Below are 57,671 nucleotides of genomic sequence, written 5' to 3'. Positions count from 1 at the left end.
GTAGTCGACCAGGAACAGCGCCACCCGATCATTGACCGACAGGTTGCCGGCGGAGATGTACTGCCGGTTGCCGCGAAAATCGGCGTAGGCCAGCCGCTTCGCATCGAGCACCTTGAGAAAGCCGGGCGGTCCGCCGCGATGCTGCACGTACGGCCAGCCGGTTTCGCTGACGGTGGCCTGGTAGAAGCTGTCGCGGCTGGCGATGAACGCCGCTTCGCTGCTGCCCAGCCGATCGAAGCCGGCGTTGTCGGCCTCATAACGGGCCATGTCGTGACGCGCGCCGTAATGTTCCTGGCGGGCCTGCACGGCAGCGGTGAACATCAGCTCGGCGTAACGGTGGGGCATGGCGGCGTCATCCAGCAGTCAAGTGCCGACCTTACGATTCGCGATTGAACAATTCCACGATCCACGCCCATGCACTTCGATCCGCACCGTCAACGCTGGCAGCGCCGGCCCAGCCCTGAGCATCGGCAGGTGATTCCGGACGGCCTCGATCGACGCAGCCTGCTGCGCGGCGGCCTGCTCGGCCTGGGGCTGGTTGCGGTCGGCGGCGCGCTGGCCAGCTGCACCGGCAACGCCAGTCACGAGTCGCCGGGGCCAGCGCCCGGCGTCAACCCGGCCGGTGCCGGCCGCATCGGCGACATCGGCCCGCTGTCGACCCACCCGGACGCCAACGGCCTGCTGCTGCCCGCCGGCTTCACCGCCACCGTGATCGGCCGCGCCGGCGAGTTCGTGCCCGGCACCGATTTCCTCTGGCATACCGATCCCGACGGCGGCGCGGTGTTTCCGCGCAGCGGCGGCGGCTGGGTCTACGTGTCGAACCGCGAGTTCCTGACTGGCGGCGTCGATGCCATCGAATTCGCGGCCGACGGCCGCATCGTGCGCGCCTACAACATCCTGCCGGGGCTGCTGACGCGGCTGAACTGCGGCGGCGGCGTGTCGCCGTGGAACACCTGGTTCAGCGCCGAGGAATTCGATACCGGCGTGGTCTGGGAATGCGATCCGTACGGCGTCGAGCCACCGCGCCGGCTGGCGGCGCTCGGCACCTTCAAGCACGAGGCGGTGACGGTGGATCCGGCCAGCCACACGGTCTATCTGACCGAGGACGAACCGGACGGCCGCTTCTACCGCTTTCTGCCGAGCACACCGAACCTTGGCGGCCGCGCCGACCTCAGCGCCGGCCGCCTGCAGGTGATGCGGGTGCAGGCCGATGCGGCGGTCGTCAACGCGCCGGGGCAGGGCGGCCGCTTCGCGGTCGACTGGCTGGACGTGCCGACGCCGAACCCGCTGCTCGGCGGTCTCGTGCTGGCCACGCCGACCCGCCGGCAGGTGCCGGACAGCTTCGCGTTCAACGGCGGCGAAGGCATCTGGCAGCAGCGCGGCATCGTCTACTTCAGCACCAAGGGCGATCGCCGCGTCTGGGCGCTGGACATCGCAGCGCAGGCGGTCGAAGTGATCTACGACGATTTCGCGTTCGCCACGCCACCGCTGACCAGCGTCGACAACATCGTCATGACGCCGGGCGGCGACGTGATCGTCGTCGAGGATCAGGCCGCCGAGCAGTCGGCGGTGGCGATCACGCCCGACGGCCGCTACCAGGAACTGGTGCGGCTCGGGCCGGACCACGCGGGTTCCGAAGTGACCGGTCCGGCGTTCTCGCCGGACGGCCGTTTCTTCTACTTCAGCTCGCAGCGCGGCAGCAGCGGCCGGGCCGGTGTCGACGGCGTGACCTACGCCGTCGAGGGGCCGTGGTTGCGCAGCTAGACCGTCCGCAGCGCCCGTACCGCGCGCGCCGGCACCAGCAGCAGCGTCGCCAGCCCGCCGGTGATCGAGATGCCGGCCATCAGCAGCAGGCCGGCGTCGAGGCTGCCGGTGGCGGTCTTCATCCAGCCGATGATCGACGGGCTGACGAAGCCGCCGAGGATGCCGATCGAGCTGATCACGGCGATGCCGGCCGCAGCGGCTTCGCGGCTCAGGTAGGTCGGCGGGATCGCCCAGAAGACGATGCACGAGAACGAGAAGAACGCCGCCACGCACAGCAGCAGCATGGTCGGCCAGAAGGCGCCACCAACCAGGGTCGTTGCATAGAGCGCGCTGGTGCCGAGGAACAAGGTGGTGGCGACGTGCCAACGGCGCTCCAGGAAATGGTCCGAGGACCAGGACACCAGCAGGATGCCGAGGCCGCCAGCGGCGAACGGCAACGCGCTCCACAGGCCGACCGCGCCCAGCGAGCCGACATCCAGCGCCTTGATCAGGCTCGGCAGCCAGAAGGTGAACGTGTACACCGAGCAGGCGCAGCAGAAGTAGATGCCGCCCATCACGTAGGTGCGTGGATCGCGCAGTGCGGCGATCGCGCTGGCGCGACCGTGGTCCTGACCGTGGGCCGGGGCGCTGGCGGATTCCGAACCGGTCAGCGCGCGGTCGCGGTCGAGCACGGTCTGCACCAGCACCTTTTCGGAGGCGGACAGCCACGGCGCGTCCGCCGGCCGGTCCGACAGCAGCCGGTAGATGACCAGCCCGAACAGCGCCGTCGGCAGGCCTTCGAGCACGAACAGCCACTGCCAGCCGGCGTAGCCGTACACGCCGTCCATGCCCGACAGGATCGCCCCGGACAGCGGCCCGCCGAGCACGCCGGTGACCGGGATGCCGAACAGGAACAGGCCGGTGACCCGGCCGCGCCGGTGGCTCGGGTACCACCAGGTCAGGTACAGGATCACGCCGGGAAAGAAGCCGGCCTCGAACACGCCGAGCAGCAGCCGCACCGTGTAGAACTGCCAGGGCTCGACGACCAGCATCGTCGCCGCCGAGGTCAGCCCCCAGAGGACCATGATGCGCAGGAAGGTCAGCCGCGCGCCGACCTTCTGCATCCACAGGTTGCTCGGCAGTTCGCAGAGCAGGTAGCTGATGAAGAAGATGCCGGCGCCGACGCCGTAGACCGCATCGGAGAAGCCCAGCGACTGCTTCATCTGCAGCTGCGCGTAGCCGACGTTGATGCGATCGAGGAAGGCCAACACGTAGGCGATCATGATCACCGGCACGATGCGTAGGTCGATCCTGCGGTAGACAGCTTTTTCGGCAGCGGCGTCGATCACGGTGCGATTGTCGTTGTTGTTGTGGAAACGTCCCCGCCGCGATGTTACGCAAAGGATTTGCTGCCGGCAGCGCAACGGCCCGCTTACACTCTCGGCCCACGCCATCTGCCCACGAGGACCGTCATGACTGCTCCGACCCTGTTCAACGAACGCCGCCCGTCCGACACCATCTGGACCGCCGGTGCGGTCGCCCCGGAGCAGTTCGGCGAGCTTAAGGCCGCCGGCGTCAAGCGCGTCATCAACCTGCGGCCGCGCGCCGAGCAGGGCGAGTTCGACGAATCGGCCACGGTGTCGGCCTGCGGCATGCAGTACGCCAACCTGCCGATCGCCGGCCCGCAGGATCTGACCCTGGCCAACGTCAAGGCCTTCGATGCGCTGATGGCGGAGGCCGGCGACGACAGCACGGTCGTCCACTGCGCCAGCAACAACCGGGTCGGCGCGCTGTTTGCGCTGCGGGCCGCGTGGATCAAGGGCGTGCCGGCCGACGAAGCGCTGGCCATCGGCCGCGCCCACGGCCTGCTGGCGATGGAACCGGCGGTCGCCGCACTGCTGGCGCAGGGCCCGGCCTGAGTCCGAGATTCGTTCATGGCGGGTGATGCAATGAGCACGATGGCAACGCCGCGCGTGCTGTCGCTGATCCCGCCGATGACGCAGCTGAATACGCCGTATCCGTCGACGGCCTACCTGACCGGCTTCCTGCGCAGCCGCGGCATCGATGCGGTGCAGGACGATCTGGCGCTGAAACTGGTGCTGGCACTGTTCAGCCGCGACGGGCTGGTGGCAATCAAGGCGGTGGTCGATGCGCTGCCGCCGTCGCGGCACAGCGAACCGGTCGCCTCGTTCGTCGCGCAGCACGACCGTTATGCGGCGACCCTCGCGCCGGTGATCGCCTTCCTGCAGGGCCAGGATTCGACCTTGGCCAGCCGCATCGTCACCCGCCGCTTCCTGCCGGAAGGCCCGCGCTTCGCCTCGCTCGATGTCTATGTCGACGACGACGGCGGCGACCCGCTGGCCTGGGCTTTCGGTGCGCTCGGCATCCACGACCGGGCCCGCCATCTGGCGACGCTGTATCTGAACGATCTCGCCGACGTGCTGCGCGATGCCGTCGATTCGCGCTTCGAGTTCGTGCGCTACGCCGAAAAGCTGGCCGCCAGCCAGCCGAGCTTCGATGGCCTGGCGGCGGCACTGGCCGCGCCGCGCAACCTGGTCGACGACACGCTGCATCAGCTCACCCTGGTGACGCTCGAACAGCATCGCCCGCAGGTGGTGCTGCTGTCGGTGCCGTTTCCCGGCGCGGTCTATGCCGCGCTGCGCATCGCGCAGACGATCAAGGCGCAGGACGCCGGCATCGTCGTCGTGCTCGGCGGCGGTTACGTCAACACCGAACTGCGGCAGCTCGCCGAGCCCCGGCTGTTCGACTTCGTCGACTACGTGACCCTCGATGCCGGCGAGCGGCCGCTGCTGGCGCTGCTCGATCATCTGGCCGGCGGCCGGGGCGTCGACAGGTTGTGCCGGACGTTCCGGCGCGACGAAGCCGGCACCGTGCGCTACGAAAACGGCAGCGGCGAGCCGGACATCGCCTTCAACGAGGTCGGCACGCCGACCTGGGACGGGCTGCCGATCCGCCGCTACCTGTCGCTGCTCGACATGCTGAACCCGATGCACCGGCTGTGGAGCGACGGCCGCTGGAACAAGCTGACCGTCGCCCACGGCTGCTACTGGAAGCAGTGCAGCTTCTGCGACATCTCGCTCGACTACATCTCGCGCTACGACGCCGCCAGCGCCACCGTGCTGGTCGATCGCATCGAGGCGATCATCGCCGAGACCGGCCAGACCGGCTTCCACTTCGTCGATGAAGCCGCGCCGCCGAAGGTGCTGAAGGCGCTGGCCCAGGAGCTGATCCGGCGCGGCGTGTCGATTTCCTGGTGGGGCAACATCCGCTTCGAGAAATCCTTCAATCCAGCGCTCTGCCAGCTGCTCGCCGACAGCGGTTGCATCGCCATTTCCGGCGGGCTGGAAGTGGCGTCCGACCGGCTGCTGGCGCTGATGAAGAAGGGCGTGTCGGTGGCCCAGGTGGCGCGGGTCACGCAGGCGTTCAGCGAGGCCGGCATCCTGGTCCACGCTTACCTGATGTACGGCTTCCCGACGCAGACCGTGCAGGACACCGTCGATGCGCTGGAATACGTGCGCCAGCTGTTCGAGGAAGGCTGCCTGCAGTCCGGCTACTTCCACCGTTTCACCTGCACCGTGCATTCGCCGGTGGGCCTGGATCCTGCATCGTACGGCGTGACCCTGGACCCGCTGCCGCACGGAGGCTTCGCCCGCAACGACATCAACTTCACCGACCCGACCGGCGTCGATCACGACGCCCTCGGCGTCAGCCTCAACAAGGCGCTCTACAACTACATGCACGGCATCGGCCTGGATACCGACGTGCGCCGCTGGTTTCTCGACACGGTGCCGAAAACCCGGGTTCCGAAGCGGTTTGTCGCGCAGGCACTGAGCAGCTGATCACGGCCTGCGCCGCGCACGCAGCCGAAGCCGGCGCGCGCCGTGGCAGAGTCGCTGCGACAACTTCCTGACACCACCGAGGCGGCCGTCTGGCCGCCCGACACCCATGCATCCGGGGACAACATGAGCAAGCTCACGGCGGCCGTGGCCGCGCTGCTGGTGGCCGCGACTGCCGCGCTGGGCAGCCTGCCGGCAGCGGCCTATTCGGTCAGTGGCCGGCAGATCTACGACGACGCCGGCCGGGTGATCCAGCTGAAGGGCATCAACTGGTTCGGCTTCGAAACCACCAACCACACGGTGCACGGCCTGTGGGCACGCAACTGGAGGCAGATGATCCAGCAGATGAAGGATCTCGGCTTCAACGCCGTGCGCCTGCCGCTGTGCCCGACCACCGTGCGCGGCATCACGCCAACCAGCATCGACTACAGCCTCAATCCGGACCTGGCCGGCAAGAACTCGCTGGCGGTGCTCGATGCCGTGATCGCCGAACTCGATCGCCAGGGCCTGTACGTGCTGCTCGATCACCATCGTCCGGACTGCCAGGCGATTTCCGAGCTGTGGTACACGCCGTCGTACCCCGAGGCGCAGTGGCTGGCCGATCTCCGCTTCATCGCCAACCGCTACCGGAACCGGCCCCGGGTGATCGGCATCGACCTGAAGAACGAGCCGCACGGCGCGGCGACCTGGGGCAGTCGCAATGCCGCCACCGACTGGAACCAGGCCACCGGCCGCGCCGCCACCCAGGTGCTGGGCGCGGCTCCGCACTGGCTGATCTTCGTCGAGGGCATCGCCGGCCAGACGTCCTGCAATTCCGGCGAGCCGGTGTTCTGGGGCGAGAACCTGGCGCCGATCGCCTGCACGCCGTCGCCGGTGCCAGCCAACCGCCTGGTGCTGTCGCCGCACACCTACGGGCCGGACGTGCACGTGCAGCGCTACCACGAGGCCGCCAACTTCCCGGCCAACATGGCGGCCATCTGGGAGCGGCACTGGGGTTTCGCGATTCCGTACGCGCCGGTGGTGCTCGGCGAGTTCGGCGGCAAGTACGGCGAAGGCCATCCGCGCGACCGGGCCTGGCAGAACGCGCTGGTCGACTACCTGATCGGCAAGCGCGTCAACAGCGGCTTCTACTGGAGCTGGAACCCGAACAGCGGCGACACCGGCGGCGTGCTGCGGGACGACTGGCGCACCGTGCGCAACGACAAGATGGACCTGCTGCGCCGCTTCTGGGCCGGCCGCAGCAGCACCGGCGGCGGGAGCACCGGCACCACCACCGGCGGCACGTCCGGCAGCGGCGGTGGCGGCAGTTCCGGTGGCCATGCCGGCGGTGGCGCGGCGCCGACCCTGGGCGTCACCGTGCAGCAGACCTCGGACTGGGGCGCCGGTTACTGCGCGTCGGTGGTGGTGCGGAACTTCGGCACCACGGCGGTCGACTGGCAGGTCGAACTGGGCATCGAAGGCCGGCTGAACCAGGTCTGGAACGCGGTGGTCACGCAGTCCGGCCAGCGGCTGCAGGCGCAGGGGGTCGACTGGAACCGTTCGGTGGCCCCGCAGGCCGCGCGCGACTGGGGCTACTGCGCCGATCGCTGAACCTGCGGACGGCGTGTCGCCGCCGCGCAGGCGCAACCGATGGCCGATGCCTCAGGGTTCGACCGGCACCACCTGCACCGGCTCGCGCGGTGCGCTGACCGCCGGATGGCTGTCGGCCAGCGCCGAGCCGAAGCTGTAGCGCAGGCTCAGGCCCACCGTATGGCTGCGATAGCGGAACGTGGCATCGATGGCGTCGCCGTCGACCGTGTACTGGTAGCGGCTGCGATCGAAAGCGCCGACATAGCGGTAGTCGACGCCGACCATCAGCTGCCGTCCGACCGGCAGGCCGAAGCCGCTGCCCAGCGAGTAGACCGCCGTCCCGTCGTCATCGCGCCGCACATCGCCGCCGATGTCCAGGCGCACGTTGGCGTAGCCGCCACCGCCGCCGACGTAGAAGAAATAGCCGTTGCGCGACACGTTGTAGTACAGGCTGCCGATCGCCTGCGACGCGGCCCGGTGGCCGTCGGCGCCATCGAAGCGGGTACGCCGGTAGCCCAGTTCCAGCTCCGGGCGCAGCCCGCCAGCGAAGGTGTAGCCGGCCACCACCGCGCCGGCCGCGCCCACTTCGAACGGCACCCGCTCGGCCTGTGTCGTGCCGCTGGCATCGGTGAAGCGGATCTTGAGATCCGGGTCCAGCGTGACGCCGCCGATGGCGCCGAGATAGAAGCCCTGGTCGGCACCGGCCGCCGGTGACAGCAGGGCAGCCACGGCCAGCAGGCCGGCCGTGCTCAGGCGCAGGGCGGTGGACGGGATGCGCGGGATCGAGGTCATGCCTGGGAAGCTCCTGGGTTCGATGGGGAAGGTGTGGCAGCGCTGCCGCCGCCCGGACCGCCGCAGTATCGTGAAATCGTCGGCAGGCCGGAAGGAACGGCCCCGGGCCGACTTGCGCGACGTGCCGGCATCGGGTTTCCTGCACGCCCCCACGACGGCAGCCGCCATGAAAATCAACCGCATCTTCTGTATCGGCAAGAACTACGCCGAACACATCGACGAACTCGCCCACCTCGGCTACAAGCCGGACGGCGAATGCGTGGTGTTCATGAAGCCGGCCTCCGCTGCCGTGGCGCTTGGCGACCCGATTCCGCTGCCGCGCGGTCGCGGTGGTGTGCACCACGAGGCCGAGCTGGTGGTGATGTTGACCGGCGGCGGGGCCGACATTCCGGTCGACGAGGCGCTCGGCGCGGTCGCCGGCCTCACGCTCGGCCTCGACCTGACCCTGCGCGACCTGCAGACGCAGCTCAAGAACAAGGGCAAGCCCTGGGAGCTGTCGAAGTCCTTCGACGGCTCCGCCCCGATCGGCGATTTCAAGCCCTACCTCGAACAGGACCTGCAGGCGCTGGAGTTCACGCTGCACGTCAACGGCGAACTGCGCCAGCACGGCCGCACGGCGGAAATGCTGTTCCCCGTGGCGCAGCAGATCGCCATCCTCAGCCAGACCTGGGCGCTGGAGCCGGGTGACGTGATCTTCACCGGCACGCCGAAAGGGGTTGCCGAATTGAAGCCCGGCGATCACTGCGTGCTCGAATCGGCGGCGATCGGCCGCTTCGAATGGACCTGCGCGTGACCGCTGCGGCTGCGCTGGTCGAGGCGATCCATGGCGCCCTGTGCCGCCGTGACCCGACCGCGAAGGTGGCCGCCGTGGCGGCGCTCGACGCCACCGGTTGCACCGGCATCGGCGCGCTGCCGCCGCCGCTCTGGCCTGACACAGCCGTGCCCGGTCGCCCGGAGCGGCCGGAACTGATCCGCCCGCGTGACGTGCCGACCCGCGGCCTGGGCACGGTGGCCGGCCGCGCGGCGCTGATCCACGCGGTCGCGCACATCGAGTTCAACGCCATCAACCTCGCGCTCGACGCTGCCTGGCGCTTTCGCGGCCTGCCGGACGACTACTACGCCGACTGGCTGTCGGTGGCCCGCGACGAAGCGCGCCATTTCGCGATGCTGCGCGCGCGGCTGCAGTCGCTCGGCTACGACTACGGCGATCTGCCGGCCCACAACGGCCTCTGGGAGGCCGCCGAGAAGACCGCCCACGACGTGCTCGACCGGATGTGCTGCGTGCCGAGAGTGCTGGAAGCGCGCGGGCTGGACGTGACGCCCGGCATCATCCGCCGGCTGACCGAGATCGGCGATCCCGACACGGTGGCGATCCTCGACGTGATCCTGGCCGAGGAAGTCGGCCACGTCCGCATCGGCAGCCACTGGTATGCCTGGCTGTGCGCGCAGCGCGGCGTCGATCCGCTGGCCACGTCCCGCCGGCTGCTGGCCGAGCAGGGCATGAACATCCGCCCGCCGATCAACCGCGCGGCGCGCGAGGCGGCCGGATTCTGCGATGAGGAACTGCAGTACCTGCTGCAGTCCGCCGGGCAGCAGCCGCCCCGGGGCTGTCCGGGCCGGGCGCGATCGGCGTCCGTATCTGATCCAAGCGATCCCCCGGCACCCTCAACCCCACGCCGCCCGGCATGGGGTTGAGGGAGGTCCGGCTCAGGTGCCGTTGCCGCTCAGCGTGATCACCGTCGGCGAGCCCGGCGCGCTGGTGCTGATGGTGATGGTGCCGGGTCGTGCGCCCTTCGCCTTGGGCTTGAAGCGGCCGGTCAGCGTGCAGCTCTTGCCGGCATCGAGCAGGCGCGGGCAGTTGTGGCTGCCGCTGTAATCGCCGCTGACGCTGATCGAGCGGATCTCCAGCGGCCCGGTGCCGGAGCTGGTGATGACGAGGGCACGATCCGCGCTGCTGGCGCCCACCTTGACGTTGCCGAAGTTGTAGCTGCTGGCATTGGTCTTGATCGCCGGCACCAGGCCCTTGCCGACGCCGTTGAGGCTGATCAGATCGGGGCTGGACACGGCATTGCTGACGATGCGGGTTTCGCCGGTGCGGGTGCCGACCTGGGTCGGCTTGAACACGATCGAGATCGTGCAACTGCCCGCGGCCGGCACCGCGCTGCCGCAGGTGCTGGTGTGCCGGAAATCGCCGGTGGTGGTGATGCTGCTGATCACAAGCGGCGCGTTGCCGGGGTTGGTCAGCGTCACCACCTGCGTTTCACTGGTGTTGAGCGTGATTTCCCGGAAGCGGATCAGATAGCCGCGCCCGAAATCCACGTCGTTCATGTCCAGCGAAACGGCCGGAGCGCTCGCCTCGGCCGAGGTGGTGCTGGTGAAGGTACCGGCCACGCCGCCGATGGTGACGGTCGACGTGACCGTACCGGCGAAGCTGGCCGAAGCGGTGTGCCGCACCTGCACCGTCTGGCCGGGTTCGATCGTGCCGCCGCTGCCGAAGGCCCCGCCGTTGATCGACACCTGACCGATATCGACGCTGACCGTGGCCGGCGCTTCCAGGCCGGTGATCGCAACGGCTTCGCTGGTCTGCACGCTGCCGCGCTCGACATTCGTGCGGCTGCCGAACGAGAACGCATTCGGGACGACGACCGCCGCGCGCGTGGTGCTGCTGAAAGTACCGGCCACGTCGCCGATGGTGACGGTCGACGTGACCGTGCTGGCGAAGCTGCTCGACGCCGTATGCCGCACCTGCACCGTCTGGCCCGGCTCGATCGTGCCGCCGCTGCCGAACGCGCCGCCGTTGATCGACACTTCGCCAATGTCGACGCTGACCGTCACGGCCGCTTCGATGCCGGTGATCGTGATCGACGTGCTGGTCCGCTGGCTGTCGCGCTCGACGCCGGTGATGCTGCCGAATGAGAAGGCATCCGGCACGACGACCGCGTCGCGTGTCGTGCTGCCGAAGCTCGCCGTGCTGCCGCTCAGCACGCCGTCGGCGCCCAGGGTCAGGGTCGTGGTCGTGACATCGCCGAACGCACCGGCGACATGGCAGACGGCGATCGTGTCGCCATTGCGCACGGTGCCGCTGGTTTCACCGAATAGCGGATCGCAGGGCAGGCCACTGGTGCTGGCCCGGCCGCCGGTCACCGTGAACGGCGTGTCGTCATTGACGCCGCCGATCACGACCGGACTGCTGCGCTGCGTGCTGCCCGGCTCCACCGTGCCCGGCACGTCGTTGAAGGTCACGGCATCCGGCGTGATGTCGCGCGCCTCGGTGGTGCTGGTGAAGGTCGCCGCGACGCCGCCGATGGTCAGCGTCGTCACCGTATCGGTGGCGAAGGCGCTGGCAGCCGTATGACGCATGCAGACGGTCTGGCCGTTGCTGATCGTTCCGTCGCTGCTGGTGAACGCGCCATCGGCGCAGCCGATCGCGTATTCGCTGCCGTCACTGACCGAGATCGCGGCCGCTGCACCCAGGCCGCTGATCGTCGCGCTGGCCGAGGTCTGCGTGCTGTCGCGCGGCACGCTGCCGATGCTTGCGAAGCTGAAGGCGTCCGGCGTCGTGTCCGGCTCGGCGATGGTCACCGTTGCGGCGCTGCTGTTGTCGCGCAGGTCGGTATCAGCGCTGCTGCCGCCGGTCACGGTGGCGGTGTTGATGACTTCGCCTGCGGTCAGGGCCGTGGTGTCGATGGTGACCGTGGCCGTGTCATTGGCGGCCAGCGTCGGCAGCATGCAGCTCACGGTGTTGCCGGACGTGGTGCACTGGGCGCTGCCCGGTGTCACGGCGGTGATCGCGAAGGCGCTGGGCACGGCATCGCGGAGCTGCACGCTGCTGACCGGCTGGCTGTGGCGATTGCGCACCGTCAGCGTGAAGCGGACCGCATCGCCGACCGTGGCCGTGCTGCTGGACGCCGTTTTCGATACCGATACGTTGGTCAGCGTCGCTTCCACGGCACCGACGTCGCAGCGCGTGCCCTGCGGGCGGGCCACGCCGCGCTGGTCGACCCCGTTGACCGGGTCGGCTGCGCAGTCGGCGTCGGAGCCGGCATCGATGGCCACGCTGCCGCTCTGCAGAGTCAGTGTCGGTGTCGGCCCGCCGTTGCTGGCCAGCATGCCGAGACTGAGCGCCGCCACCGTCACCGGTGCGCCGCCAACGAGCAGATCGCCGTTGCCGCAGCTGGCATCGGTGGCCAGGTTGTTGCGGCCGGTGGCGGACGACGGGAAGCCCGAGCAGAGGCCGGCATCGCCGCTGACGATCGAGTTGACCAACGCCGGTGCCGCACCGGTGGCGCGGATCGCGGTGGCGGTGCCGGGGGTCGCTGGTGCGCGGCCGGTGCCCAGCGCGTTGCCGTGGACCGTGGTGTTGATCAGCGTCAGCGCGCCGCTGGTCGAAATGGCACCGCCGCTGCCAGCGGTGTCGTTCTGGCTGGCGCCGACTGTGTTGGCGGTCAGGGTGCTGTTGACGATCACGGTGGTACCGGTCGCGTGGATGGCGCCGCCATTGCCGCCACGATTGTTCCAGCCGTCGCCGGCGCGGTTGCCCGACAGCGTGCTGCCGGTGATCGTCAGCGCGCCGGTTGCGAAGATCGCACCGCCGTCGCCACCCGGGCCTAGGTTCGGCTTCGACGCCGCATTGCCGGACAGCAGGCTGTCGACGATCAGGGTCGTGCCACGCGCGGCGATGGCCCCGCCGTGGCCGCCAATGCCGTTGATGACGAGACCGCCGGCGTTTCCGGTCAGCGTGCTGCGGGTGATCGTCAGCGGTCCGTCCGCATCGATGGCGCCGCCCGATCCGGCGGTCTTACCGGTAAAGGCCTCACCGGCCACGTTGCCGGTCAAGGTGCAGAAGTTCAGCGTCAGCGCGCCACCGGCCCGAATGGCACCGCCGTTGTTTCCATTTCCCGAACTGGCCTCACCCGCGTTGCCGTTGCGCAAGCTCAGGTGGTTCAGTGTCAGGTTCGAGCCTGCTGCGCTGCTCATCAGGCGCACGGCACTGCGGCCGTCAAGGACGATGGCCTGGGCGGGGTCCGTGGGGCCGTCGATCTGCAGCGGGCCACCGGCCGCCGTGATCTCCGGCAGCGCGCTGTTCAGCGAGATGACGCCGCCGCCGGGGATGCTGAAGCGGATGCTGTCCGGGATGCCGATGGTGGCATTGGCGGCATTGATCGCTTCGCGCAGCTTGCAGTCGTTCGGGGATGGCTCACAGAAGCCGTCGTCGCCGTCGGACAGCGTGTTGACCACGTAGCTGCCAGACAACTCCACCGCACCGATGTCGCAGGCCGAGGTCTCGGGGCGCAGTTGGCCACGCTGGTCAACGGCATTGGCCGGGCAGCCGGCTGCCACGGCGTTCAGCGCCGGGCTGCCGGGCTGCAGCATGTGGGTTGGCGTGGGACCGCCGTTGTCGGCCAGCGGCGCGAGGATGCTGCCGATGTCCTGGCTCGAAACCCGGTCCGTGGCGCCCAGCGTGACGTCCGAATTGGCCTGGCCGTTGTCGCCGATCAGGTTGTAGCCGTTGAGCGTGAAGGCGTCAGCGGAAGTGCCAAAAGCCCTTAGCTCTGCACTGCCCGGCAGTAGCGGTGCTCGATTTCCGGAGATGATGCTGCGGGTCACGGTAAAGCGGCCACTGTTGGTGCTACGCAGCCCGCCGCCACCGCCCGTGCTGTTCGACACATTGCCGGTCACCGTGCTGTCGGTGATGTTGACGGTCCCGCCATTGGCGCTGACACCCGCCCCCAACCCTCCATTGGTTAAGGTTATTGTGTTGCCGGACACGGTGCTGGCGGTCAAGAAGGTCACGGCTCCGGCGTTATTCAATAGCCCGTTGGCGATGCCCGCCCCGGACCCCGTGACAACCGCGTTGTTGATGACTGCCGAGCGCAGCAGTTGCAGCGTGCCAAGGTTCAGCAGGCCGCCGCCCGAAGAGAACGCAAGGCAGCCGCTGACCGTGGAGTCGGTCATCGACAGCCGGCCGCCGGCATTGATTCGGATGCAGCCGCCGTTCTGGCCGTTGCTGTCAATCTGTCCGCCCGTCATCAGGAGTCGCTCTACCGTCAGGTTGCCGGTGCCTTCGATCGTGAACAGACGAAACGGCGCGGTGGCATTGGCGGCGCGCTGCACCGTTGATCCGTTGCCCTTCAGGGTGATCGTGCTGGTGATCGGCGGCAGGCCGAACACGGTGTTGGCTGCGGCCGGACTGGTCAGCGTGATCGTGCTGGCGGCGGGCAGGGTGATGGTGTCGGCGCCGCTGCCGGCGGCGCAGCCATTGCCGCCGCCATCGCTGTCGCTGTTGGCGTTGCCGATCGCTTCGATCAGCGTGCAGCCGTCGTTGTCGACTGCGATCGTCGCGGCCTGGCTCGGCATGGCGATGGCGGCCAGCAGCAGCCCGACAGCGGCGATTCCGGTGAGGCCTCGCCGTCGCCCGTCGCTGCCATCAAGCGCCGTGGCGGGTGAACGATCGGCTTGGGTCAACGCACCCGCCCAGCTTTGAGTGACGGCCATCTGCAGCTCCCTTCAGTCGTTTTTGTCGTGCGCGGACACTGCCAAAAGCCGGGGCGACACACCTTGCGCCAACATTACAAATGTTCTTCTTCATACAAAATACTGATTATTCAATGATTTTCTTTCATTGCCGGTCCGGCTCCGGGGCGGAAAGCACGGATGCCGACGGGCGACTGGTGGGCGCACGCGCAGGCCGAAGCGGTGGCTGACCCCCGGTTGCCGTGACGGACCGGCGGCAAGTTGCAACGCTCGCCGATGCGTTTCATGGCCTGCGGATACCGGATGCCTGTCCCGCTTTCCGCGAAAACTGACCGGGCGTAGAGTTCGGCGCCTCTGCTGCCACCGAGCGGTCCTGCCCTTGTCAGACACCGGTCCCCGGGATTCCGAACCTCGCATCGACGTGCCGACTGCCGCCGGTGCGCTCGCCGGCCTGTGGCGTTTCGGCGACGTGCGCTTCGATGAGCGCCAGTGGCTGCTGACGGTGCGCGGCGAACCGGCGGAGCCGGGACAGAAAGCCTTGCGCGTGCTCGCAGAGTTGCTGCGGCATGCCGGCGAACTGGTCACCAAGGACGAACTCGCCGAAAGCTGCTGGCCGCGCCGCATCCTGTCGGAAGCAGCGCTGCTGACGACCATCAGCCGCCTGCGCAGCAGCCTGGGTGCCGACGGCGCGGCCGTCCAGACCGTCAAGGGCTATGGCTATCGGCTGGTCGGGCCGGTGAGTTTCGAAGGACCGATCCCGGAGCGGCCGTCGCGTCTGCACCTCCGCGTCGGCGACCACCCGCCGGAGCGCCCGGACTGGCGGCTGGTCGAGCCGCTCGGCGCCGGTGGCCAGGCGGATGTCTGGCTTGCCAAGGACAGTGCCGGTGCCGTCCGGGTCTTCAAGTTCGCCTCGGACCTGCACGCGGTGACGGCGCTGAAGCGGGAAGTGGCGATCTTCCGCCTGCTGCAGGATGTCAGTGACGCTACCGCCGCCGGCGGCTTCGTGCCGCTCCTCGACCACCAGTTCCGCACGCTGCCCGCTTTTGTCGCCAGTCCGTTGATCGATGGCGGCAGCCTGCCGGACTGGGCGCAGCGGCAGGGTGGGCTCGCGGCGCTGACGATCGAACGGCGGCTCGATCTGGTAGCGCAGTGCGCCGAGGCGCTGGCGATCGCCCACGGGGCCGGCGTGCTGCACAAGGATCTGAAGCCGGCCAACGTGCTGGTCGACACCACCGACGCGCAGGGCCCGCGGATCCGCCTGGCTGATTTCGGCAGCGCGACGATCCTCGATCAGGAACGGCTGCGCCGGTATGCGATGACCTGGGCCGGCGCGCCGGCTGCGACGACGGACAGCGCGGCGGACAGCTCCACTGGCACGCCGCTGTACATGGCCCCGGAGGTGCTCGCCGGCCAGCCGGCCAGCGAGCGCGCCGACATCTACGCGCTGGGCATCCTGCTGTACCAGTGCGTGGTCGGCGATTTTCGCCGGCCGCTGTCGGCCGGTTGGGAGCAGGGTATCGACGACGAACTGCTGCGCGAGGACATCGCGCTGTGCGCGGCCGGCGATCCGCAGCGCCGGCTCGGCGATGCCGCAGCACTGGCCAGCCGGCTCCGCACGCTCGACAGCCGGCGCCAGCGGCGGCGTGACGAGCTGGCCGATGGTCAGCGGGCGGCGGCACTGCAGCGCGAACTGGAACGGCATCGCCTGCGCAGGCCGCTGCTGCTCGGGATCGGCGCCTCGCTGGTGGCCGGCCTGATCGGCCTCGGGCTGCTTGGCTGGAAACTCAGCCGCGCGCTGGACGAGGCGCGCCGCCATCAGGCGCTGGCGGTGGCCGTCAACGAATTCCTGCAGCGCGACATCCTGGCCGCCGCCGCGCCGCAGGTGGCCGGCAAGCCCGATCCGACGATGCTCGATGTGCTGAAACGCGCGCAGGGTCGGGTGTCCGAGCGCTTCGCCGACCAGCCGCTGCAGGAGGGCGCGGTGCGCACCGCGCTCGGCAATGCCTGGCACCTGATCGGCAACGACGCCGATGCCGAAGACCAGCTGCGCCGCGCCATCGCGGTGCTCGAGGCGCAGGGCGATGCGGCACTGCTGGAGACGGCGCTGGCGCACGTGATCCTCGGCAAGAACCTGTCGATCCGTGATGTGCCCGAGTTCAGCCTGCATTTCGATCGCGCCGAAGCGCTGGCCGCGCGCAGTGAAGATCCGGAGCGCTGGAACGTGCTGGCCCGCTCGCGGCTGGCGCGGGCTCGCGTGCACGGCTTTTCCTCGCGACCCCGTCAGGCACTGGCGATTCTCGAGCCGCTGCATCGCGAACTGGCCGCCCGTCTGCCGGCCGACGATCCGCTGCTGCTGGACGTCAGCGCCGAATACCTGGCGCAGCTCGCCAACGTGGGCCGTCACGGCGAGGCGCTGGCGATCGCCGAATCGGTGCTGCCGTATCTCGATCATGGCCGCAGCCGCAGTCCCGACGCGGCGGCCGATCTGCTGCGGACGATGGCCTGGCTGCAACGCAAGCTCGGGCGCATCGAGGCCTCGCGGACGACCTACGCCGAAGCGCTGCGGCGGTCGGTCGCCGTGCTCGGCGCGGAGGCCGACGAGACGCTGGCGACGCGACGCGCGATCGCGGTGTTCCGCGCCGAGGACGCCGAACAGGCGGGGGACCGGCGCGAGGCCGACGCCGCGCTCGCGGAACTGCGCGGCCTGCTGGTCCCGACCCGCAAGGCCCAGGGCGAACTGGCCTATTCCTGTGCGGTGGCCGATGCCATCGTCGAGGCCCAGATCAGCGCCCGACGCTGGGCGGAAGCGGAAGCCGATGCCCGCGCGGCGATCGTCGAGCAGCAGACCTACAACCAGACGTCGGCCGTCGATCTCGCCGTGGCCCGGTCCCGGCTCGCGCACGTCCTGGCCATGCTCGATCGCCGCGCCGAAGCCGGCGCACTGTTCGCCGAAGCGATGCCGGTGATCCGCCGCGACATGGAACACGACCATCCGGTCTACCGGAAGGCCGAGCAGCGCGACGCCGACTTCCGGGCAGCGGGCTAGCGCGGCCGGCGCGCCCGCTCGCGGCAGGCAGCGATCCTCAGCGCGCTTCGGTCAGCTGGAAGCTGACGGCGGCCGTGCTGTTGGAGCCGGTCAGGATCATCTGGTTGGTGGTGCGGCCGGCCTCGGTGCGCGACACCACGGTCATCAGGCCGGCGAACAGGGTGGCCGCCGGCTCGCCGATGCAGGTCCGCGAGAACTGCACCCGGTACAGGTTGTAGCGGCCGTTGATGATCTGCGCCTCGGCGTCGGTATAGCGGCAGCCGGCCGAATCCAGGCCGCTGAAGCCACCGCCGTTGACGAAGGTGAAGCTGATGCTGGAATCGCCGAAGGCATCGGCGTTCGACCAGGTGCCGACCAGCGTGCGCAGGTCCGGCACCACTTCGGTCTGCGCGTCGTAGATGAAGTTCATCGAGCCGTTTTCGCCGTCGCTGCGCACGAAGGTGCCGGTGAAATCGACCTGCGGGTTGTAAGTGCCGATGAAGTCGGCGCTGCTCGGCGCCACCAGCGGCGCGCCGTCCTCGTTGCGCAGGTTCGGCAGGTGGAAGCGCAGCTGCGCGTTGAAGCCGCGGCCGGCCGTGCTGTAGATGCCGGACGCAAGGTATTCGGCGCGGTCGCCGACCACCACCATGCGGCCGTTCGGCTCGACCAGCGCGGTGCTGATCACCGTCACCGGCGACGACTGGAAGGTCGTGCGGCCGACGAAGATGCCGATCGGCAGCGCCGCCGGCGAGGTCAGATCGGGCGTCTCGATGTCGTCGACCTGGGACGTGCAGCCGCCGGCAGTCGCGGCGAGCAGGGGGAACAGCGGCAGCAGCAGGGTGCTTGACTTCATCGGCAGTCTCGGAATCGGCATCAGCGCGAGCGCCACAGCGCCGGCGGCTCGGGTGGGAACGGCAGGCTGGGGTCTTCGACCGGGTCGCCCTTCTTGCGGGCGGCCTTGGCCCGCGCCTCGATCCAGGCGTCCAGCCGGGCGTGGTTGTCGGCGATCACCGGGTTGTCGGCGGCCAGCTGGTAGGCGCGACCCAGCAGTTCGGCGGCGGCGTACGGGTTGTTCTCGGCCAGCCGCACGATCGCCAGATTGTTCATCGACACCGGATCGAACGGATTGCCGCCGAGCCGGTCCTCCAGCGTCTTCAGCATCAGCTCGGCGCTGCCGGGGCTGGCGCCGAGCAGCGGGGCCGGTGCATCGGCAGCGGCGTGCAGGACCGTCGGCAGCGCTGCCAGCGCGGCCGCCAGCAGCCAGCGGTGGCGGTGGACGGGTGACTTCGGAAAGCGCGTGGTCATGGCGTCAGTACTGGTAGAACGGCAGGATCGGGGCCGGGTCGGTCGCTTCCGGCGGCTGGGCCGAGAAGTACCAGCGCAGGTAGCCATGCGCCTGCAGTTCGCGGAAGTTGCGGGCGTTGTCGATCGAGAACAGGCCGCCGACCGTCAGCCTCGGCGCCACCCGGTATTCGCTGAGCGCCTTCGCGGTGTAGCCCAGGCCGGTGCTGCGCTGGGACGCATAGCCGGTGCTCAGCTCCAGCTGCGGGTTCAGCGCCGCGACGCGCTCCAGCTCCGTCTGCAGGCCGTCGAAGCCCGGGTAGTAGGCCGCGCCGTCCTCGCGGAAGCTCTGCACGCCGACCGCAGCGCTGAGGTTCCAGCTCAGCGCGCCGCTGATGCCGGCCCACTGCACCGGCACCGTCACTGCCGTGAAGATCTGCGGGCTGAAGTAGCCGCCGTGGCCGAAGGTGTAGAAGCGGCGGTTGTCATCGAAGCCGAACACGGTCAGGTTCAGGCCGTAGGTCAGACCGTGGTTCGGAGCCAGCGCCGTGCGCCCGAAGGCGCCGGCGCCGCCGAGCACCGAGGCATTGGTCTCGACGTTGCGGCCGTCGTAGCTGTAGAAGCCGCCGTAGCCGTACAGGCCGAACGCGCCGGAATCCCAGGCCACGTCGACCCGGCCGCCGGTGCGCGACACGCCGCCGTAGGTCTTGCCGAGCAGCGGGTCCTTGGCGCCGGCGTAGGCGAGCAGGCTTTCCGCAACGGCGCGCCGCGACACTTCCGCGCCCAGCCGCCATTCATCCGGGTTGTAGCGCCAGGAAATGCCGCCGACCAGCCGCTCGACTTCGAAGCCGATCGGCGACACGCCGATGTCGGCCTTGAAGTCGCCGAGCTTGTAGCCGAGCCCGAAGGCGACGCCGCCGGCATCGCGGGTGCCGGTGCCCGTGCTGGTGTTGCCGACCAGCGCGCCGGTGCCGACCCGCAGCAGCCGGCGGCCGCTGGCGGTGCCGGCATCGAGATAGACCGGCGAGGCTGAGACCGACACCTGGCCGAAGCGGGTCTCGTCGAGATTCAGGGTCACCGGCGTCTCGATGTCGAACAGTTGCGACAGGCCGCCTTCGCCCCTGCGCGAGCGGATCGCCGTTTCGCCGCCGACCCAGCCGCTGGTCGCCGATTCCAGCCGGCTGACCGGCCCCGGCTCGACCGGATAGCGGCCGGCCGCGACGGCCGTGGCATTGGCATCGGTCTTCGGCGCGGTCGACTCGCCCAGCTTCAGCCAGACCGGCTGCTGCACCTGCGCCGCCTGCCAGGCAGCCAGCGGATCGCCGCTGCCCAGCGTGTTGCTGGCGCGCAGGCCGAGGCCCGGCTGCGGCGGCGTCACTGCTGCCTGCACCGACGGCGCGCTGGCCAGCCCGGTGGCGCGCGGCGACAGTGGTCCGGGGGCGTCCGGCGTGGTTGCCGCCAGCATCTGCGCCACCGGCGCCGGCAGCGCCAGTTCCGGCTGGCGCGGATCGATCCAGGCCAGCTGCGGCGCCGGCTGGTCCTGCGGTGCGTCGCGCTCCAGCGCTTCGGCGCGCTGGTAGGCCTTCAGCGCCGCGCCCTTGCGGCCCTGCTGCTCGGCCAGTCGCGCGGAGGCACGCAGCCAGCGCGGATTGCCGGCGTCGACGCTCAGGCCGCGGTCGATTTCCCGCTGCGCATCGGGCAGCCGGCCGCCGGCCAGCAGGGTGTCGACGAGGCCGAGACGGATGTCGGCATCGTCCGGCGCACGCTTGGCAAGGCTTGAGTAGATCGACGCGGCGGCGTCGATGTCGCGGGCATCGGTCAGCAACCGGGCCAGCGCCATCTGCACCTGCACGTTCGACGGGTAGCGGGCCACCGCATCGCGCAGCTGCACGTAGGCTTCCGGATAGCGCTTGTCGCTGCGCGCGCGGTCGGCGAGCTTGATCCGATAGCCGATCACCAGCTCGTCGAGCGCGGCCTGACCGGCCGGGTCGATGTCCTTGCGGCGGGCCAGGTCCTCGGCCACCACTTCGAATTCGGCGTCCTGGCCGGCGCTCAGCAGCAGCGCCGCGTACTGCGCGCGCAGTGCCGGCGTGGCGGTCCGGCCGTCGCCCATTGCCCGGCGCATGTAGGCGACCGCGCGCGCCGGATCTTTCAGGTCGGCCCAGCCGTTGGCCAGCGCCGCCAGCAGTTCCGGATCGCCTTCGGCGGCGACATCGGTTTCGGTGAGGATGCGGTGGGCATCACCGGGGCGGCCCCGGCGCAGCGCGATCCGCGAGCGCTCCAGCTGGTACTGCACCCAGGCGCGGCGCTGCAGCGCGATGGCCTCCTGGCTGCGCTCGTCTTCGCTGAAGGTTTCCAGGCGGTTCAGCACGCCGGCCCAGTCCTGCTGTTCGGCGGCGAAGTAGGCCTGCGCCAGCCGCACGTCCTTGCTGCGGCCGTGGGTGGCGGCCAGGCCATCGAGCAGGGTCGCGGCCTCGGCGCGCCGGCCCTGCTTGCGGTAGACCTCGGACAGGTCCAGCCGCACCCAGGGATTGGTCGGCTGCTCGATCAGCGCATCGTTGAGCAGGCGCTCGCTCTGCGCCAGATCGCCGGCCTCGCGGGCCTGCTTGGCGCGCCGGCGCAGCTGCTCGCCGCGCAGCGCCTCGACCTGCGGCCGCAGCGTTGCCGGGGCCTTGCGCGACAGCGCCAGCGCCTCGGCATCGCGACCGCTGCGGCTCAGCACGGTCAGCAGCACGGCGATGGCGTCGGCGTTGTTGTCGTTGCGGCGCAGCGCGTCGCGGGCAATCGCTTCGGCGTCCTTGTCCTTGCCGCGGTTCAGCAGCACGTCGGCGTGGGCGAGACGGATGGTGTCCGGCACTTCCGACGGCGCGGCGGCAAAGGCGGCGCTGTAGGCGCTGTCGGCGGCCGGATAGTTGCCGGCCAGCCGCAGTTTCTCGGCGCCCTGGATGCGCGACCAGAAGGTGGCGGCCAGCAGCGCTTCGCGCCAGCGGCCGGCGGTGGCCGGCGAAGCGGCGCGGGCGCGTTCCAGGTAGTCGCGGGCATCGTCGTAGCGCTGCTGGCGCAGCCGCACGACGCCGAGGCCGCCGAGCGCATCGGCGTTGTTCGGGCTGCTCTTGAGGATGTCGTTGAAGCCGGCTTCGGCGCCGGCCAGATCGCCGCCTTCGGCAGTGCCGAACAGCTGCTTGACCTTGGCGCCGTAGGCCGCGTTGGCCTCCGCGCGCTGGGCATTGGCCAGGCTGGCGAGCTTGGCCTTGACCTCGGCGTCGTCCGGCTCGCTGTCCAGCCAGTTGCGGTAGCGCGGCGCGTCGGCCGCACGCGGCTCCAGCCAGATCAGCGCCTGCCGCCAGGACTTGCGGGCGCTGGCGCCCACGGCCGGCTGGCTGCGCAGCGCGATCAGCCGGTCGATGCCTTCGCGGCGGGTCTTTTCGCGGTAGGTCAGGTGCTGGGCGAAGGCCAGCGCGGCATTGGCGTCGCCCGGATTGCGGGCGGCGTTGTCGCGCATCCAGCGTTCCGCCGGCGCCCAGCCGTTCTCGGTGGCGCCCAGCGTCTGGTAGTACTCCAGCGCGTTCGGGCCGCCCTTCGGCTCGCCGCCGAAGGCGTCCCGATAGGCCTTCACGGCGCCGTCGTAATCCTGCGCGGCGGCGGCGTTGCGGGCGCGGGTCAGCGCGGCGGCGTCGGGACTGCTGTCGCTCTTGGCGCGTGGCCCACCGCCCGTGCCGGCGACCAGGGCTTCGGCCTGCTTCAGCGCGGTGCTGTTCGGCGCAGCGCTGCGCAGCCGGTCGAGATAGCGGCGGGCACCGGCATCGTCGTTCTGGCGCACGGCCAGTGCCACCAGCCGGCTCAGCGCTTCGGCGTTGCCGGGATCGGCGTCGACCACGCGCTGCCAGGCTTCCCGGGCGCGGCCGTACTGCTCGCGACCATCCCAGTAGCGGCCCTGCTCGATCAGCGCGCCGAGCGCGGCCGGGTCCGGCTGGGCCTGCACCGGCAGGCTGCCGCCGGCCGCGAACAGGATCGGCACGGCATAGAGCCAGGCGCGCTGGGCGACACGGCGGGGCGGGTGCGACGGCTTCATGGCAACTCCAGTCGGCCGTCCGGGCCGAAGCGATAGCGATTCTGGTCGTGGGCTTCGCCGAACAGCGCGAGCACCTGGTCGTAATAGCGGGCCGGCGAGCCCAGCAGATCGCCGAGCCGGGCGCGATCCAGCCGCGCGCGGGCGGCGCTGGCCAGATCGTCGGCGCCGCAGGCGGTCAGGAACGGCAGCAGCGCGGCATCGAAGCCGGGCGGGCCGATGCCGGTCGGCGCGCGGCCGTCCGGATACCAGACTTCCGGCGTCCGGCCGATGCCGCGCAGCAGCGCCAGGAACGGCTTCAGCGCCGCCAGCTGGGCGCGCGCTTCCGGCATCGACGCCGGGCCGATGCCGGCCCACAGGTAATTGCGGATCGCGTCGTAGCTGCCGCGGCCGTCGCTGCCGACATCGAGGCGCGGTCCGCGCGGCGTCAGCAGATACCAGTCCGGCATCCGGCCACCGGGCGCTAGCGAGGGCAGCAGCCGCAGATGGCTGTCGAGCACCGCCTGCCACGGCCCGTGCGGCCGTTCGGTGGCGAGATTCTTCAGCAGGAACGGCGGCAGATAGCTTGGATTCAGGCGCAGGCCGGCCTCGCTTTCGAAACCCTGCGGGCCTGGCAGCAGCAGGCTCAGCGCGCTGGCGCGGCGCAGTTCCTGTGCCTCCACCAGTGCCAGCAGCGCCTGCGCTTCGGCGATCAGCGCCGGCCGCTGCCACAGCCGGCCGGCCTGCAGCAGCACGTAGGCGATCCACAGATCGGCGTCGGACGCCGAATTGGGATCGATCACGTCCCAGAGCGGCGCCGTATCGGTGTCGGTCTTGCCCCAGTGCCAGGCCGGCAGATGCTGGTGGAGACTGCCGGCGGCGAGGTTGTCGCGGGTCCAGCCGAGCACACGGTCGAAGCGTGTCCGGTCGCCGGCCACCAGCGCGAAGAACAGCGCGTAGGACTGGCCTTCGGAGGTGCTGCGGGCGTTATCGGTCCAGTCGACGACGCGGCCATCGTCACGGATGAAGCCGGCCGCGAACTGCTCCCAGGCTGGCCAGGCGCGCGCCGGCGCGGCGCTGCCTGAGGCCAGCAGCGGCGCACCGAGCATCAGGCCGGCGCCGGCTGCGAGCAGGCGTCGGCGGGACAATCCTGGGCTCATGCCGCGCCGCCTTTCAGGCGACGGGCAGCGCGACGGCGCAGGGACTGGCGCAGCAGGAACATCGCTACGGTGGCGAACAGCAGCGCCAGCGGCGTCATCAGCCACGGCCGGCGGCTCAGCCATTCACGGAACTGCTGATGCAGCGGCAGGCGGCCGATGCCCCAGCGATCGCCGAGCTGGTAGCCGCTGACCCGGTCGCCGCGCAGCAGTGCGACATCGCCTTCGATGAACTGCCGGCGCGACGGATCGATCAGCGCCTCGGCGACGCCCAGCAGCGGCACGCCGGGCCCGGCGGTCAGCCACACGGCCGAGCCGCTGCCGAACGGCGAGCGGGCGCCGATGATCATGCCCAGATCCTTGCCGCCGCCGGCCAGCATGCGGCCGGCATAGCTGCGGGCACCGTCGAGATCGCGGCCGGACGCCCAGGCGTGCACGGTGTCGATCGCGGCCAGCGGCTTGAGGCTGACGTTGTCGATGCCGAGGCCGACCGGCAGATCGGCCAGCCAGCGTTCCGGCAGCGCCAGTTCCGGCTGCCGGCCGATCAGCAGCAGCTCGCGGTCGGCGTGCCGGCTGGCGTTGCTGATGTGGTCGACGGCGATGCGCAGCGCCGGGGCGCCGGTGATCTGGCCGAAATGGCCGGCCACCATCAGCGCCGCCGACAGCGCGTCCTCGTCGGCGCTGTCCGGCAGCAGGATCGCGGACTCGCCGAAATCGGACTGCAGCGAGAACGGCAGGCCGCTGCTCTGGAAGCGGCCGAGGTCCGGCCATTCGGCATGACGGCCGTGGGCGGCGAGGCGCAGCGTCGATTCCGGGTCGATCGAACCGCCGAGGGCATCGGCCTGGAACGATTCGCAGGGCTTCGCGGCGATGCGCCGGAACTGGAACTGGAAGCTCAGCCGGTTGCTGGATACGAGGCGGCCGGCCGGGATGCTGATCTGGCTGCGATCCGGCGTGATCCGGGCATCGACGGTACTGGCGCCGTTGCCGCCGGCGTGGGCCAGCGTGTTCGAGGCGATGAAGGCGTCGTTGAGCAGCGTGCTCAGCGTGGCGCCCTGGGCGGTGATCGGCGCGTAGCGGTACAGCACGTCCAGCTCGGCGCCGGCCTGGCCGTAGAACCAGATGTCGGGCGGCAGCCGGAAGTCGTAGCTGATCGGGCCGGGGGTCAGGCCGCGGACGCTGGTCGGGCCGCTGGCCAGCGGCCCGAGGCGCACCGGCAGATCCGGATCGAGCCAGCGCGGTGCGGTGCCACGCGGCGGCGGCGGCGGCAGGCTCAGCTCCTGGACCGTCACCGACGGGCCATCGAGCGAGGCCATGCCGAGCGTCAGCGCCTGGGCGGCGCGGATCAGGCCGGCGTCGTCGGAGGCTTCGAGCACCAGCAGCTTGGCGCCCGGATCGTCCGGATGGGCGACCACGCGCAGCTGCACGCCATCCGGCGCCGGGCCCAGCTGTGCCTCGAACTCGCGGCCGCTGCGCAGCACCACGGCGTGGCCGCGCGGCAGCACGTTGCCGTAGCTGACCGGGAACTCGGCGCCACGGTAGTCGGCCAGCGCGCCGAACCAGCTGGCGGTGATCGCGGCGGCGGTCATGCCGTCGGCACCCGGACGCGAGGCGAACACCATCGGCAGCCGCAGGCGGCGCGGATCGTTCGGCTCGAAGAACGGCCGGGGCAGCCGTGACAGATTCGGCGGCTGCGGCAGCGAGGCCAGCGTCAGCTCGATGGTCGACTGATTGGAAATCAGGCTCCACAGGCTGGTATGCGTCGGGTCCTCGCACTCGCGCTCGACATCGACGTAGTGCATCGCCGCGTCGAAGCGCAGCTGGTTGAACTCCAGGAACAGCGCCGGGTTGATGTCGATCACCCGCTCGCCGCGCGCGGCGGTAGCCGGATCGAGCGGGAAGGTGTCGACCACTTCGTCGTTGACCAGCGCGGCGATGCTCGAGAAGCGGCCGACCAGCGACGGCGAGTGGGCGAACTTCAGGCGCAGCCGCGCGGCGGTGACCACCTGGTCGCGGCGCAGCGGAATCGCCACGCTGGCCTGCGCGAACACCGTGGTCAGGCGCAGCGGGAAGCCGACGCCGAGGTCGGCGAAGCTCAGCGTGCGGGTGGTTTCGTGCACCGCCTGATCGGACGTGGCCTTGGCCGCGTTGCCACGGCCGGCGACGGCATACGGATCGGCGGCCGGCTTGGCGGTGAGCACGCCAAGCGATTCGGTCTTGGCGGCGCCCTCGACCGGCGTCTGCGCCCGGGCGTCGCCGCTGCCGCCGAGGCCGAACAGCAGCGCAGCGGCCAGCAGTGCGGCGCTCGGGCCGTGGCCGGAACGGGCCGGTGCCGTGCGGCCGATGCGCAGCGCCTGCATCGACTGCCGGCCGACCCAGCGCCAGAACTTGCCCGAGCCCATCAGGGAAATACGGAAAATCATCACCATCGCTTTCAAGGGTTTGTCGCGGACATCGCGGTCACGCCAGTCCATCCAGGCATCGGCCCGCCCGAACAGCGACTGGGTCAGGCTCGATTCCTGGGCGATGCTCAGCGTGTCGAATTCAAGGGTCAGCAGTTCGCGATCGCTGCGCCGAACCGTGCCCGGCAGCCACAGCCGCCGGCCGGGCGATTCCAGCGACACCTCGATGGCGTCGCCAACCACGAGATCGGCCAGTTCCGGCGATGGCAGCAGCGCCAGGCCGCCGGTGGAAATGTCGAAGGTGGTGGTCTGCACCGTCTTGCGGGTGCCGGGACGGCGCACCGCCGCCTTCAGTTCGTCTTCCACGCGTACCGTGCGGCGCAGCTGCTTGCGCTCGCCGGCCACGCAGAGGGCGGCGCCGAGGATGATCAGGTTGTAGGTCGCCCAGGCCATGTTCAGGTAGACGGTCTGGGTCAGTTCCATGTCGCCGAAGATCAGCCGGCCGATGCCGACGGCGATGCCGAGCATGTTCAGCAGATACAGGAAGAAATAGGGCTTGGCGATGTCGCCGTCGAAGTAGTCGCGGTCGACGATGCCGCCCTTGGCGGTCACGTTGAACTTGCCGAGCTTCGGATTGATCAGCGCCAGCGTGGTCGGCAGGATGATGAAGGTGGCCAGCACGGTCTCGTAGACCTCGGCCCACCAGGAATGCCGGTGGCGACCCTGCACCTGCGAGTTGGCGATCACCGCCAGCGCCAGATGCGGCAGTGCGTAGGCGACGATCATCAGCGCTTCCGCCCTGATGATCTGCGCGCCCAGCAGCAGGAAGGCCATCGGGCTGGTCAGGAACACGAGGCGCGGCAGGCCGTAGAAGAAGTGCGCCATCGCGTTGGTGTAGCAGAGCCGCTGGCCGAGGCTCAGGCCCTTGGCCAGCAGCGGGTTGTCGACCCGGAAGATCTGCGCCATGCCGCGCGCCCAGCGGATGCGCTGACCGATGTGCGCCGACAGCGATTCGGTGGCCAGGCCGGCGGCCTGCGGAATGTTGATGTAGGCAGAATTCCAGCCGCGCTGGTGCAGGCGCAGCGCGGTGTGGGCGTCCTCGGTGACGGTTTCCACGGCGATGCCGCCGATCTCGGCCAGCGCCGTGCGGCGGATCACCGCGCAGGAGCCGCAGAAGAAGGTCGCGTTCCAGAGATCGTTGCCGTCCTGCAGCAGGCCGTAGAACAGCTCGCCTTCGTTGGGCACCTTGCGGAAGGTGTTGAGGTTGCGCTCGAACGGGTCCGGCGAGAAGAAATGGTGAGGCGTCTGCACCAGCGCCATGCGCGGATCGGCCAGCAGGGTGCCGAGCGTCAGCTGCAGGAACGAGCGGGTCGGGATGTGATCGCAATCGAAGATCGCGATGAACTCGCCGCGCGTCTTGGTCATCGCGTGGTTGATGTTGCCGGCCTTGGCGTGGTTGTTGTCGGGCCGGGTCATGTGCACCGCGCCGACCTGTTTGGCGAATGTGGCGAACTCCGGCCGCCGGCCGTCGTCGAGCAGGTAGACCTTGATCCGGTCCTGCGGCCAGTCCATTTCCAGCGCTGCCAGCACGGTCGGTTTCACCACCGACAGCGGCTCGTTGTAGGTCGGAATGTAGATATCGACCAGCGGCCAGAGGTCGTCGTTCTCCGGCAGCGGCACCGGCTTGCGGCGCAGCGGCCGCATGACCTGGAAGTAGCCGAGCAGCAGGATCAGGTAGGCATAGGTTTCGGCGGCGATCAGGCCGAGCGCCAGCAGCAGGTCGAGCACCGTGTGGTGCGGGCCGATCGGCAGCGTTTCGGTGAACCGCCAGTACAGGTAGCGCGTCGAGAAGGCGATCGAGAACGCCATCAGCAACAGCAGCGTGACCCGAGAGAAGCGCGCCAGCACCAGCGCGATCAGCATCGCGAGGCCGCCGGCGGCGAACTGCCAGCCCAGCGTCATCGGCGTGGTCGCGAAACCCCAGAGCGTCGATCCCAGCACCGCCAAGCCGACCATCAGGCCGGCCGTCGCGATCAGTCTTGCGGGTGCGCGATCAGCCCGCGCGACGCTCAAGCATCACCCCGCTGCCGGACCAGGCTGATCCGGGCGCTGCCAAGGCGGTACAGGCGGTTCAGCACGTCGACCAGCAGCAGCTCGCGCGTCGAGGTCGGGGCGACGTCGACAATCGCCGGGCGCGGCGCCAGCTTCAGCTGGATCGACGGCTTGCGGCGGGCACGCAGGCCCGGCTCGCGGATCAGGCGGCCGAAGGCTTCATCGACCGGCACCGTGGTCACCGGCTTGGCCGGCACCGTTGCCGCCGGAATGGCCGCTGCCGCTTTGATCGGTGGCGCGGGCGGCGGCATCTGCGAAGGGGCTGGCGGCCGCGCTGGTTCGGCCGGCGCCGGCACGGGTGCCGCGGCGGCAGACGGGCTGGCGGCGGCCTCCGGCTCGGACTCGATCGGGTCGTCGGCCTCGTCCGGACGGCTGAAGCTGCGGAACTGGAACGTGCCCATCTTCATCTGCTTCAGCAGGCGCTGGACATCGTCTTCCGATGGATTGACGGGTGCGGTGCTCATGGTCTCGGCAGGGCGATCTGGATGCGGGGGCGTCGGCGTCACTGGAAGCGGCTTTCGTGCGTCAGCCGGTAGCGCAGTTCGCTCTCGGGGCGATCGGCCAGCCGGATCTGCCGCAGCTGCAGCCGCTCGTCGGCGCCGAGCTGACGAATCCAGGTGGCATACAGGCCTTCGAATAGCGACGATGACCAGGCCAGCGAAGCGCTACCGAACCAGGCCGCAAGCGGCGAATCGCCATGCACGAAATCGACCGCGTCATCGTGGTGTTCGATGCTCAGCCAGCCCCAATCGTGGGCGGCGAGCAGTGCTCGCGCGGTGTGCTCGAGCTCGCCGAGCCGTTCGACCTTCTCGAGCGGCCAGGTCTCCGCCAGACGCACGCCGGCGGCGTGGAACAGGGCGCGCAGCTGCTCGTCGCCGACCTGGCCGAGCAGTTCGTCGACCACCGCCTTCAGGACCGGCAGCACCGATGAGGTGCGCGGTCGTGTTGACTGGAAGAACTGTTCTGCTTCATTGACAGCGTGCATCAGCGATTTACCTGGGATCGAAGTCAGCGGCGGGGAAAACATCAGATACCGGCAAATCCGGCGAGATCACCGGCATTGCAGCGGGCGTCGTCTCAACCTGACGCCATTATCAGGCTCTACCGGATGCACAATATCGGGAAATCTGACACTTTCTACTGAACAGTAAGTTAATTCTCGCCGCCGCAAGCGATTTGTGTAACCGCGCTAGTCGAAATCTACTAACCAAAGACGTGACAAGCACTTAAAACGCATAAGGAAAGTCGATTTGCTGCGATTGTCATGTCAAAAGACATGAACAGCCGTCAACGTGGCATGCGGCGTGCTCGTTCCGGTATCGCCAGCGGATCGATGCCAGGCGATAGAGCGCCGTCTGACAGGGAGGGTCCCAGATGGCGGCTGCTGCTGGCGGTGCGCGCCACCCCGGCCGCGTGCCGGGCGCGGTGCCGGGTCAGAACAGCGGCAGCACCGCGTCTTCCGCGTGGTCGGCCGTGCCACGTTCGTAGGCGCGGCGCAGGGCGCGGACGAAAGCCGGGAAATCGAGACCGTGACGCGCCGCCAGCCGTCGTGCCTCGCCAGCCATCGCGATCCAGTCCGGCTCGGCGGCCAGCGCCTTGAACGCGAACAGCACGTGATTGCCGTCGGGAACGATCTTCTGGGCGATCAGCTGGCGGTCGAAGGCCTCGCCGATTACCTGCTTGTAGCGCCGCAGCACGTCGGCGGTGACCAGCAGGTTGGCGACCAGCAGGCCGCCCGGCCGCAGGCCTTCGCGGATTCGCGCATACAGCTGCGGTTCGCCGAAGCCGCTGGCGATGCCGCTGTCGGTGTAGCCATCGAGCAGCACGGCATCGAAACGCTCGGTGGTGCCGGCGAACCAGGCGCAGGCATCGGCATGGACGATGCGATGCCGGTCGTCGTCGGGCGGCACCTGGAACGCCGGCGCCAGCGCGATCACCCGCGCGTCGATCTCGATCGTGGTGATCCGCGTCTTCGGCAGATGACGATGGCAGAACTTGGTCAGCGAGCCGCCGCCGAGACCGACGATGACGATGTGCTTCGGCTTCGGCACGAACAGCAGCAGCGCCATCATTCGCTGCGTGTACTTCAGCTGCAGCGCGACTGGATCATCCCGATGCATCTCGCTCTGGATGTGCAGCGGACCGAAGTACAGGCGCCGGTAGTCGCCGTCGTCGATCACCTGCGGCGCGCCGTCCTCGGCCCAGGCCATGGTGGTGACGACATCGATGCCGGCATCGGAGACCCGCATGACGGCTCAGCCGCTCTGCGACAGCAGCCGCGCGTTGCCGCCGACGGCCGAGGTATTGACGGTCAGCGTGCGTTCGCTGGCGAAGCGCAGCAGGTAGTGCGGGCCGCCGGCTTTCGGGCCAGTGCCGGACAGGCCTTCGCCGCCGAACGGCTGCACGCCGACCACGGCGCCGGTCATGCCGCGGTTGACGTAGACGTTGCCGACCCGCGCCCGTGCCTGCACCCGTCGCCAGGTGCCCTCGATGCGGCTGTGCACGCCCAGGGTCAGGCCGTAGCGGGAGGCGTTGACGGCGTCGACCACGGCGTCGATTCGCCGTGACGAGAAGCGCGCCACGTGCAGCACCGGCCCGAAGTGTTCCTCGTGCAGCGCTTCGAGACCGGCGATCTCGACCGCCGTCGGCGCCACGAAATGGCCGTGGCGGCAGCTGTCCGGCAGCGCCGTCCGGGCGACCAGCCGGCCACGGCCATCGGCGGTGATGGCCGCGACGTGGGCCTCCAGCCGGGTGCGTGCATCGCCGTCGATCACCGGGCCGATGTCGGTCGCCAGCCGGGCCGGGTCGCCGAGTTTCAGCTCGGCCATCGCACCGGCCAGCAATGCCAGTGTGCGGTCGGCGATGTCGTCCTGCAGGTACAAAAGGCGCAGCGCCGAGCAGCGCTGGCCGGCCGAGCCGAACGCCGATTGCAGCGCGTCCTTGACGACCTGCTCGGGCAGCGATGAGGAGTCGGCGATCATCACGTTCTGGCCGCCGGTCTCGGCGATCAGCGTGGCGATCGGGCCGGGCCTAGAGGCCAGCGTGCGGTTGATCGCCCGTGCCACGTCGCCCGAGCCGGTGAAGGCGACGCCGGCGACCTGCGGGCTGGCGACCAGCGCCGCGCCCAGCGCGCCGTCGCCGAGCAGGCACTGGAACACGTAGCTCGGCACGCCGGCCTCGCGCAGCAGTTGCGCCATCAGGCTGGCGATCATCGGCGTCTGCTCGGCCGGCTTGGCGATCACCGGATTGCCGGCCACCAGTGCAGCAGCGATCTGGCCGACGAAGATCGCCAGCGGGAAGTTCCAGGGGCTGATGCAGACGAACAGGCCGCGGCCGTGCAGCTGCAGTTCGTTGTGTTCGCCGGTCGGCCCCGGCAGCGCTTCCGCATGGGCCAGCAGGCGACGCGCGCTGGCCGCGTAGTAGCGCAGGAAATCGACTGCCTCGCGCACTTCGGCGATCGCATCCGGCAGGGTCTTGCCGGCTTCGCTGACCAGCAGCCGCAGGAACGGCGCCCGGCCGGCTTCGAGGCGGTCGGCAGCGCGTTCGAGGATCGCCGCGCGCGATTCCACTGGCGTGGCCGCCCAGCGCTCGAACGAGCCGATTGCGGCGGCCACCACGTCGGGTACCCGGGCCGGGTCGAACGGCCGCCATTCGCCGATCACGACCCGGGTGTCGGCCGGATTGCGCAGCGGCTGCGGCGTGCCGCTGCTGCTCGGGCCGTCGTAGCACAGCGAGGTGGCGCAGGCCGGCAGCTCGGCCTGTTGCAGGTCGCGCGCCAGGCTGGCGGCGGCCAGTTCGTCGGCCAGATTCAGGCCGGCGGAATTGCGGCGGCTGGCGCCGAACAGTTCGCAGGGCAGCGGCAGGCCGGGATTTGGTTTGACCGCCAGCGTGCGGACACAGGCAACCGGATCGGCCACCAGCTGCTCGGGCGGCGTGTCCTCATCGAAGATGCGGTTGACGAACGAGGTGTTGGCGCCGTTCTCCAGCAGCCGGCGCACCAGGTACGGCAGCAGGTCGGAATGCGAGCCGACCGGCGCGTAGACGCGGCAGGGCAGCGCGCAGTCCTCGCGCACCACGTCGTACAGCGCTTCGCCCATGCCGTGCAGGCGCTGGAACTCGAAGCCGGACATGCCGCCGCCGATCGCTTCGCCGGCATAGGCTTTCACGGCGGCCACGGTGTGGGCGTTGTGGGTGGCCAGCTGCGGGAAGAACACGTCGCGTGCGGCCAGCAGCCGGCGCGCGCAGGCCAGGTAGGCGACGTCGGTATTGGCCTTGCGCGTGTAGACCGGATAGCCGGGCAGGCCGGCTTCCTGCGCGCGCTTGACCTCGGTGTCCCAGTAGGCGCCCTTGACTAGTCGTACGGGAATCCGCCGGCCGACCTCGCGGGCCAGGCTTTCCAGCCATTCGATCACCGCCAGGCCGCGCTTCTGGAACGCCTGCACGGCGAGCCCGAAGCCGTCCCAGTGGTTGAGCGAGGGATCGCGGTAGACCGCTTCGAACAGGTCCAGCGACAGCGACAGGCGATCGGCTTCCTCGGCGTCGACGGTCAGGCTGATGCCGGAGGCGCGCGCCGTCTGCGCCAGCCGGAGCAGGCGCGGCGTCAGCGCCTCCAGCACCCGCGCGCGCTGGGCCTGCTCGTAGCGCGGATGCAGCGCCGACAGCTTCACCGAGATGCCCGGCCGCGCCTCGACACTGCCGCCGAGGCTGCGCGCGGCTTCGCCGATCGCGTGGATCGCGCCGAGATAGGCCGCCAGATAGCGTTCGGCATCGTCGGCAGTCAGCGCCGCCTCGCCGAGCATGTCGTAGGAATGCCGGTACGGCCGCTGTTCCTTGGTCTGCGCAGCCTCGAGCGCCTCGGCGATCGTGCGGCCCATGACGAACTGGCTGCCCATCATCCGCATCGCCGAGCGGATGGCGAGCCGCACCACCGGTTCGGTCGAGCGATTGACCAGCCGCGACCACGCTGCCTTGAACGAGCCGGCGTCTTCGGCCGCCGGCGCGCGCACGATGCGGCCGGTCAGCATCAGGCCCCAGGTGCTGGCGTTGACGAACAGCGATTCCGACTGGCCAAGGTGGGTTTCCCAGTCGGCATCGGCCAGCTTGTCGGCGATCAGCTTTTCGGCCGTTTCGTCGTCCGGTATGCGCAGCAGCGCTTCGGCCAGGCACATCAGCAGCACGCCTTCATCGGATGACAGGTCGTACTCGCGCATGAAGGCATCGAGCGCGCTCTGGGTGTCCTTCAGCCGGCGCACGCGGCGTACCCAGCCGGCGGCGGTGGCCACCACCTGGGCGCTGCGCTCGGGCGGCAGTTCGGCGATCGCCAGCAGGCGGTTGACCAGCGTGGTTTCGTCGGCCAGGTAATGGTCGGCGATCGCCGCGCGCAGCGGGCTGCGCTGCGGTGCGGCGGAATCGAATACGAAGGCGGGCGTCGTTTCAGGCGCGTTCATGCGGGGGTTCCAAGGGCCTGTTAACCATCATTTTGGTCGCTGCGTTGCAGGTCAAAAAATCGCCGGGCGAGGCGCGAACCGCAGGCCATAGCCTAACTATGGCCAAGGTTCGTAACGAAGTCCGGCGGCTTTTTGGCCGCAACCCTTCGGGGCGGGATCGCTTTTGCCCATTGCTGCCTCTCTCGTCGCGCCAATGGAGCGACCATTGGCCGCGCCGATCAAGTTGCACTGGGCAAAAGCGACCTCCGCCGCAGCGATCAAAGTGACGGTTAACAGGCCCAGAGCCGGCGCGACATCAGGTCACGGGAAAGCGGCGCGCCATTATGCGGCGGCGCCGGCAACGGCCGGCGATGGCCGGCTGCCGAACGACAGGGAGTCACCCCGATGTTCAGGCCCGACCCGCGTGGTGATACTCCGGCCACCGGTCATAACGACAACCCCAGACGTGAGGAGATCCCGATGAGCTTGAACACCGCACTCGACGCCCTGCTGAAAGCCAGCACCGAAAAGGGCGGCGTCCCCGGCGTGGTCGCCACCGTGGCCGACCGCAACGGCGTGATCTATGAAGGCGCGGCAGGCCTGCGGGCGACCGGCGGCAGCACGCCGATGAGCATGGATACCTTCTTCTGGTTCGCCTCGCTGACCAAGGGCGTCACCGCGATGGCGGCGATGCAGCTGGTCGAGCAGGGCAAGCTCGATCTCGACGCCCCGGCCGGCAAGGTGCTGCCGGAACTCGGCAAGGTGCAGGTGCGTACCGGCTGGAATGCCGATGGCACGCCGATCCTGCGGGCGCCGAAGTCGCCGGTGACCTTGCGCAACCTGCTGACCCACACCTCCGGCTTCGCTTACGAGATCTTCAACAAGGACACCGTCCGCGAACTGGAAAGCCGCGGCGTCGGCAATGTCATCAGCGGCACCAAGGCAACGCTGGACCGCGCGCTGGTCCGCGATCCCGACACCGCCTGGGAATACTCGGTCAGCATCGACTGGGTCGGCCGCATGGTCGAGGCCGCCAGCGGCCTGCGGCTGCGGGACTACATGGCCCGGAACATCTTCGCGCCGCTGGGCATGAGCGATGTCAGCTTCCAGGCCAACGAGGAGCAGCTGTCGCGCGCGGCGGCGATGCATGCCCGTCTGCCGGACGGCAACCTGGTCACTATTCCGTTCGGCATTCCGCCGGATGTGGAACTCGATATGGGCGGCCACGCGCTGTCCGGCCGGGTGCCGCATTACCTGCGCTTCTGCCAGGCGCTGCTCAATGGCGGCACGCTGGACGGCAACCGGGTGCTGTCGCCGACCACCGTCGAGCTGATGGGCCGCAACCACATCGGCGACATCAAGATCGGCGAGATCTTCACCGCGATGCCGCAGCTGTCGAACGACTGCCACCTGCATCCGGGCATCGACCTGAAGTGGGGCCTGAGCTTCATCCTCAACGTGCAGGCCACGCCGGAAGGCCGCGCGCCCGGCACGATGGCCTGGGCCGGCCTGCCGAACGCCTACTACTGGATCGACCGCAAGACCGGCGTCACCGTGGTGATCGCCACCCAGATCATGCCGTTCTGGGACGCGCCGGTTCGCAAGATGTGCGACGAGTTCGAGCGCCAGGTCTACAAGCACGTCGGCTGAGGTCACGGCCGCGCCCCGGCGATGCCGCATTCAGGCATTTCCGGGGCACCGGCCTGACGCGTGCCGGGTGGCGCGCTCCCGGCCGCTTCCGGAAGCCGACCGCGACGGCCGGCGTCAGGCGATTCGGGCAAAATGCGTTGTCAACATTGCCGGGAAATAACATTTTCCTCTCGCCGGCCATGTCAGGGTGCAGTCCCGCAGGCGCTGCCGCCTGTCTCTCCCGGATCCCTCGAATGTCGCGAAGCCTGCTGCCGTCTTGCCGTGCCCTGTTCCCGTCGATGGTCCTGCTGCTGGCGCTGGCCGGCGGCGGGCGCGCCATCGCAGCTCCGGCTGACAGCCCGGCCCCGGAGGAGCCGACGCTCGGCACCGATCTGCTGGACGGCGTGATCGGCGAATTTCCCGGCGAGCTGCTGGGTCCGGTCGGCCCGCTGGGCGGGGTGATCACGCCGACGCCGGGCACCGAAATCTTCACCGGCACCATCGTCTCCGGCGGCATCACCCGCAGCTATGCCGGCATCCGGCCGATCGGCGCGCCGGCCGGCGCGCCGGTGCTGGTGCTGCTGCATCCGCGTGCGCAATCGCCGGCCCGCACCGCGAACCTGACGCGCATCGGCCGCCTGGCCGCCGACTACGGCGCCTGGATCTACCTGCCGGCGGCGGTCGCGGCACTGTGGTCCGATCACCCGCTGACCGGGCTGGTCGACGATGTCGGCTTCCTGGACGCGCTGATCACCCGGGAAGTGGCCGCCAACGACCTCGACGGCCGCCGGGTCTACGCCGCCGGCTACTCGAACGGCGGCTTCATGGTGCAGCGGCTGGCCTGCGAGCGGCCGTCGCTGCTGGCCGGTATCGCCATCGTCGCCGCGACCATCCGCGACGGCGTCGCCAATCGCTGCGGCGGTCCGCGGCGGCTGCCGGTGGTGATGTTCAACGGCACGCTCGATCTGCTGACCCTGTACGGCGGCTCGCTGGGCCAGAAGAGCGCGCCGGCCACCGCCGCCTTCTGGGCCGAGCGCAACCAGTGCGCGCCGGGCAGCTACACGGTGATGGCGATTCCGGACCGCGATACCCGCGACGGCACCACCGCCAATGTCGGCCGCTACGGCCGCTGCGCCGACAGCATGGTGGCGCTGTACACGATCAACAACGGCGGCCACACCTGGCCGGGTACCGAACTGGCCGGCTACACGCTGGGGCTCGGCGCGACCTCCGGCGATGTCGACGCGACGCTGGAGCTGTGGCGGCAGCTGATCCCGTACGCGCGCCGCTGACGGCGCGCCGCGCGCCCGGCTGGCCAGACGCCCGAGCGGCGGCCGTCGTGCCGCCGCCCGGCGCAGATCCGGCCGGGCAGGTCGGCTTCAGGCCATCGGATCGAGCAGGCCGGTCAGCCCGAGCGGCTGGTACGGCCCGATCAGCAGCTGTTCCATCACGCCGTAGCCCTGCTGCACGCGGCCGTCGGTGTGGGTCATGGTGGCGTGCACGAAGGCCTGGATGTGCGTGTACGGCGGCGCGTGGGTCTTGATGTCGGCCGTCACGATCTCGTCGTAGCCGACCGCCAGCGGCCCCTTGTTCAGGCCGTGTGCCCAGTCCGGATTGAAGTAGCCGAGGCCGGTCATGAAGAACGGCCATTTCACCGTGACATCGACCCGGCTCTCGTCGCCATTGCGGTGGACGAGCTTGAACACGGCGGCTTCCGCATGGCGGGTGCCGGACGGAATGCACAGCGCCGAGGTCGCCCGGCGCATGTGGGTCACATCGCCGCTGCCGCGCTTGCCGAACACCGCATCGGTGTTCCAGGGCTCGCCCTGTTCGTCGGCATTCAGGTGATAGAGCAGGTAGCCGTCGTCGAAATGCAGCGGCGACCAGATCCAGTGGAACTGCGAGAAGTTCGGCGGATCCATCTGTTGCGGATCGGGCAGGCCGATCGGCCGCACGCCCCATGAACGGTCGCGGGTGCCGCAGGTGCCGGCGACGTCGATGCGCCGGCCCTTGACCTCGATCCAGCCGCTGTAGTCGCCCTGCTGGGTCAGCCGGGTCAGGTCCATGAACATGCGCGGGCCATTGCGACGCGTGTAGCGGGGTTCTTCGAGCACCTCGGCATAGCCGGTGAACAGCAGCTCGGCCTTCAGGCCGTGCTCGGCGGAATCGACGCGCACGCGCAGCTGCTGCAGCGGCACCACGACGTCGATCGCGATCGGCCCGACCGTGGTGTCCATGCGCTCCATCTTCAGGTGCCGCGAGGCGTGCAGGTTGTGCTGCACGCCGTCGACGACCACGCAGAACGCTGCATCCATCACGTTCAGCAGCGGGTAGACGCCGAGCGCGGCGGCGAAGAACAGCGTGCCTTCGCGGTTGTAGCCGTTGAAGAAGTAGCGGTCGTAGAAATTGCGGTCGGTGCCGGCGTAGGCGATCGGCTCGGCGGTCTGGTGAATCGGATAGTCGTCACCCTTGGTCAGCATGGTCGTGGTGCCTTCAGCGGATCAGGGACAGGGTGCCGAGGTCGATCATCTGCTGGGCATGACGGTTGATCATCGTGCTCAGCATCTTGTCGCCGCGTTCGGTCGGGGTGGTCAGCGCCGCGCCGACGACGGCCATGATCAGGCCGTGCGCGGCGGTCAGCCGGTAGTCGTGCCAGCAACGCTCCCAGGCGTAGTCGCGGACGCCGCGCGCCAGCAGTGCTTCGTGGTAGCGGCGGGCCAGGCGTTCCTCGTGGGCGCGGCGATCGGCGGCCAGCAGGCCGGCGCCATTGAAGTAGGACGCATCGAGCACGCCGGGGCCGGCCATCAGCGTCTGCCAGTCCAACGCGGCGACCGGCGTGGCGCCGCCGCGGGCATCGAACAGGATGTTGTCGAGCCGGTAGTCATGATGAACGATGGTGAACGGTGGGGTCTGCATCGCGAACCACGGCCGGATCGCCGCCGCATAGGCATCGAGGATCGCCGGCACGCCCGGCTCCAGCAGCGCGGCGAAACGCTGCTTGATCATCTCCACGCAGGGCGGCAGCTTTTCGCAGTACATGCCGACCATCAGGTCGCGGCTCATCCACGGCTGGGCGATGGTGCCGGCTTCGCCCCAGACCGGCGCGTGGATCGCGGCGGCGGCGTCCATCGCCGCTTCGGCATCGGCCACCGAGCAGCCGGTCAGCTGGTCGCCGCCACGGGCCGGAGCGAGATCCTCGAACAGCAAGCAGAAGGTCGCGCCATCGGCGCTGACATCGGCGAACCAGGCGGTCGGCACGGCGCTGCCGATGCGCGGCGCGATCATCTGGTAGAAGCGCGTCTCGCGCTCGTAAAGGCCCAGCGCGGCGCCGGACGCCCGGCTGGTCTCGCCGGCGGCCTGCAGCTTGGCGACCAGGCTGGCCGGCGCGCCGGCCTCCGGCCGGTCATAGCCGAGCTTGATGCGCAGGTTGGTCCCCAGCATGCCGTTGCCGACCGGCGTGGTCGCTGCCGAGGTGACGGTGGCCGCCTGCAACTGTCCGGCGGCGCGCAGCACGGTGGTCAGCCATTGCGGCGTCAGCCCTTCCGGCCCGTCGATCAGCGGGTGTCCGGCGGCGGGATCGTGACGCAGCGGCAGGGTCGGGCGGGTCATGCGGATCTCCTCGTGTGTTCTGGTTATGGCTGCGATGACATCAGATACCGCAGCGCCTGGCTTGAGGCCCGCCTTTGGTTGTGGCGGGTGCCGGGCAGGTTGCCGGGAAAATTTGACAGTGTAAATTTTACAGTGTCAAATCAATTCATGGCCCGAGCCCAGCTGAGTCCCGAAACCGTCACCGCGATGCGCCAGAAGCTGCTGGCGCTGGCGCTCGACATCTATCGTGCCGAAGGGCTGGAAGCGATCTCGTTCCGCCGCCTGGCGGACGCCGCCGGCATCAGTCACACGCTGCCGTACCGCTATTTCGAATCCAAGGAAGCACTACTGGTGGCGCTGCGTGTGCTGTGCACCCAGCAGTTCGAAGCCCATGTGCGGGCGCGCGAAGCGGTGACCGCGCCGCTGCCGGCGCGGATCCGCTCGGTGGCCGAAGCCTATGTCGACTTCGTGCAGCGGCACCCGGCCGAATACCAGCTGATCTTCTCCACGCACCAGCCGTCGCCGGATCAGTACCCGGCGCTGCTGGCGGCCCGGCGCGGCCTGTTCGACCACGCGGTCGACGTGGTGCAAGCGGGCATCGACGACGGCCTGCTGCACGGCGAGGCGAGGGCGCTGACCCATCTGTTCTGGCTATCGCTGCACGGCCTGATGAGCCTGCATGTCGGCGGCCAGCTGGTGCACGGCTGCGCGCTTGACGACCTGATCGAGCCGCTGGTGGCGCGGATCATTGGCAGCGAGGCGGCGGCTCAGCCGATGCGCCTGCCGTCCAGGGCCGCGATCAGCCAGCAGCAGCGCTTCAAGCCGGTCGAGGCGCTGATCACGCCGCGCCGTCGCCGCCCCGGCCCGCGCGGCTGACCTTCCCGTTTCACTCCTTGCAAAGGACGTTTCCGATGAGCAATGCGCCGCTGAATCTGGCCGGCCTCGATGCCGGGCACAAGGCCCTGTTCAACACGCTGACCCGCGCCCCGGCGATCGCCTGGCCGACCGTTGCGCTGTGGGTCGTTGTGCTCGGCGTCTACCTGTCGAGCTATGTGCTGGCCGGCATCGGCCTGGTACCGCTGTGGGTTGGCATGGTGGTCAACAGCGTCATCGGCTACTTCGCGTTCTCGATCGTCCACGATTCGATCCACCGGGCGATCTCGACCAGCACACGGCTCAACGACTTCATCGGCCAGACCACCGTCTGGCTGGGCGCGCCGTACGTCGACCTGCGGCTGTTCCGCTGGGGCCACATCCTGCATCACCGCTACACCGGCGGCTCGAAGGACCCGGACAACGTGCTGCACGGCCCGGCCTGGAGCCTGCCGCTGCGCTGGGTGGCGATCGACCTGCTGTACCTGATCCACGCGATCCGCTACAGCGACAAGGTGTCCAGGCCCTACCTGCGCCGCTCGCTGTGGCTGACGGCCGGCACCGCCGTGGTGTTCGCGGCACTGATCGCCCACGGCTACTTCTGGCATCTGGTGATGCTCTGGTTCGTGCCGTCGCGAATGATCTTCCTGACCCTCGGCTTCAGCTTCTTCTGGCTGCCGCACGTGCCGCACGACACCGTGCAGGACCAGAACCTCACCCGCGCCACGGCGATCCGCATCGGCTACGAACGGCTGTTGACGCCAGCGCTGCAGTACCAGAACTACCACCTGATCCACCACCTGTATCCGTCGACGCCGTTCTACAACAACCTGCGCGTCTGGCAGCTGCTGGAACCGCTGCTGCGCAAGCGCGACTTGGCGATCCAGTACGGCTTCGCGATCCAGCCGACCATCCACCTCGCGCCGGCACCGGCCGCCGCGCAGCCGGGAGCCTGAGCACATGAGCACCGCCAGCCGCCGTTACCGCTGCCGCTACTGCAGCCACGTCTACGACGAAGCGCTCGGCGATCCCGATTCCGGCATCGCGCCGGGCACCCGCTTCGAGGACATCCCGGACGACTGGATGTGTCCGGAATGCGGCGCCGAGAAGGGCGATTACGACCTGATCGAAGGCTGACCGGCGCGGCGCGCGCGCAGCGGATCACCGCTGCGGTATCGCGGCCGTTGCCGGTGCCGGCCGTTTGTGGTCCGCTTGCCGTCGACCCCGCAGACGGCAAGCGCCCCCGGCGATGAGCGACATCACCCGACTGATCGAAGCACAGGCGCCCGGCGAGGGTGTCGACAACGCGATGCTGTTCCGCGCCGCCTTCGACGAACTGCGCAAGCTGGCCCACGCGCGGCTGGCGGTGTCGTCGCCGATGACCCTGCTCGACACCACCGCGCTGGTCCACGAAAGCTGGCTGCGGCTGTCCGGCCAGCAGCGCCTGCAGGTCGAGACCCGGCGCAAGTTCTTCGCCTATGCCGCCCAGGTGATGCGCACGGTGATCGTCGATGAATTGCGCGAACGCCATGCCGAACGGCGCGGCAGCGGCGAACGCCCGGTGACGCTGGACACCGCGATCAGCGATGGCGTCGCCGATGACGATCAGGCGCTGCAGGTGCACGAGGCGCTGCAGTCGCTGGCCCAGGTCGAGCCGCGGCTGGCCCAGGTGGTGGAGATGCGCTACTTCGGCGGCCTGACCGAAGCCGAGATCGGCGAGGCTTTGGGCCTGACCGAACGGACCGTGCGCCGCGACTGGGACAAGGCGCGGCTGCTGCTGGCCGCGATGCTGCGCTGACCCGGCGGATGTCCGCTTTCGGGCGCCGATCGCGTTCGGTGCATTGACCGGACCCGATCATGAAAGCCCTGCCTTGCCCACCCGCCCTGTGGCCGCGATTCTCTGCGCTGCTCGACACCGCGCTGGAACTCGACGACAGCGCCCGCGACGCCTGGCTGGCCGGGCTGGCAGCGGACGATGCCGAATTGAAGCCGTGGCTGGCCGCCGTGCTGGGCAGCGACGGTCCGCTGACGCCGGGCCGGCTCGATCGTCCGCCGATCGGCGTCCGCGCCGCCGAAGCGCCGCCGGAGTTCAGCGCCGGTGATCGCGTCGGCCCCTGGCGGCTGCTGCGGCTGCTCGGCGCCGGTGGCATGGGCCAGGTCTGGCTGGCGCGCCGCGACGACGGCGCCTACCAGCGCGAGGTGGCGCTGAAGCTGCCGCACGCGCACCTGATCGCCGGCGCGCTGCAGCGGCGCTTCGCGCGCGAGCGCAACTTCCTGGCCGGGCTGGTGCATCCGAACATCGCCCGCTTCTACGACGCCGGCCTCGGCGAGCACGGCCAGCCCTGGCTGGCGCTGGAATACGTCGACGGCGTGGCGCTCGGCGACTACTGCCGGCAGCACGCGCTGGACACGCGGGCACGCATCGGCCTGATGCTGCAGGTGGCCGCCGCCGTGCAGGCGGCTCACGCCCGGCTGATCGTCCATCGCGACCTGAAGCCGGCCAATGTGCTGGTCGCGGCCGGCGGGCAGGTCAAGCTGCTCGACTTCGGCATCGCCAAGCTGCTTGACGACGATGACGCGCTGCCCGGCACCGCGCTGACCCAGGTCGGCGGCCGGGCGGCGACGCCGGACTACGCCGCGCCCGAGCAGCTGGACGGCGGCGCGATCACCGTCGCCACCGATGTCCACGCGCTGGGCGTGATGCTCTACGAACTGCTGACCGGCAGCCGGCCGTTCGCGGCGCAGTCGCCGCTTGGCCGTCTGGTGGCTGCGCGCGAGGACGCGCCGCTGGCCTCCAGCCGGGTGCCGCGCCCGCAGCGTGCCGCGCTCAGCGGCGATCTCGACGCGATCCTCGCCAAGGCGCTTGAGGCGCAGCCGGAGCAGCGCTACGCGACCGTCGAGGCGCTGGCCAGCGATCTGTCCCGGCATCTGGCCGATCTGCCGATCGCCGCCCGCCGCATCGGCCGGCGTGCGCGGCTGGCCAAGTTCCTGCGCCGCAACCGGCGCGCCGTGGCGCTGGCCAGCGGTTTCCTGCTGCTGCTGGCGGCTGGCGTTGCCGCCACCGCCTGGCAGGCGGTGCAGACCGCCACCCAGGCGCGGCGAGCGGCGATCACCAAGGATTTCCTGATCAGCGTCTTCAAGGCCAGCGATCCGCGTTCGGACAATCCGCGCCCGCTGGGCCAGCGCTCGGTGCGCGAGCTGCTGGACCTCAGCATCGACCGGGTCGAGACCGAACTGGCCGGCGAGCCGGACCTGCAGATCGAGCTGCTCGGGGTCATGGGCTACGCGCTGGGCCTGAGCGTCGATCCCGACGACGAGGCGCGTTTCGAGCAGGTGATGAACCGGCGGCTGGAGATCGCCCAGCAGCACTTCGGCGGCCGCCATGCGGTGGTCGTCGAGACGCGGCTGGTCGAAGGCTGGGGCGAGGTCTACTACCAGAACTACGCGGCGGCGCTGGCCAAGGTCGACGAAGCCGACCGGCTGCTGCACGAATCCGGGCTCGACCGCAGCGCGCTGCGGGCCGAATGGTGGATGCTGCGCGGAAGGGCGCTGCGCGGCCTGCCCGGCACCGATGCCGAACGGCTGAACGCCTATCAGCAGGCGGCGCGCCTGTATGCCGAAGTAGCGCCGAACCATCCGGATCGCGCCAACGCCGAAGCCAACATCGCCAGCGAATACCTGTTCGACGCCGACTGGCCGAAAGCCGCCGCGCAAGCCCGGCGCGCCATCGCGCTGGCCCGGGGCCTGCCGGAGCGTGACGACCTGAGCCTTGCCGTCACCCTGCTGGCGCTGGGCCGCGCCGAACGCCAGCAGGGCGATCTGGCGGCAGCGGCCACCGCCTACGACGAATCGGCGGCGCTGGCGCTGCACACGCTGGGCAAGCAGCCGACCTGGTGGCTGGCCGAAAGCCGCCACGCGCAGATGCTGCACCAGCAGGGTGACCGTGCGGCTGCCGAAGCGCGCTTCGCTGCCGTCGAAGCGGCAATCCCGGCCGACTGGAGCAAGACCACCGCCGATACCGAAGCGCGCGAGATGCGCGCCGCCGCCTGGCTGGCCGAAGGTCGCGCCGCCGAGGCGCTGCCGCTGCTGGAAGCCGCCGAGCAGGTCTACCGGACGCGCGCGCCCTCGCAGTCCGATCTGCCGCGCGTGCAGCTGCTGCTCGGCCGCGCCTACGCCGCGCTTGGCCGCGATGGACCGGCCCGGCAGCAGCTGCAGGCCGCCTTCGACCACGCGCGCAGCCGCATCCGCGCCGGCCATCCGGACCGGCTGGCGGCGGTCGAAGGCTGGACGCGGTTCCTGATCGACCGTGGCGAGATCGACCGCGCCGCGCCGCTGATCGACGCCGCGCTGGCCGAGCCGTCGCCGCCCGGCGAGGCGCGGGCGCTGCTGCTCGGCGCCCGGGCCCGGGTGGCGCTGCAGCGGCATGCGCCGCAGGCGGCCGAGCGCGACAGCAAGGCGGCGCTGGCGATGATCGAACAGGTGCAGCGTGCCGCCGACCTGCGCAGCGTGGCGCGCTTGCAGCGGCTGCGCGCCGAGGTGCTGGCGGCGGCCGGCGATGTCGTGGCCGCCCAGGCGCTGGAGGATCAGGCTGTAGCCGCCAGCGCCCGTCTCGATGCGCCGGACAGCGACAGCCGGCGGCGCCGGCTGTTCGCGCGCAGCTGACCCGCACGCGCGGCGCCGGTCGCGTCGCCAGCCGGCCGGCGGCTGCCGCCAGGCACCATCATCGGGCGGCCATCGCCCCTGCTCCGGAGCCCCGTTGGACCTCGCCAGAACCTTCGCGCTGTTCGTGCTGACCGCGCTCTCCGAGATCGTCGGCTGCTACCTGCCGTACCTGTGGCTGCGGCAGGGGCGCAGCGCCTGGCTGCTGGTACCGGCGGCGTTCAGCCTGGCGGCGTTCGCCTGGCTGTGGCTCGTCGATGCGGTGCGGCCGACGCTCGCCGACTGGATCGGCGTGGCGGTGTCGCTGCTCGGCATGCTGATCATCGTCTTCGGGCCGCGTCCGGCCTGAGCGCCGACGGATCGGCGGCAGGCGGGTCGATGTCCGGTTTCGGCGGCGCGCTGCGTTTGCTCAGGTACACACCTCGTACCGGAGCCGCCGATGAACCGCCGAATCTTCCTGCACGCCTTCGGGCTTGCCGCTGCCGCCACCGTGCTGGTCCACCTCGGCGGTTGTGCCGCCGGCAGCCAGCCGATGCCGGTGGCCGACAGCGCCAGCCACCGGGCGCTGGTCAAGCTGCCGCGCAAGCAGGCCGATGCCCGCGTCGCGGTGGCGATCTTCGAGGTCACCAGCAACCTGCCGGAACTGCCGCCGCGCGGCGCCACCGAGCAGTTCAAGACGGCGCTGGTCAAGAGCGGCCAGTTCCGGGTCATGGAGCGTGGCAACCTCGATCGCGGCGTGATCCGTGAAAAGCAGCTCAATGCCCAGGGCCAGAGCACCGGCAGCACGGCGCAGTCGCGGCTGACCGGCGCCGAATACCTGTTCCAGGCCGAGATCACCGAACTGGCGGCCGGCACCTCGGACAGCAGCAGCGGCATCAACATCGGCGGCCTGCAGATCGGTGGCGGCCGCAACCAGGACGAGCTGGGGCTCGATGTCAGCATCGTCGACGCCCACAGCGGTGAAGTGCTCGACGCCATCAATGTCCGCGTCGCGCTCGGCGGCTCGGCCGTGCAGGTCGGCGGCATCGGCGCGCTGGTCAACACCGTGCTGATGCAAAGCGGCCGCACGCCGTCGGCCTACACGCCGGAAGTGCAGCACCAGTCGAGCCGCAAGACCAATTTCGACGCTGCGCTGCGCAGTGCCATCGAAGACGCCGTGCGCCAGCTGGCGCTGCGCTTCGATGGCCAGGTCGCGCAGGCGCAGTGAGGCCGGGCGATGAGCTTCCGAATCCGCCTTTTCGCGCTGCTCGGTAGCGCCCTGCTCGGCCTGCTGCCGGCGGCCTGGGCGCAGCCTGCCGGCGCCCCCGAGACGCCGGCCTGGACCGACAGCGGCAGCCGCCGCGCGCCGTCCAGCGCCCCGGCCGCACCGGCCACCGGCATCGACTGGAACCGGTCCGGCGGCGGCAGCCGCGCGCCGTCGTCGCTGGCCCCGGCCGCGCCGGCTTGGAACCCCGGTACCGCAGCGCCGTCGCCAATGCCGCGGCCGACGCTGCCGCAGGCGCCGCCGCCGGCCGATCCACGATCGCTGCCGCGCGGCCACCGTCCGGCGCTCGACGGCGGCGCGGCCAAGGTGGTCGGCCGCTCGGCCAGCATTGAGCTGGCGCGCGGCGAGCAGCAGCTGGTCGACGTCGCGCGGCTGACCGCGCCGGCCTTCGACCGCGACAACGCCGCGCTGCGCCAGCGCTACGGCGGCCTGCGCGATGGCGACGACGCCGGCGATGCGCCTGCCGACGCGCTGCCGGCCGGTGGCCCGGCGGGGCCGCTGGCGACGGCCGGCGGTGACCGCTTTCGCGATGCCTCGTCGGCGGCGCGGCTGTCGTCCACCGGGCTCGGGCAGCGCCTCGCGACCTCGCGCGGTGGCGACGTCAGCCGCGTGCAGGCCGGCAGCCAGATCCAGGCCACCGCGCTGCTGTGCAGCCGCAACGGCGGCCAGCCGCTGCTGCGCCGGCTGACCGTGGCCGGCGACGGCGCGCTGGCGCCGAAGGCCGCGTTCGTGATCCAGGGCCAGTGTTTCGGCACCGCGCCGGGCACCGTGAAGGTGGTCCTGCCGACCGCCTACGGGCCGATCCGCAGCGTCGATGCCCAGGTGGTCGACTGGCAGGCCGGCAAGATCTTCGCCGTGCTGCCGGATGTCGACCGGGTGATCCCGGGCGCAGCGACCGTCGACGTGATCGCCTCGGGCGGCGCCCGCGGCAGTTCGGCGCCGCTGGCCTTCGAGCCGGCCTGGGAGCTGCGCCAGCGGACCATCCCGGCGACTACCGGCCGCATCGACAGCTGCGCCGGCGGCGGCTACTTCAGCCGCTGCGTGCTGGTGTTCGCCGGTCACGAGATCGACCACCGCGATCCGCAGTTCGAGCTGGCCGCCACCTGCCGCGCCAGCGGCCTGCCGGGGATTCTCGATCCGCTGGGTCTGAGCAATGCCTTCGTCAGCTGCAAGGGCAAGCAGAGTGCGCTCGGCGAAGGGCTGCAGGGCCAGGTGCTGGCCCAGCACAACAGCGGCGGCGACGACCTGCGCGACACCCTGAGCCGCAGCGATGTCTACCAGCTGCAGCTGCCGCCGTACGCGCGGCTGGCCGCGCTGCGCTACCAGAGCCGCTCGTTTCCCGGCCGTGGCCGCATCGAGGCGCCGCGCTTCGATCCGGCGTCCGGCCAGCTGGAGGTGGCCTGGTCGATGATCCGCGATGGCGGCGCCGAGCCAGGACTGATCGAGTACGCCATCGATTTCGACACGCTGTGGCCGCGCGGAGTCGACCGGTGACGCCGGCCCAGGCCGGGCTGGCAACGCTGGCGCTGCTGCTGGTCAGCGGCGCCGCGCTCGCCGATCGGCCGCGCGAGCGCGGCAGGCCGGTGCCGCTGCCGCAGGCGCCGTCGTCGCTGCCGCCACCGCCGTGGGCGGCCTACGGCCTGCCGTCGTACGGCTGGCCGGCGGCCGGGTCGGGTTACGGGCCGGCGCTGGGGCTGGTGATCGTCGATCCCCGTTCGCCGCCGGTCGGCGGCTTCGGCTCGCGCCCGCCCGACACCGCTCGCGAGCCCTATCGCGACAGCGCCCCGTACCGCGATGACGACCCGCCGCCGGTGCCGTGGTGAGCGGCCACTGGCTGCCTGCCGCGCTGCGGATGCTGCTGATCGCGCTGCTGCTGGGGCTGCTGGCGCTGCAGGCCGCCGCGCTGCTGCTGGCGCTGACGCGCCTCGATGCCGGCGCCTTCCGGGTGTCGGCGCAACTGCTGCCGGCGCTGCTGCTGAAGCTGGCGCTGATCGCCGGCAATGCGCTGCTGCTGGCCGCGCTGCTGCGCCGCCGCGCGGATGACCGACCGAAGGAGCTTTGAGATGACCCATCGACTGCCTGCCTTGCTGCTGCTCGCGGCCGCCTGCAGCCCGTGCCGGCTGCTGGCGCAGGACCGCGCGCCGACGCCGGACTGGACGCTGAACAGCCCGGCGCGATCGCCGGCAACGTCCCGGCTGCCGGCGCAGGAGGCGCGCCGCACCCTGCCGGACAGCCGGCAGCCGCTGGCCGCCGCCGCGCCGGTGGACACGTTCGCGGTGACCGAGACAGCGGCACCGGCGATTCCCGACGGCTATCGCGGCCTGACCCCGCCGCCGTCGCCATTGGCGATGCCGGACGACCGCCAGCGCGCACCCAGCCATCTGCCGGAAGACAGCCTGCCGGAGTCGCGCCAGCTCGCCCTGCTGCGCCAGCGGGTGGCGGCGCTGACCCGGCAGATGGACGAGCTGCTGGCCCGGCTGGCGGCCAGCGAGCAGGCGCTGGCCAGCCATCGGCACAGCTACAGCGTGCCGAACATGGGCCTGATCAGCGTCGAGACCTACCAGAGCTATCTCGATCGCCAGCAGCGCAACGGCAAGCCGGTGGCGTACTTCAGCGGCAGCGTCGACACCCGCACCACCAGCGCCGCCGCCGTGCCGCGCTAGGGCATGTCCGGTTCCGCGCGGCGGCTGCGTTTGGATGGTTGAACCTCCACCGAGCGATGCCGATGAAGAACCTGCCGCTGCTGATCCTCGCGCTGTCCGCCGCTGCGCCCGCCCAGGCGCTGGACGCGGCCTGCGAAACCTTCCTGCGCGCCGCCGAGAAAGGCGTCGAGCAGCCCAGCCGCCACAGCGTCAGCGAGCTGAAAGGCGGCCTGCGCTTCGAATCGATCACCGTCGACGGCAAGTCGTACAGCGCCACCGGCGGCAAGTGGGCGGCGATGGGCATCGACCTGAAGGCGGCCGAGCGGAAGATCAACGCCGAGATCCGCCAGGGCGCGATCAAGCTCGACCAGTGCCAGACGCTGGGCAGCGAGACGGTCGAAGGCATCGCCACCACCGCGATCCGCTACCGGATGACGATGCCGGGCGCGCCGGCCGCGATCGCCACCGCCTACATCGGCAAGGACGGCCTGGTCTACGCGCAGTCGTCCGACGACGTGCGCGTGCGCTACCGCTACCGCGATGTCAGCGCGCCGAAGCTCTGAGGCCACCCGACCATGCGCCTGATCCTGGCAATTCTCGTCGGCAGCACCGGACTGGCGGCCTGCGGTGGCGGTGCGCCGGCGGCCGCTCCGTCGGCCGCTCCGTCGGCCTGGCCCTCGTTCGAGGCGCCGCCCACGGCGCCCGCGCCGGCCCCGAGTGCCGAGGCCGGCCCGCTGCCGCGCGCTTGTGCGCTGGTCAGCGCTGCGCAGGCGGAAGCGGTGCTGGCCACCGAGGCCGCGCTGATGGCCGACGAGCCGGAATCCTGCATGTGGAGCGGCTCGGCCGGCGTCGGCAACCTGAGCATGCTGCATGTCACCGTGCTGGAGCAGGACGACGAGGCGATGGCGGCGCAGGTGTTCGACGGCATCGTCGGCATGCAGGGCTCGCTGGCCGGCATGGTCAACGAGCAGGTGGGCGAAAAGACCCGCAAGTCTGGACAGGAACTCGACGATCTCGGCGACCAGGCCTGGCTGTCGTCGGCGTCGATCGGCGGCAGCTTCGGCCCGCACGGCGTCGCGGCCCGGCAGCTGGTGGTGCGCAAGGGCCGGCGGCTGCTGAATCTCAATGTCACCGGCACCCGGGCGTCGGACGGCCTCGGCGCGCGTCTGGAGGGGCTGGCGCGCAGCGCGGTCCCGCAGCTGTGAGCGGTTTCGCAGCCGCGGCACGGTGGCTGGCGGCCATCGCCTGCTGGACTGCCGCAGCGGTCTGGGCGCAGGGCGACGGCAAGCCGGCGGTGTCGGTGCGCATCGCGCCGGCCACCGCCGTGGAGCCGGGCACCACGGTGACCATCGAAGGCCTGGCGCCGCTCGATGGCAAGGGGCTGGTGGCGATCCGCATCACCAGGCCGGATCGCAGCGAGACGGCGCTCGACGTCAAGCCGGCCGCCGATGGCGACTACAGCGTCCGCTACAGCGGTACCGAGGCGGTCGGCAGCTATCGCGTCGAGGTCCGCTCGCCGGGCGGCCAGATGCGCGGCGAGGCGACGTTCGAGGTGGCGCTGCAGGAGCCGCTCGACGACATCGAGGCGGCCGAGCAGGAAGCGCAGGCGGTCGCCACGCTGCTCGACAGCACATTGGCCGAGCTGGACCAGCAGATCGTCAAGCTGCCGGATTCGCCGGCCCGCGACGAGCTGAAGCAGCGGCTCGACGAGGCCCGCCCGAAGTTTCAGGCGGCGGCCAGGGAGCTGCGCGATTTCAAGGGGCTGGTGATGACGCCGCTGGTCGATCCGGTGAAGGGCGATCCGGCGCTGAAGCCGGCGCTGAAGCCGATCGGCCGCGCGCTGCGCGACTGGCAGACGCGCAGCGAGCCGGAGCGTCGGCGGATCGTCGCCGAACTGGCGCGCAGCCGGCATGGCAGCGTCACCTGCGAGTCGATCGAGCGGATCGTCGAGGGCTTCAAGCTGTTTTCGGCCTTGCTGAACCTGGCCGGCGGGCCGGTGTCGGCGGTCAAGTCGGTGGTCGTCGACTACGTCGCCAGCGCCGGCTCGGCGCTGGCCGCCAAGCTCAGCGAGAAGTTCGCCTTTCCGGTCAATGTCGGGGCCAAGATCGCGATGGCGGTCGGCGAGGCGCAGGCCCGGGGCGCGTGGAACCTGAAGCTGGTCGATCCTCGCTTGTCGGTGAAGAACGCGGTGATCACCGGCCTGCCGTCGATCGCGTCCGATCTCGCCGGCTACGTCGCTGAGCGCGCCTTCGCCCGCTATTGCGAGCGTCTGGCCGGGCCGTTCAAGGGCGGCATGGTCGCCGAGTTCAAGTCCGGCGAAGGCAAGCCGTGGTGGCGTTACACGATCGAGGTCGAGGGCCGGCTGGACCTGCGCTATGCCAAGGGCGCGACCGGCGAGGCGGTGGCGGTGAAGGGCGATTTTCTCGGTCAGGCCACCCGCTTCACGCTCTGGGAAGACGCGCTGAAGGTCGGCTGGCCGTCGCTGACGGCCGGCGCGGTGATGTTCAAGCGCGCGGTGCTGCCGAGGCCGGATCTGATCAACCTGCTGACCGGCCAGCGGCTCAATCCGGATGCCTCGTTGAAGGAAGAAAGGCCGATCGAGGTGGAAGGCAAGGCGGCGGCGGTGTTCGTCAAGCCGTACAGCTTCTTCGTGCCGGTGGAAGGCGAGATCGTCGATGGCGTGCTGAGCCTGCGGCGCAAGCCGGCAACCCAGGACTACGAAGCGGCGGCGCGCGTGGTCTATGTCGTCGTCAGTCCGCTGTCGGCGATGCTCGGGCCGCAGTTCACCACCTTCGAGCTGCCGTACAAGAGCGGCGGCTTCATCATCGAACGCGCGTTCGGCGATGGCATCCGGGTGGCGGTTAAAAAGACCGCCAAGGGCTTCGTGGTCGACGAGACCCTGAAGGTCGACAAGGGCGATGGCCGCGCCAACGGCCAGTACCGGATCAAGCTCAAGCTCTGCAACCCGGAGGGCTCGTGCTGAGCAGGGCGGCGGCCATTGCGGCGCTGGCTTCCGTGCTGACCTCGGTCCTGGCGTGGGGGTTGCCGCCGGTGCAGGCCGATCCGCCACCGGCGCCGCGCATCCCGCTGGCCGTAGGGCTGCTGGTGACCACGGCGGTCGCCGAGGCCGATGGCGACTACGAGTCGCGCAAGCGGCTGGTCGGCCGCGATGACGAGGCCTGGCGGCTGGACTACCAGGCCAGCCTGCCGGTGCCCGGCGGCCCGCCGCGGCAGCTGGCCAGCGAGCGGCGCCTGCACGACGCCGATCTGGCCAGCGCGCGCACCTACCGCAACCGCTTCGAGGCCGACACCGAGGAGGACTATCCCGGCACCACCGCGCTGGGCGCCTCGCGCGCCGTGCTGGACGAGCTGGAAACGGCCGGCGTGGCGCGCTTCGCGCTGGTCGGCGAGGAAGGCTGGCTGGCCCGGGCCGGCGTGGCCGCCGGTGCCGCCGGCGATTTCGCGGCGGCGCTGCTGGCCAATCCGAACGTCGCCTTCAAGGGCGAGCTGCGGCGGCAGTCGACCGGCCAGCTGACGGTGCTGGTCAACGGCCAGCCGGCGGCCCTGCCGGTGCTGATCGCCAGCGGCCGCTTCACGGCCCGCTCCGGCCGGGCCATCGACGCCGAACTGCAGCTGCTGCGCGATCCGGCCAACCCGCTGGCGCTGCAATGGCGGATCGGCGATGCGCGCCTGCAGGTGGTGCGCATCGATTTCCCCGCGCCCCGGCCGGCGCTGGCGCAGACGCTGAAGGCACAGCGCCGCGTGGTGCTGCCGGGCCTGCTGTTCGACTTCGGCTCGGCGAGCTTGCGGCCGGAATCCTCGGCGGCGCTGCCGGCGATCGTCGAGGCGATCCGCAGCGCCCCGGCCGGTGTGCTGAGCCTGGAGGGCCACACCGACAGCATCGGCGACGGTGCCCGCAACCAGCGGCTGTCGCAGGCGCGGGCGGAAGCGGTGCGCGCGGCGCTGGTCGCGATCGATCCGGCGCTGGCTGCGCGGCTCAGGGCGGTGGGCCTGGGGGCGAGCAGGCCGGTGGCCGGCAACGACACGCTGGATGGCCGCGCCCGCAACCGCCGCGTCGAACTGGTGCTGCCGTGAGCCTGCAGCGCCGCCCGGCCGGACCGTGGACGATGCCGCTGACCGCCGCCGGCGTGCCGGCGCACCGGGTGATCCTGCGCTGGGCGGCGCTGATTCCGCTGCTGCTGCTGGCCTTCCAGCTCGGCACCCGCTGCTGGCTGCTGCAGGCCGGCCAGCCGGTGACCGGCGTTGTCACCGTGGCCCAGGACAGCTGCATCAGCCGCCATCGCGCCAACTGCTTCCTCGGCCGCGCCGTGGTCGATCCGCAGATGGACGGGCACCGGATGAAGACCACGAAGATTCCCGGCGGCCGCTACTACGACGTCGGCGAGGCACTGCCGATGCGCGTGCATCCCTCGTCGCGCTTCTATCTGGCGCAGGTCTACGACCCGCTGAGCTGGCTGCTCGGCCCGGTGCGCACGGCCGCCTGCCTGTTGCTGCTGCTGCTGGCCTCGGCGATGCCGGCGCAGCGGGTGGCGCTGTGGCTGGTGCCGGTGTTCCTGGTGCTGTTCCTCACGCTGGGCTGAGCGGAATCCGCTTTTCTTTTCACCTCGAGACCTTCGATGAACGATGCAATGCGGTCCCTGCGGTGCTTCGCGACGCTGTTCGCGCTGCTGTTCATCGCCGATGTCGGCGCCCAGGGCGGGACAGCGCAGCGGCAGCCGAAGGCTCCGGCTACGACGGCGCAAGCGGCGGTACGCACGCAGCCTGCCGCGCCGGCGCCTTACCGGCAGCGAGCCGGCATCGTCATCGAGATGGTGCCGTCTCCGGACCGCAAGATGGCCGTCAGACCGAAGCCTTAGACGGACTTCGGCGCCTGCAGCCAGCGGACCACGGCGGTGATCACGGCCTCTGGCTGGTCGCGTTGCGGCGAATGGCCGCAGGCGGCGAGCTTGAGCAGGCTGCAATCGGCGACGCGGGCGGCGATCGCGTCGATCTGCGCCATCGTGCCGTACTCGTCGTCGACGCCCTGGATCGCCAGCACCGGGCAGCGGATACGGCTGACCGCCGCTTCGAGGCTGAAGGTGGCGAAGTCGGCATCGAGCCAGACATCGTTCCAGCCGTAGAACGCCGAGTCGGGGTCGTCGTGGAAGCGGGCGAGGCGGCCGCGCAGATCGCTGCTCCGGTAGCTGTCGCGGATCGCGCGGATGCTGATCAGACTCACGTCCTCGGCGAACAGGTGCGGGGCCATGACGATCACGCCGGCCCAGGCGGATGCCGGTTCGCCTGCCGCAATCAGCGCGATCGAGCCGCCATCGCTGTGGCCGAACAGGATCACCGGCTGGGTGCGGGGATCGATGCCGACAGTGTCGAGAAAGGCCGGCAGCACCTCGCGGGCCTGCCGTTCGAGGAAGTCCGGCGGCCAGCGCTCGTCGGCGCGGCGCGGCGTCGAGCGGCCGTAGCCGGGCCGCGAATAGACCAGGCCCCGGCAGCCGCTGGCGGCGCAGAGTTGGGCCGGGAAGTCGCGCCACATCGCCACCGAGCCCAGGCCTTCGTGCAGGAACACGAGCAGCGGCGCGTCGGGGGCTTCGGCATCGATCCAGGTGTATTCGATCGACAGTTCCCGGCCGCGATGGCCGATCGCGGCGAACTGCACCGGGCTCATGGGCCGGCCGCCGCGCGTTCGCGTTCGCGCAGGCGGAAGCGCTGGATCTTGCCGGTCGGCGTCTTCGGCAGTTCGTCGAGCAGCGTGATGTCGCGCGGCACCTTGTGCGGTGCCAGCCGCGCCTTGAGGAACTGGCGCAGCGCCTCGTGCAGCCCGGCGCCCGGATCGACGCCGGGCTTGAGCACCACGAAGGCCTTGCAGCGGGTCAGGCCGTCGGCATCCTCGGTGCCGATGACGGCCGCTTCCAGCACGGCGTCGTGCGCCATCAGGCCGCTTTCGATCTCGAACGGCGACACGTACTGGCCGCTGACCTTCAGCATGTCGTCGGCGCGGCCGGCGTAGGTGTACCAGCCCTCGGCATCGCGGACGTACTTGTCGCCGCTCTTCAGCCAGTCGCCAAGAAAAGTGCTGCGCGACTTGTCGCGGTTGGTCCAGTACATCAGCGCGGCGCTGTCGCCGCGCACGTGCAGTTCGCCGATCTCGCCATCAGCGGCTGGCAGGCCGTGCTCGTTGACCAGGCGCAGTTCGTAGCCCGGTACCGGCTTGCCGGTGGTGCCGTAGCGCAGGGATTCATCGCAGTTCGACAGGTAGATGTGCAGCATCTCGGTGGAGCCGATGCCGTCGAGGATCGGCGCGCCGAAGTGCGCGGCAAAGCGTTCGCCGATGTCCTTCGGCAGCGCCTCGCCGGCCGAGGTGCAGCGGCGCAGGCGCAGGCTGCCTGCCGGCGGCAGCGCCGGCGAGGCCAGCAGGCCGGCGTACAGCGTCGGCACGCCGAAGAACACGGTTGGCCGGTGCCGCAGCAGCACGCTGAACACGGCGTCCGGCGTCGGCCGGCCGCCCAGCAGCACCACGGTGGCACCGACGCTGAGCGGGAAGCTCAGCGAATTGCCGAGCCCGTAGGCGAAGAACAGCTTGGCGGCGGAGAAGGTGATGTCGTCTTCGACCAGCTTGAGGACGTGGCGGCCGTAGGTGGCGGCGGTCATGAACAGGTTGCCGTGCGTGTGCACGGTGCCTTTCGGGGTGCCGGTGGAGCCGGACGAATACAGCCAGAAGGCGATGTCGTCGCGGCTGGTGGCGGCGGCAGCGGCAGCCGGCGCCTCGCTGGCTTCGGCCAGGCTTGAGAAACGGATCGCGCCGGCCGGCAGCGGCGCGTCCGGCTCGGCCGCGACGATCAGCAGCGGCGATCCGGCCTGCTCGGCCAGTGCGGCCTGCACGGTGGCCAGCAGCGGCGTGGCGGTGATCACGGCGCGGGCGCCGCTGTGGGCCAGCATCCACGCGTAGTCGCGCGCCGGCAGCAGGGTGTTGACCGCCACCGGCACCGCGCCGGCCAGCAGGCAGCCGAGGAAGGCGACCGGCCAGTCGACGCTGTCCGGCATCAGCAGCAGCACCCGTTCCTCGCGGCGCAGGCCAAGCGCGGGCAGGGCGGCGGCCAGCCGGCGCACCTGCCGCTGCAGATCGTCGTAGCTGAGCTGGCGCGTCTCGTCGAGGTACGCCAGCTTGTCGCCGCGCCGCGCGTTCAGTGCCAGCAGATGCTCGGCAAAATTGAACGCCAGCGGCGGACGTTCGATCGTCGGGTCCATCGGTTGATCTCCTTCGCCCTGATGTCCCCCGGCGTCATGACGGTCCGCGCCGGGTCTGGTCGGCCGCCGTCGAAGGGCGGCCCTTGCGCTTCATGATGTCGATGGAAGCGCGTCGGAAAATGCAACATAATGCATTTCATCGTCAAGCCTGCCGAACCCCACCCTTTCCCGATGACGCCGCCCCTGCCGACCGCTGCCGACCCGTCTGCCCGTGACCCGCTGCTGGTCGCGCTCGGCGGCCGGGTGCGCGGCCTGCGCGCCCGGCGTGGCATCACCCGCAAGCAGCTGGCGCGGCTGGCCGACGTTTCCGAGCGGCATCTCGCCAATCTCGAGGCCGGCGACGGCAATCCTTCGGTGCTGATCCTGGCGCAGGTCGCGCGGGCGCTGGATTCGCCGATCGCCGAACTGCTCGGCGACGAGACCACCGACAGTCCGGACTGGCTGCTGATCCGCGATCTGCTGCACGCACGCAGCCCGGCCGAGCTGGCGCTGGCGCGCGAGCGGCTGACCGAACTGTTCGGCGTGGCGGCCGGCGCAGCGCCGGTGCGGGCCGGGCGAATCGCGCTGATCGGCCTGCGCGGCGCCGGCAAGTCGACGCTCGGGCGACTGCTGGCGGCCGAGCTGGGTGTGCCGTTCGTCGAGCTGAACCGCGAGATCGAGCGCATTGCCGGCGCCAAGCCCGAGCAGATCCACACGCTGTACGGACCGGCGGCCTACCGCCGCTACGAGCGCCGGGCGCTCGACGAAACGCTGGACCAGCACGCGGCGGCGGTGATCGCCACGCCCGGCGGCATCGTCGCCGAGGCGGCCACCTTCAACGTGCTGCTGGCGCGCTGCCGCACGGTCTGGCTGACCGCGGCGCCAGAGGAGCACATGGATCGGGTGGTGGCGCAGGGCGACCTGCGACCGATGTCCGGCAATCGCGAGGCGATGGCGGATCTGAAGCTGATCCTGGCCGAGCGCACGCCGTTCTACGCCAAGGCCGACCTGCGCTTCGACACCAGCGGCAAGCCGCTGGCGCAGTGCCTGGCGGAGCTGAAGACGGCGCTGGCGGTGCCGGCAGGCTGAGTCGCCGGCCCGCCCGCGAGGGCGCTACTCGCGTTGACATGCACAATAATGCATGCAAAATAGTGCATCAGCCGAGCCGCCCACTGCCGAAGGTGCCCCGATGTCCCTGCCTGCCTCGCTCACGCCCAGTCCGGACCTGCAGGTCGACTACCAGACCGAGCCGGCGCGCTACCGCCACTGGCAGCTGCAGTTCGACGGCAGCACTGCGCGGCTGGTGATGACGGTCGCCGAGGATGGCGGCATCCGCCCCGGCTACAAGCTGAAGCTCAACTCCTACGATCTCGGCGTCGACATCGAACTGCACGATGCGCTGAACCGCATCCGCTTCGAGCATCCGGCGGTGCGCACCGTGGTGATCACCTCGGGCCGGGACCGCATCTTCTGCAGCGGCGCCAACATCTTCATGCTCGGCCTGTCGAGCCACGCCTGGAAGGTGAACTTCTGCAAGTTCACCAACGAAACCCGCAACGGCATCGAGGACTCCAGCCGCCACGACGGCCTGAAGTTCCTCGCCGCAGTCAACGGCGCCTGCGCCGGCGGCGGCTACGAGATGGCGCTGGCCTGCGACCGCATCCTGCTGGTCGACGATCGTTCGTCGTCGGTGTCGCTGCCCGAAGTGCCGCTGCTCGGCGTGCTGCCCGGCACCGGCGGCCTGACCCGGATCACCGACAAGCGCCGCGTCCGCCACGATCGCGCCGACCTGTTCTGCACCTCGGTCGAAGGCGTCCGAGGCCAGCGGGCGAAGGACTGGCGGCTGGTCGACGAGATCGCCCGGCCGGCCGGCTTCGAAGCGGCGATCGCG

At 70.4% G+C, this 57,671-nt stretch carries 45 protein-coding genes (2 of these 45 only partly in view); 28 read left to right on the top strand and 17 right to left on the bottom strand.

What is annotated here, in order from left to right; translation table 11 throughout:
• Positions 1-345: the 5' portion of a pyridoxamine 5'-phosphate oxidase family protein gene (locus ACTIGJ_RS13300; RefSeq protein ID WP_439640811.1), read on the bottom strand. 282 nt of this gene lie to the left of the window's left edge; the window shows 345 of its 627 coding nt (coding positions 1-345); it begins with the start codon at positions 343-345; its stop codon lies off the left edge, out of view.
• 69 nt (positions 346-414) lie between these two features.
• Here ACTIGJ_RS13300 and ACTIGJ_RS13295 point away from each other — a divergent pair, with 69 nt between their 5' ends.
• On the top strand, positions 415-1,764 hold the full coding sequence (locus ACTIGJ_RS13295; protein WP_439640810.1) for an alkaline phosphatase PhoX: 1,350 nt from the start codon (positions 415-417) through the stop codon (positions 1,762-1,764).
• Here ACTIGJ_RS13295 and ACTIGJ_RS13290 read toward each other — a convergent pair.
• Complete coding sequence (locus tag ACTIGJ_RS13290; RefSeq protein WP_439640809.1) at positions 1,761-3,092, bottom strand: MFS transporter; 1,332 nt, start codon at positions 3,090-3,092, stop codon at positions 1,761-1,763. The two genes, ACTIGJ_RS13295 and ACTIGJ_RS13290, sit on opposite strands and share 4 nt — an antisense overlap.
• 123 nt (positions 3,093-3,215) lie before the next feature.
• Here ACTIGJ_RS13290 and ACTIGJ_RS13285 point away from each other — a divergent pair, with 123 nt between their 5' ends.
• From ACTIGJ_RS13285 to ACTIGJ_RS13275, 3 genes are all read left to right on the top strand, one after another.
• On the top strand, positions 3,216-3,662 hold the full coding sequence (locus ACTIGJ_RS13285; RefSeq protein ID WP_439640808.1) for a beta-lactamase hydrolase domain-containing protein: 447 nt from the start codon (positions 3,216-3,218) through the stop codon (positions 3,660-3,662).
• 30 nt (positions 3,663-3,692) lie between these two features.
• The gene (locus ACTIGJ_RS13280; RefSeq protein WP_439640807.1) at positions 3,693-5,603 is read left to right on the top strand and encodes a B12-binding domain-containing radical SAM protein; all 1,911 of its coding nucleotides are present in this window, start codon (positions 3,693-3,695) and stop codon (positions 5,601-5,603) included.
• A gap of 123 nt (positions 5,604-5,726) precedes the next feature.
• A complete protein-coding gene (locus ACTIGJ_RS13275) occupies positions 5,727-7,190 on the top strand; it encodes a cellulase family glycosylhydrolase (RefSeq protein ID WP_439640806.1) in 1,464 nt (487 codons plus the stop codon).
• A gap of 51 nt (positions 7,191-7,241) precedes the next feature.
• Here the strand turns inward: ACTIGJ_RS13275 and ACTIGJ_RS13270 are convergent, their stop codons facing one another.
• Positions 7,242-7,961 carry an outer membrane beta-barrel protein gene (locus tag ACTIGJ_RS13270; protein WP_439640805.1) on the bottom strand — a complete coding sequence of 240 codons (720 nt, stop codon included), beginning with the start codon at positions 7,959-7,961 and terminating at the stop codon, positions 7,242-7,244.
• 166 nt (positions 7,962-8,127) lie between these two features.
• Here ACTIGJ_RS13270 and ACTIGJ_RS13265 point away from each other — a divergent pair, with 166 nt between their 5' ends.
• Positions 8,128-8,754: a fumarylacetoacetate hydrolase family protein gene (locus ACTIGJ_RS13265; RefSeq protein ID WP_439640804.1), complete on the top strand. Its 627-nt coding sequence runs from the start codon at positions 8,128-8,130 to the stop codon at positions 8,752-8,754.
• The gene (locus ACTIGJ_RS13260) at positions 8,739-9,656 is read left to right on the top strand and encodes a ferritin-like domain-containing protein (protein ID WP_439640803.1); all 918 of its coding nucleotides are present in this window, start codon (positions 8,739-8,741) and stop codon (positions 9,654-9,656) included. The genes ACTIGJ_RS13265 and ACTIGJ_RS13260 overlap by 16 nt, the downstream gene beginning before the upstream one ends.
• Positions 9,657-9,668: 12 nt before the next feature.
• Here ACTIGJ_RS13260 and ACTIGJ_RS13255 read toward each other — a convergent pair whose 3' ends face one another.
• Positions 9,669-14,318: a beta strand repeat-containing protein gene (locus ACTIGJ_RS13255; RefSeq protein WP_439640802.1), complete on the bottom strand. Its 4,650-nt coding sequence runs from the start codon at positions 14,316-14,318 to the stop codon at positions 9,669-9,671.
• A gap of 538 nt (positions 14,319-14,856) precedes the next feature.
• Here ACTIGJ_RS13255 and ACTIGJ_RS13250 point away from each other — a divergent pair.
• On the top strand, positions 14,857-17,481 hold the full coding sequence (locus ACTIGJ_RS13250) for a protein kinase domain-containing protein (protein WP_439640801.1): 2,625 nt from the start codon (positions 14,857-14,859) through the stop codon (positions 17,479-17,481).
• A 37-nt stretch (positions 17,482-17,518) separates the two neighbouring features.
• Here the strand turns inward: ACTIGJ_RS13250 and ACTIGJ_RS13245 are convergent, their stop codons facing one another.
• The 9 genes from ACTIGJ_RS13245 to putA form a co-directional block, all read right to left on the bottom strand.
• Complete coding sequence (locus ACTIGJ_RS13245; protein WP_439640800.1) at positions 17,519-18,313, bottom strand: hypothetical protein; 795 nt, start codon at positions 18,311-18,313, stop codon at positions 17,519-17,521.
• A 20-nt stretch (positions 18,314-18,333) separates the two neighbouring features.
• A complete protein-coding gene (locus ACTIGJ_RS13240) occupies positions 18,334-18,765 on the bottom strand; it encodes a hypothetical protein (protein ID WP_439640799.1) in 432 nt (143 codons plus the stop codon).
• Positions 18,766-18,769: 4 nt separating this feature from the next.
• Entirely contained in the window at positions 18,770-22,813 is a 4,044-nt protein-coding gene (locus ACTIGJ_RS13235; protein ID WP_439640798.1) for a cellulose synthase subunit BcsC-related outer membrane protein, read from the bottom strand.
• Positions 22,810-23,949: a cellulose synthase complex periplasmic endoglucanase BcsZ gene (gene bcsZ / locus ACTIGJ_RS13230; RefSeq protein ID WP_439640797.1), complete on the bottom strand. Its 1,140-nt coding sequence runs from the start codon at positions 23,947-23,949 to the stop codon at positions 22,810-22,812. Before bcsZ ends, ACTIGJ_RS13235 begins: the two co-directional genes overlap by 4 nt.
• Entirely contained in the window at positions 23,946-28,421 is a 4,476-nt protein-coding gene (gene bcsA / locus ACTIGJ_RS13225; protein WP_439640796.1) for a UDP-forming cellulose synthase catalytic subunit, read from the bottom strand. Before bcsA ends, bcsZ begins: the two co-directional genes overlap by 4 nt.
• Positions 28,418-28,924: a hypothetical protein gene (locus ACTIGJ_RS13220; protein ID WP_439640795.1), complete on the bottom strand. Its 507-nt coding sequence runs from the start codon at positions 28,922-28,924 to the stop codon at positions 28,418-28,420. Before ACTIGJ_RS13220 ends, bcsA begins: the two co-directional genes overlap by 4 nt.
• Positions 28,925-28,962: 38 nt before the next feature.
• Entirely contained in the window at positions 28,963-29,445 is a 483-nt protein-coding gene (gene bcsD, locus ACTIGJ_RS13215; RefSeq protein WP_439640794.1) for a cellulose biosynthesis protein BcsD, read from the bottom strand.
• Between the two features lie 448 nt (positions 29,446-29,893).
• Positions 29,894-30,709 carry a fused MFS/spermidine synthase gene (locus ACTIGJ_RS13210; protein ID WP_439640793.1) on the bottom strand — a complete coding sequence of 272 codons (816 nt, stop codon included), beginning with the start codon at positions 30,707-30,709 and terminating at the stop codon, positions 29,894-29,896.
• A 6-nt stretch (positions 30,710-30,715) separates the two neighbouring features.
• Entirely contained in the window at positions 30,716-33,907 is a 3,192-nt protein-coding gene (gene putA, locus ACTIGJ_RS13205; RefSeq protein ID WP_439640792.1) for a bifunctional proline dehydrogenase/L-glutamate gamma-semialdehyde dehydrogenase PutA, read from the bottom strand.
• A 459-nt stretch (positions 33,908-34,366) separates the two neighbouring features.
• Here putA and ACTIGJ_RS13200 point away from each other — a divergent pair, with 459 nt between their 5' ends.
• Positions 34,367-35,536 carry a serine hydrolase domain-containing protein gene (locus tag ACTIGJ_RS13200; RefSeq protein WP_439640791.1) on the top strand — a complete coding sequence of 390 codons (1,170 nt, stop codon included), beginning with the start codon at positions 34,367-34,369 and terminating at the stop codon, positions 35,534-35,536.
• Between the two features lie 233 nt (positions 35,537-35,769).
• Positions 35,770-36,807 (top strand): alpha/beta hydrolase family esterase, encoded by a 1,038-nt coding sequence (locus ACTIGJ_RS13195; RefSeq protein ID WP_439640790.1) that lies wholly within the window; start codon positions 35,770-35,772, stop codon positions 36,805-36,807.
• 87 nt (positions 36,808-36,894) lie between these two features.
• On the opposite strand, the gene ACTIGJ_RS13190 is transcribed toward ACTIGJ_RS13195, so the two are convergent.
• Together ACTIGJ_RS13190 and ACTIGJ_RS13185 are read right to left on the bottom strand one after the other, a co-directional pair.
• Positions 36,895-37,995 carry a hypothetical protein gene (locus ACTIGJ_RS13190; protein ID WP_439640789.1) on the bottom strand — a complete coding sequence of 367 codons (1,101 nt, stop codon included), beginning with the start codon at positions 37,993-37,995 and terminating at the stop codon, positions 36,895-36,897.
• Positions 37,996-38,008: 13 nt separating this feature from the next.
• Positions 38,009-39,124 (bottom strand): phosphotransferase, encoded by a 1,116-nt coding sequence (locus ACTIGJ_RS13185; protein WP_439640788.1) that lies wholly within the window; start codon positions 39,122-39,124, stop codon positions 38,009-38,011.
• A gap of 147 nt (positions 39,125-39,271) precedes the next feature.
• On the opposite strand from ACTIGJ_RS13185, the gene ACTIGJ_RS13180 reads away from it, so the two are divergent.
• The 17 genes from ACTIGJ_RS13180 (at position 39,272) to ACTIGJ_RS13100 (ending at position 53,418) form a co-directional block, all read left to right on the top strand.
• Positions 39,272-39,979 (top strand): TetR/AcrR family transcriptional regulator, encoded by a 708-nt coding sequence (locus ACTIGJ_RS13180; protein ID WP_439640787.1) that lies wholly within the window; start codon positions 39,272-39,274, stop codon positions 39,977-39,979.
• A 35-nt stretch (positions 39,980-40,014) separates the two neighbouring features.
• On the top strand, positions 40,015-40,932 hold the full coding sequence (locus tag ACTIGJ_RS13175; RefSeq protein ID WP_439640786.1) for a fatty acid desaturase: 918 nt from the start codon (positions 40,015-40,017) through the stop codon (positions 40,930-40,932).
• A 4-nt stretch (positions 40,933-40,936) separates the two neighbouring features.
• Positions 40,937-41,113: a rubredoxin gene (locus ACTIGJ_RS13170; RefSeq protein ID WP_439640785.1), complete on the top strand. Its 177-nt coding sequence runs from the start codon at positions 40,937-40,939 to the stop codon at positions 41,111-41,113.
• A gap of 112 nt (positions 41,114-41,225) precedes the next feature.
• The gene (locus ACTIGJ_RS13165) at positions 41,226-41,774 is read left to right on the top strand and encodes an ECF-type sigma factor (protein WP_439640784.1); all 549 of its coding nucleotides are present in this window, start codon (positions 41,226-41,228) and stop codon (positions 41,772-41,774) included.
• Positions 41,775-41,833: 59 nt separating this feature from the next.
• Positions 41,834-44,638, top strand: a complete 2,805-nt coding sequence (locus ACTIGJ_RS13160; RefSeq protein ID WP_439640783.1) for a protein kinase domain-containing protein — start codon at positions 41,834-41,836, stop codon at positions 44,636-44,638.
• A 94-nt stretch (positions 44,639-44,732) separates the two neighbouring features.
• On the top strand, positions 44,733-44,984 hold the full coding sequence (locus ACTIGJ_RS13155) for a YnfA family protein (RefSeq protein WP_439640782.1): 252 nt from the start codon (positions 44,733-44,735) through the stop codon (positions 44,982-44,984).
• 90 nt (positions 44,985-45,074) lie between these two features.
• On the top strand, positions 45,075-45,842 hold the full coding sequence (locus tag ACTIGJ_RS13150) for a CsgG/HfaB family protein (protein WP_439640781.1): 768 nt from the start codon (positions 45,075-45,077) through the stop codon (positions 45,840-45,842).
• A 9-nt stretch (positions 45,843-45,851) separates the two neighbouring features.
• On the top strand, positions 45,852-47,393 hold the full coding sequence (locus ACTIGJ_RS13145; protein WP_439640780.1) for a hypothetical protein: 1,542 nt from the start codon (positions 45,852-45,854) through the stop codon (positions 47,391-47,393).
• Positions 47,390-47,722: a hypothetical protein gene (locus ACTIGJ_RS13140; RefSeq protein WP_439640779.1), complete on the top strand. Its 333-nt coding sequence runs from the start codon at positions 47,390-47,392 to the stop codon at positions 47,720-47,722. The genes ACTIGJ_RS13145 and ACTIGJ_RS13140 overlap by 4 nt, the downstream gene beginning before the upstream one ends.
• The gene (locus ACTIGJ_RS13135) at positions 47,719-47,961 is read left to right on the top strand and encodes a hypothetical protein (protein WP_439640778.1); all 243 of its coding nucleotides are present in this window, start codon (positions 47,719-47,721) and stop codon (positions 47,959-47,961) included. Before ACTIGJ_RS13140 ends, ACTIGJ_RS13135 begins: the two co-directional genes overlap by 4 nt.
• A gap of 1 nt (position 47,962) precedes the next feature.
• Positions 47,963-48,562: a hypothetical protein gene (locus ACTIGJ_RS13130; protein ID WP_439640777.1), complete on the top strand. Its 600-nt coding sequence runs from the start codon at positions 47,963-47,965 to the stop codon at positions 48,560-48,562.
• A gap of 62 nt (positions 48,563-48,624) precedes the next feature.
• On the top strand, positions 48,625-49,104 hold the full coding sequence (locus tag ACTIGJ_RS13125; protein WP_439640776.1) for a hypothetical protein: 480 nt from the start codon (positions 48,625-48,627) through the stop codon (positions 49,102-49,104).
• Positions 49,105-49,116: 12 nt separating this feature from the next.
• On the top strand, positions 49,117-49,746 hold the full coding sequence (locus tag ACTIGJ_RS13120; RefSeq protein ID WP_439640775.1) for a hypothetical protein: 630 nt from the start codon (positions 49,117-49,119) through the stop codon (positions 49,744-49,746).
• Entirely contained in the window at positions 49,743-51,524 is a 1,782-nt protein-coding gene (locus ACTIGJ_RS13115) for a hypothetical protein (RefSeq protein WP_439640774.1), read from the top strand. The genes ACTIGJ_RS13120 and ACTIGJ_RS13115 overlap by 4 nt, the downstream gene beginning before the upstream one ends.
• A 32-nt stretch (positions 51,525-51,556) precedes the next feature.
• Entirely contained in the window at positions 51,557-52,636 is a 1,080-nt protein-coding gene (locus tag ACTIGJ_RS13110) for an OmpA family protein (protein WP_439640773.1), read from the top strand.
• Positions 52,633-53,142, top strand: a complete 510-nt coding sequence (locus tag ACTIGJ_RS13105; protein WP_439640772.1) for a hypothetical protein — start codon at positions 52,633-52,635, stop codon at positions 53,140-53,142. The genes ACTIGJ_RS13110 and ACTIGJ_RS13105 overlap by 4 nt, the downstream gene beginning before the upstream one ends.
• Positions 53,143-53,190: 48 nt before the next feature.
• Complete coding sequence (locus ACTIGJ_RS13100; protein ID WP_439640771.1) at positions 53,191-53,418, top strand: hypothetical protein; 228 nt, start codon at positions 53,191-53,193, stop codon at positions 53,416-53,418.
• On the opposite strand, the gene ACTIGJ_RS13095 is transcribed toward ACTIGJ_RS13100, so the two are convergent.
• Entirely contained in the window at positions 53,415-54,221 is an 807-nt protein-coding gene (locus ACTIGJ_RS13095; RefSeq protein WP_439640770.1) for an alpha/beta fold hydrolase, read from the bottom strand. The genes ACTIGJ_RS13100 and ACTIGJ_RS13095 overlap by 4 nt on opposite strands.
• Positions 54,218-55,801 (bottom strand): benzoate-CoA ligase family protein, encoded by a 1,584-nt coding sequence (locus tag ACTIGJ_RS13090; protein WP_439640769.1) that lies wholly within the window; start codon positions 55,799-55,801, stop codon positions 54,218-54,220. The genes ACTIGJ_RS13095 and ACTIGJ_RS13090 overlap by 4 nt, the downstream gene beginning before the upstream one ends.
• Positions 55,802-55,972: 171 nt before the next feature.
• Here ACTIGJ_RS13090 and ACTIGJ_RS13085 point away from each other — a divergent pair, with 171 nt between their 5' ends.
• Both ACTIGJ_RS13085 and boxC read left to right on the top strand, forming a co-directional pair.
• Complete coding sequence (locus ACTIGJ_RS13085) at positions 55,973-56,869, top strand: helix-turn-helix transcriptional regulator (RefSeq protein WP_439640768.1); 897 nt, start codon at positions 55,973-55,975, stop codon at positions 56,867-56,869.
• Between the two features lie 100 nt (positions 56,870-56,969).
• A protein-coding gene (gene boxC / locus ACTIGJ_RS13080; RefSeq protein WP_439640767.1) for a 2,3-epoxybenzoyl-CoA dihydrolase crosses the window boundary here: on the top strand, positions 56,970-57,671 show its start. Its footprint extends 972 nt past the window's final position; only the first 702 of its 1,674 coding nucleotides appear in the window; its start codon is at positions 56,970-56,972; its stop codon lies off the right edge, out of view.

Source organism: Nevskia sp. (assembly GCF_051860985.1).
Taxonomy (GTDB): domain Bacteria; phylum Pseudomonadota; class Gammaproteobacteria; order Nevskiales; family Nevskiaceae; genus Nevskia.
Note: the sequence above shows the minus strand (reverse complement) of the source record. Positions and strands in the feature narration are given on the sequence as shown.

What these genes read in the sequence shown, in the direction of transcription:
- ACTIGJ_RS13295 (WP_439640810.1), top strand. Translation starts at nt 415, where the DNA reads ATGCACTTCGATCCGCACCGTCAACGCTGGCAGCGCCGGCCCAGCCCT.
- ACTIGJ_RS13285 (WP_439640808.1), top strand. Translation starts at nt 3,216, where the DNA reads ATGACTGCTCCGACCCTGTTCAACGAACGCCGCCCGTCCGACACCATC.
- ACTIGJ_RS13280 (WP_439640807.1), top strand. Translation starts at nt 3,693, where the DNA reads ATGAGCACGATGGCAACGCCGCGCGTGCTGTCGCTGATCCCGCCGATG.
- ACTIGJ_RS13275 (WP_439640806.1), top strand. Translation starts at nt 5,727, where the DNA reads ATGAGCAAGCTCACGGCGGCCGTGGCCGCGCTGCTGGTGGCCGCGACT.
- ACTIGJ_RS13270 (WP_439640805.1), bottom strand. Translation starts at nt 7,961, where the DNA reads ATGACCTCGATCCCGCGCATCCCGTCCACCGCCCTGCGCCTGAGCACG.
- ACTIGJ_RS13265 (WP_439640804.1), top strand. Translation starts at nt 8,128, where the DNA reads ATGAAAATCAACCGCATCTTCTGTATCGGCAAGAACTACGCCGAACAC.
- ACTIGJ_RS13260 (WP_439640803.1), top strand. Translation starts at nt 8,739, where the DNA reads ATGGACCTGCGCGTGACCGCTGCGGCTGCGCTGGTCGAGGCGATCCAT.
- ACTIGJ_RS13255 (WP_439640802.1), bottom strand. Translation starts at nt 14,318, where the DNA reads ATGCCGAGCCAGGCCGCGACGATCGCAGTCGACAACGACGGCTGCACG.
- ACTIGJ_RS13245 (WP_439640800.1), bottom strand. Translation starts at nt 18,313, where the DNA reads ATGAAGTCAAGCACCCTGCTGCTGCCGCTGTTCCCCCTGCTCGCCGCG.
- ACTIGJ_RS13240 (WP_439640799.1), bottom strand. Translation starts at nt 18,765, where the DNA reads ATGACCACGCGCTTTCCGAAGTCACCCGTCCACCGCCACCGCTGGCTG.
- ACTIGJ_RS13235 (WP_439640798.1), bottom strand. Translation starts at nt 22,813, where the DNA reads ATGAAGCCGTCGCACCCGCCCCGCCGTGTCGCCCAGCGCGCCTGGCTC.
- bcsZ (WP_439640797.1), bottom strand. Translation starts at nt 23,949, where the DNA reads ATGAGCCCAGGATTGTCCCGCCGACGCCTGCTCGCAGCCGGCGCCGGC.
- ACTIGJ_RS13220 (WP_439640795.1), bottom strand. Translation starts at nt 28,924, where the DNA reads ATGAGCACCGCACCCGTCAATCCATCGGAAGACGATGTCCAGCGCCTG.
- bcsD (WP_439640794.1), bottom strand. Translation starts at nt 29,445, where the DNA reads ATGCACGCTGTCAATGAAGCAGAACAGTTCTTCCAGTCAACACGACCG.
- ACTIGJ_RS13210 (WP_439640793.1), bottom strand. Translation starts at nt 30,709, where the DNA reads ATGCGGGTCTCCGATGCCGGCATCGATGTCGTCACCACCATGGCCTGG.
- putA (WP_439640792.1), bottom strand. Translation starts at nt 33,907, where the DNA reads ATGAACGCGCCTGAAACGACGCCCGCCTTCGTATTCGATTCCGCCGCA.
- ACTIGJ_RS13200 (WP_439640791.1), top strand. Translation starts at nt 34,367, where the DNA reads ATGAGCTTGAACACCGCACTCGACGCCCTGCTGAAAGCCAGCACCGAA.
- ACTIGJ_RS13195 (WP_439640790.1), top strand. Translation starts at nt 35,770, where the DNA reads ATGTCGCGAAGCCTGCTGCCGTCTTGCCGTGCCCTGTTCCCGTCGATG.
- ACTIGJ_RS13190 (WP_439640789.1), bottom strand. Translation starts at nt 37,995, where the DNA reads ATGCTGACCAAGGGTGACGACTATCCGATTCACCAGACCGCCGAGCCG.
- ACTIGJ_RS13185 (WP_439640788.1), bottom strand. Translation starts at nt 39,124, where the DNA reads ATGACCCGCCCGACCCTGCCGCTGCGTCACGATCCCGCCGCCGGACAC.
- ACTIGJ_RS13180 (WP_439640787.1), top strand. Translation starts at nt 39,272, where the DNA reads ATGGCCCGAGCCCAGCTGAGTCCCGAAACCGTCACCGCGATGCGCCAG.
- ACTIGJ_RS13175 (WP_439640786.1), top strand. Translation starts at nt 40,015, where the DNA reads ATGAGCAATGCGCCGCTGAATCTGGCCGGCCTCGATGCCGGGCACAAG.
- ACTIGJ_RS13170 (WP_439640785.1), top strand. Translation starts at nt 40,937, where the DNA reads ATGAGCACCGCCAGCCGCCGTTACCGCTGCCGCTACTGCAGCCACGTC.
- ACTIGJ_RS13165 (WP_439640784.1), top strand. Translation starts at nt 41,226, where the DNA reads ATGAGCGACATCACCCGACTGATCGAAGCACAGGCGCCCGGCGAGGGT.
- ACTIGJ_RS13160 (WP_439640783.1), top strand. Translation starts at nt 41,834, where the DNA reads ATGAAAGCCCTGCCTTGCCCACCCGCCCTGTGGCCGCGATTCTCTGCG.
- ACTIGJ_RS13150 (WP_439640781.1), top strand. Translation starts at nt 45,075, where the DNA reads ATGAACCGCCGAATCTTCCTGCACGCCTTCGGGCTTGCCGCTGCCGCC.
- ACTIGJ_RS13145 (WP_439640780.1), top strand. Translation starts at nt 45,852, where the DNA reads ATGAGCTTCCGAATCCGCCTTTTCGCGCTGCTCGGTAGCGCCCTGCTC.
- ACTIGJ_RS13130 (WP_439640777.1), top strand. Translation starts at nt 47,963, where the DNA reads ATGACCCATCGACTGCCTGCCTTGCTGCTGCTCGCGGCCGCCTGCAGC.
- ACTIGJ_RS13125 (WP_439640776.1), top strand. Translation starts at nt 48,625, where the DNA reads ATGAAGAACCTGCCGCTGCTGATCCTCGCGCTGTCCGCCGCTGCGCCC.
- ACTIGJ_RS13120 (WP_439640775.1), top strand. Translation starts at nt 49,117, where the DNA reads ATGCGCCTGATCCTGGCAATTCTCGTCGGCAGCACCGGACTGGCGGCC.
- ACTIGJ_RS13100 (WP_439640771.1), top strand. Translation starts at nt 53,191, where the DNA reads ATGCGGTCCCTGCGGTGCTTCGCGACGCTGTTCGCGCTGCTGTTCATC.
- ACTIGJ_RS13095 (WP_439640770.1), bottom strand. Translation starts at nt 54,221, where the DNA reads ATGAGCCCGGTGCAGTTCGCCGCGATCGGCCATCGCGGCCGGGAACTG.
- ACTIGJ_RS13090 (WP_439640769.1), bottom strand. Translation starts at nt 55,801, where the DNA reads ATGGACCCGACGATCGAACGTCCGCCGCTGGCGTTCAATTTTGCCGAG.
- ACTIGJ_RS13085 (WP_439640768.1), top strand. Translation starts at nt 55,973, where the DNA reads ATGACGCCGCCCCTGCCGACCGCTGCCGACCCGTCTGCCCGTGACCCG.